The sequence below is a fragment of the Streptomyces sp. NEAU-174 genome (assembly GCF_052665095.1).
The window spans coordinates 230,254-285,851 of the sequence record NZ_JBQTCE010000010.1 but is presented as its reverse complement, the minus strand read 5'-3'; the positions used below and the strand labels follow the sequence as shown (position 1 = coordinate 285,851).

Sequence of the window (55,598 nt, the reverse complement as noted above, 5' to 3'; positions counted from 1 at the left end):
CGTCCCGGCCATGGCGCCCACGGACACCAGCAGCACGTCGTCGCCGGGGGAGCGGTGCAGCACATCGATGCCGTCGTGCTGGTCGACGGCGGGGATGTCCGGCCCCACCGGGCCCTTGGGGAACCGGATGGCGCTGGGTCCTTCGGTGATCGCCACCGCCTCGCGCAGCGCGGCGCGCAGACGGGCCCCGTCGCGGGGCGCCGCGATCCGCAGACCGGGCACGATCCCGAGCACCGACAGATCCCACATGCCGTTGTGGGAGGCGCCGTCGTCACCGGTGACCCCGGCCCGGTCCAGGACGAACACCACCGGGCAGGAGTGCATCGCCACATCCATCAGCAGCTGGTCGAAGCCGCGGTTGAGAAAGGTGGAGTACACGGCCACCACCGGCACCATCCCCGCCATGGCGAGCCCCGCGGCCGAGGTGACCGCGTGCTGCTCGGCGATGCCGACGTCGAAGACCCGGTCCGGGAACTCCTCCGCGTACGCCGCGAGCCCGGTGGGCCGGAGCATCGCCGCCGTCACCGCCACCACCTCGGGGCGCGCACGGCCGATCTCGACCAGCTCCGCGCCGAAGACCGAGGTCCAGGACGGGCCCGGGGAGCCCAGCGGTTCGCCGGTGGTCGGGTCGCTGACACCCACCGCGTGGTGGTGGTCGCGCTCGTCGGCCTCCGCGCGCCGGTAGCCGTGGCCCTTACGGGTCAGACAGTGCACCACGACCGGCCCGCCGAACCCGGCGGCCTGCCGCAGGGCGGCCTCCACCGCCGCGATGTCATGCCCGTCGACCGGCCCGAGGTACTTCAGGCCCAGGTCGGCGAAGAGCCCCTGCGGGGCCAGCATGTCCTTCAGCCCCGCCTTGACCGCGTGCAGCGCCTCGTAGAGCTTCGGGGTGTGCCGCAGCCGCTGCTTGGACCACTCCAGGAACCGCTCGTAGTCGGGGGAGGTGCGCAGGCCCGCCAGATGGGTGGCGAGGCCGCCCGTGGTCGGCGCGTAGGAACGGCCGTTGTCGTTCACCACGATGACGACGGGACGGTCGGGGGCGCCCGAGATGTTGTTCAGCGCCTCCCAGGCCATGCCGCCGGTCAGCGCCCCGTCCCCGATGACGGCCACCACCGCGCGGTCGGTCTCGCCCCGCAGCCGGAACCCCTTGGCGAGGCCGTCGGCGTAGGACAGCACGGTGGAGGCGTGGCTGTTCTCGATGGTGTCGTGCTCGGACTCCGCCCGGCTGGGGTAGCCGGACAGGCCGCCCTTCTGCCGGAGCCGGTCGAACCCCTCCCGGCGGCCGGTCAGGATCTTGTGCACATACGCCTGGTGTCCGGTGTCCCACAGGATGCGGTCCCGGGGGGAGTCGAAGACGCGGTGCAGGGCGATGGTGAGTTCGACGGTGCCCAGGTTGGGGCCCAGGTGCCCGCCGGTGCGCAGCACCTTGTCGATGAGGAAGTGCCTGATTTCCGCTGCGAGTTCGGTGAGTTGGCCCGCGTCCAGGTGCTTGATGTCGGCGGGACCGTGGATGGTCTCCAGCAGTGTCATCCGGGTGTGCTCCCTGAAGCGTCGGTGGCGCCGGGTGCGGTCGCTGTCGGTGCCCATCGGTGGCCTCAGGCGCTCCGGTAGGCGACCTCGTGGGCCATGGCGGCCAGTTCCTCCCGCCACTCGGGCTCCAGCGGGGCCTCGGCGATGGCGCGGCAGGCCCGCTCGACGAGCCCGTCGATGTGCTTCTCGACGTCGTCGCGCACACCCGTCTCGATCAGCAGCCGCCGCAGGTCGTCGGCGTCCCGCAGCTGGGCGGGCACCAGCTCCCGGATGTGCGCGTTGCGCTGGATGGCCAGGGCCATCAGCAGCGTCATCTTGTGCTGCTCGAAGTCCAGACCGCTCGGCTTGCCGGTCACCTCGGAGTCCCCGAAGGCGTCCAGCAGGTCGTCCCGCAGCTGGAACGCCTCGCCGAGCGCGGCCCCGTACTCCTCGAAGGCCGGCGCCGCGTCCGCGCGGCCGGCCACGGCGGCGCCCAGGACCAGCGGGCGGTGGATGGTGTAGCGGCCGGACTTGGCGATGGCGATCCACCGCGAGGTCTCCGGGTCCGGCTCGAACTCCACGGACGCCGCCACGTCCATGTACTGGCCGATGATCAGCTCCGAGCGCAGCAGATGCCACTCGGCGGCCACCGCGGGCTCCACCTCGGCCATGATCTCGTCGGAGTAGACCAGGGCCAGATCGCCCGCGAGGATCGCCACGTTCTCCCCGAACCGCTCCGCCGCGCCCTGCCAGCCGCGCTCGCGGTGCAGCGCGGCCTGGCTGGTGTGCACGGTCGGCGAGCCGCGGCGCACCGCGGACTCGTCCATCACATCGTCGTGGATCAGCGCACAGGCGTGCAGCAGCTCCAGCGCGGCGGCGACGGGTATGACCCGGCCGTCCTCCGGATCGCCGCCGGCGGCCAGATAGCCGCTCAGGCAGAACGCCGGGCGCATCCGCTTGCCGCCCGCGCCGACCAGGTGCGCGATCGCGTCGACGGGGACGCTGGAGCGTGGGTCGAGACCGTGCCAGCGCTCGTACTCCCCGGACAGGAAGGTGTGCAGCCGCTCCTCGACCCGGGGCAGCAGGCTCATCAGCGTCCGGCGGGCGGTGGTCGCCGGGGCCGGGGCGGGGCGGGGGGTCGCCATCGTATGGACCGTCACTTCGTCCTCCTGGAGGTTCCGGCCGGTGCGTCCGATGGGACCTTCGACCAGGCGTCGTCGAGCCGTTCCCGGTCGTCGGACCGGATGCCGTCGGTGAGTGAGAGGGGCATGGAGAAGACCACGTCCTCGACGGCCGTGGACTCGATGTCGACCTGGTCATGGCCGAGCTCGGCCAGCCGGTCGAGGAGTTGGTGGACGAGGGCGTCCGGGACGCTGGCGCCGGAGCTGACGCCGACGGTGGTCACGCCCTCCAGCCAGCGGCCGTCCAGCCGGGAGACGTCCGGGACCAGCCGGGCCGGGGTTCCGGCGTCGCGGGCGACATCGACCATCCGCTGGGAGTTGCTGGAGTTCTCCGAGCCGACCACCAGCACCAGATCGGCCTGCTGGGCGAGGGACTTGATGCCGTTCTGCCGGTTCTGGCTGGCGTAGCAGATGGTGTCGGTCCCGGGGCCGACGATGTCGTCGAACCGCTCGGTGAGGGCGCGGACGATGCCGGCGGTCTCGTCCACCGACAGGGTGGTCTGGGTCAGATAGGCCACCGGAGTGTCCCGGGGCAGGTCCAGCCGTTCGACGTCCTCGACGGTCTCCACGACCAGGGTCTCCCGCGGGGCCTCCCCGCGAGTCCCTTCCGTTTCCTCGTGTTCCGCATGCCCCACGAGCAGCAGGACCCGGCCGTCCCCGACCACCCGGCGCGCCTGCTGGTGCACCTTGGCCACCAGAGGGCAGGTGGCGTCGATGACCTGGAGATCTCGGGTGGACGCCGCGGCGCGGACGGCGGGCGCGACACCGTGTGCGGAAAAGAGGCACACGGCCCCTTCGGGAACGTCGTATTCCGATTCCACAAAGCGTGCGCCCTTGCGCTCCAGGAGGCCGACGACGTAGTGGTTGTGGACGATCTGTTTTCGAACATAAATAGGCGGGCCGTATACCTCAAGCGCCCGCTCGACCATCGCGATGGCGCGGCGGACGCCCGCGCAGAAACCGCGGGGTTCGGCGAGGATGACGCGTTTGCGGGGCGCTCTCGTATCGGGCTGGGAGGTCTTCGTGCTTAAGCGCATGACGTATTGCTCCAACGCCGGCTTGCGGCTCGGATGAGAATGGGCGCGTCGCTGTGCGGCCATGCCGCCGTAAGGCGGGCATGGCTTTGTCCTGGCGTTTGCGGATGGCTGTCGAAGGGGCGAACGGCCCAGCGGTCAGCAATTGCTCACATCGCCTTGAAGGCGTGTCTGACCTGGGTAAACGCCAAGAGAGCCACTACCAGGAGGCAGGGCGTTAAGGACGGTCTCCGGAAGCCGGCGCTCGGAGACGATGCGATGGAAGAGACATTCACTTACCCCCGTAAGTCTCATGTGAGTTCTGCGCCATCCGTTGCCGTGCCCCCATCGGATAAGCGCAGGTCGAAAACACTATAGAAGGCGAGTCTGAGTGCAAGCCTTACGCATGTGACCTTCGTCACATTCCGAAATACCGGCGGAACTGTCGCTTACGGTTACACCCTATTGCTAAGCTCCCTGCCGCGTTGAATCGACCGTGTCGTCGGCTGCGCAACGGGGGCTCTGAGCGGAAATTCCGGTAGTAACCGCTGGTAATCCCTTCCGAGTGATGGAGAAATTCACTCGAAGGAGTGACGGACGTATATCCATTATTTCTATATCCGCTGGTCGCGGTTTTGCGGCCGGGAGCGGATGCGTCCGTTTCCTCGGTTCCGGTCCCCCCGCGGCCGGCCCCCGGCTGAACCCCGAGCAGGCCGCCGAAACGGTCCACGCGTTCGCCTCACCGCTCCGCGCGGGGTGAACCGTGCCGGTCATCCTTAAGTTCCGATAGGTTCGAGGTTTCGATGCGCACGCTGCTGGTAGACAACTACGACTCGTTCACCTACAACCTGTTCCACTACCTGGCCGAGGTGGGCGGCCGGGAGCCCGAGGTGATCCGGCACGACGACCCCGGCTGGAAGCCCGAGATGCTGCGGGACTTCGACAATGTCGTCATCTCCCCCGGACCCGGCAGCCCCGAGCGCGCGGCCGACTTCGGCGTCTGCCGCGACATCGTGCTCGAAGGCGCCCTGCCGCTGCTCGGCGTCTGCCTGGGCCACCAGGGGGTGGGCCTGCTGAGCGGCGCCCGGGTGGTGCGGGCCGCCGAGCCCCGGCACGGCCGGCTGTCCCGGGTGACCCACGACGGCAGCGGCCTCTTCGCCGGACTGCCCAGCCCGTTCGACGTCGTCCGCTACCACTCGCTCACCGTCACCGACCTGCCCGAGGAGCTGCGGGCCACCGCCTGGACCGAGGACGGTGTGCTGATGGGGATCGCCCACCGCGAACGGCCCCTGTGGGGCGTCCAGTTCCACCCCGAGTCCATCTGCACCGAGCACGGCCGGCTGCTGCTGGGCAACTTCGCCGATCTCACCCGCTCCTGGCAGACCCGCCGGGGAGTGGCACCGGCGGCGCGGCGGCGCGGCACACGCTCCTCCCTCCACGGCGGCGCGGAGCCCACCGCCGCGCCGCGCACCACCCCGCGGTCGCTGCGGGTGCTGGTGGAGACCCTGCCCACCCGCTGGTCCGACGAGGTGGTCTTCGACCGGCTCTTCCGCGCCGACGGACACGCCTTCTGGCTGGACAGCAGCGCCACCGGGGGCGAGCGCGGACGGTTCTCGATGATGGGGGACGCCTCCGGGCCGCTGGCCCGGGTGGCCACGGCCGACACCTGGGCGGGCACCGTCACCGTCACCGCGGGCGGCTCCCGCGAGGTGCTGCACGAGGAGTTCCTGCCCTGGATCGAGCGCGACCTTCGCGCCACCCGGGTCCAACTGCCCGCGCTGCCGTTCGACTTCGCCCTCGGCTGGACCGGATACCTCGGCTATGAGCTCAAGGCCGAATGCGGCGGTGAGCGCACCCACCGCTCCTCGGAGCCCGACGCCGCTATGGTCTTCGCGGACCGCGCCGTGGTGTTCGACCACGAGACCTCGACCACCTATCTCCTCGCCCTGGCGGAGGAGGGCGAGGAGCGGGGCGGCGAGGAGCGGGGTGGCGAGCAGCAGGCCCGGGCCTGGCTGCGCGGGACCGCCGGCCGGCTGGCGGAGCTGGCCGGGCGGGAGCCCCGCCCCACGCCGCTCACCACCGGCCCGGACGAGATACGGCTGCGCCACGACCGCGCGCGCTACCTGGAGATGATCGCCACCTGCCAGGAGCTGATCACCGCGGGGGAGACCTATGAGGTGTGCCTGACCAACATGGCCGAGGCGGAAGGACCGGTGGACCCGTGGGCCGCGTACCAGTATCTGCGCCGGGTCAGCCCCGCGCCGTTCGCCGCCCTGCTCCGCTTCGGCCCGCTGTCGGTGCTGAGCACCTCGCCCGAGCGCTTTCTGCGGGTCTTCCGGGACGGCACCGTGGAGTCCCAGCCGATCAAGGGCACCCGGCCGCGCGGCGGCTCCCCGGCCGAGGACGAGCTGCTGCGGGTCGACCTCGCCACCAGCGAGAAGGACCGCTCCGAGAACCTGATGATCGTCGATCTGGTGCGCAACGACCTCGGCCGCACGGCGGAGATCGGCTCGGTGCGGGTGCCCAAGATCTTCGACGTGGAGACCTATGCGTCGGTCCATCAGCTGGTCAGCACCGTACGCGCCACCTTGCGGCCGTCGAGCTCCGCGGTCGAGAGCGTGCGCGCCGCCTTCCCCGGCGGATCGATGACCGGCGCGCCCAAGATCCGCACCATGCAGATCATCGACGATCTGGAGGCGGGGCCGCGCGGGGTCTACTCGGGCGCCATCGGCTACTTCTCACTGTCCGGGGCGTGCGATCTGAGCATCGTGATCCGCACCCTGGTGGTGACCCCGGACCGGGTCAGGTACGGGGTGGGCGGGGCGATCGTGGCGCTGTCCGACCCGGCGGAGGAGTTCGAGGAGACGGCCGTGAAGGCGACCCCGCTGCTGCGGCTGCTGGGCGCGGAGTTCCCCGGCCGGGTGGGCACCGAGACGGCGGCGGCCCGCTGAGCGCCCCCGCGGCCCCGGCCACCGCCGCGGTCCCGGACACCCCTAAGCGCTTGCTCACTCTCCGTGTAGGGTGTGCGCCATGGACGCGGAGCCGAAGAACACCGGTGGCAAGGCCGAGCCCTGGGGCGACATCACCCCCGACGCCGCCCGGCGGCTGGTGAGCGCCGCCGTGCACGCCTTCGCGGAGCGTGGCTACCACGCCACCACCACCCGGGACATCGCCAGCCGCGCCGGAATGAGCCCGGCCGCGCTCTACATCCACTACAAAACCAAGGAAGAGCTGCTCTACCAGATCAGCAAGGTCGGCCATGAGCGGGCCCTGACGATCCTGGAGCGGGCGCGGGACAGCGAAGGCACCCCCGCCGAGCGGCTGGCCGACGCCGTCCGCTCGTTCGTCCGCTGGCACGCCGAGCACCACACCACCGCGCGCGTGGTGCAGTACGAGCTCGGCGCGCTGGCGGAGGAGCACCACGCCGAGGTCATCGCGGTCCGCAAGGCCACGGACGGGGCGGTGCGCTCGATCATCGAGGACGGGGTGAAGGCGGGCGTCTTCGACGTCCCGGACGTCCGCGGCACCTCGGTCGCGGTGCTGTCCCTGTGCATCGACGTCGCCCGCTGGTTCAACGCCCGCGGGCGCAGCACCCCTGACGAGGTCGGCGACCTCTACGCGGGTCTGGTGCTGCGCATGGTGGGGGCCCGCGTCGGTCAGCCGTAGTCGTCGTCAGCCGTAGAAGCGGACGACGGACTCCGCCACGCACGCCGGCTTGTCGGCGCCCTCCCGCTCCAGGGTCACCGTCAGCGTCATCTGGAGCCCGTCCTTGACCTCGGCCGCCTCCACGATCCGGCCGGTGGCGCGCAGCCGGGAGCCGACCGGGACGGGGGAGGGGAAGCGGACCTTGTTGACCCCGTAGTTGATGCCCATGCGCACGCCCTCGACCCGCAGCAGCTGCGGGGTGAACAACGGCAGCAGGGACAGCGTCAGATAGCCGTGCGCGATCGTGGTGCCGAACGGACCGGCGGCCGCCTTCTCCGGGTCCACATGGATCCACTGGTGGTCGCCGGTCGCGTCGGCGAACAGGTCGATGCGCTTCTGGTCGATCTCCAGCCAGTCGCTGGGGCCGAGTTCCTCGCCGACCGCGGACCGCAGTTCATCGGGCGAGGTGAAGATCCTGGGCTCTGCCATGCGTGCCTCCCGGGCAACCACTCACTAAGCGACTGCTCAGCATGGTGGGCTGACCAGGGCCCTGTCAACGCGGCCCGCGCCGAGGCGGCCATCGGCGTGCGTCAGCGGTCGACGGCGAGTGTCGGCGGTCGACGGCGGGTGTCGGCGGCCATCGGTGATCGACGGCTGTCTTCAAGGGATTCCGGCGCGCTCGCCGGTCGTCCGGTGCTCAAAGGTTCCGACGAGCGCGCTCCCGGCCGGGGCGGCCGGGTGTCATACGGCGGCGTACCGGCTCATCCGGACCACCCGCCGGGCCGCCGCCAGGGCCTCGGTGGTCAGCAGCGGCAGCGGCACCACGATGCCGCAGTCCGCGCAGACCGGTCCGGCCGAGGGGTAGCGGTCCAGGTCCTCGCGCCAGACCAGGCCCGGTCGGGTGCATACCGGGCAGGCCGCCCCCGGTCCCGATTCCATCGCCGCGATCAGCCGTCGCAGCACATCCGCGAGGCGGCCGTCGGGATGGGTCGAGGGGCTCTCGCAGGGAATGATGTCGCATCCGCCCCAGGTGCGCAGATGCCAGTCGTCGACAGCGCTCGGCTGCCGGATGCCGAGAAGTTTCTCCTGCCTGCGCCGGGCGGCGAAGTCCGCCTCGTACGCGAGCCACAGTGTGCGGGCCTCCTCGAGCTCCTCAAGGGCGGTGAGCAGTCGTAGGGGGTCCGGCCTGCGATCCTCCGGGGTCATCCCGGAGCGGGTGCACAGATGGTGCCAGGTCGCCCGGTGCCCGTACGGCGCGAACCGTTCCAGGCATTTGCGCAGCGATGTGCGCCGAGCGGTGATGTGTCTGCGTGGATTGCGAACCTCTCGTGCGAGTGCTCTGAAACCGGCCACTTCCTACCACCTCCGCGTGTTGCGGACCCGACTCGTTGTCGAATGGACGTAACGCAGCGCGATCCGGATCCATCGAATTCCCTGGATCTTCGCGGGCAGTCCTCATCCGCCCACAAGCGGAAAGAAGTTGACGCCCGCTCATCTTCCGGGTCGCTAATACCGCCGGTAACCTCCGTCCGACGGCAATCGGGAGGAGCGCACATGCGACGACGAACCCCCAGGCCCACCAGAACCCGCAAGCTCACCAGTACCGTGCTCGCCGCGGCCGCCGCGCTCGGCCTCGGCATCGCCCTCGCGGCCCCGGTGCCCACGCCCGCCCGGGCGGAGCCCGCCGCCGCGGCCGCCACCGACTACTGCCGGGGCCAGTGCTCCGACATCCTCCCGCCGGGCGCCACCGGCAACGCCACGCTCGCCGACATCCTCGCCAACCGGGTGCTGGGCACCCATCCCGAGCACAGCGCCGACCAGCTCGGCCCGTACGGCAATCTGGCGAGCGGCTACCCCACGCTCACCGACGACAAGCTGAACAGCTTCTTCAACGACTCCTCCTTCGGAGTCCCCGCCGACCAGGTCGCCTCGGTGACCAAGCCGCGCGACGACGTCACGATCACCCGCGACAAGAAGACCGGCGTCCCGCACATCCAGGGCACCACCCGTGAGGGCACCGAGTACGGCGCCGGATACGCCGCCGCCCAGGACCGGCTGTGGCTGATGGACCTCTTCCGCCACGTGGGCCGCGGCGAGCTGACCCCCTTCGCCGGCGGCGCCCCCGCCAACCAGGGCCTGGAGCAGGACTTCTTCCGCCAGGCGCCGTACACCGAAGCGGACTACCAGGCGCAGATCGACTACATCCTCAGCCACGGCGGGGAGCGCGGCCGCCAGGCGCTGGCCGACGCCCAGGCGTATGTCGACGGCATCAACGCCTACGCCAAGAAGTCCAAGGACGGCCGGTACTTCCCCGGTGAGTACGTGCTCACCGGCCATATCGACGCGATCACCAACGCCGGTGAGATCCAGCCGTTCAAGCTCACCGACCTGATCGCCCTCGCCTCCGTCGTCGGCGCGCTCTTCGGCAACGGCGGGGGCGGCGAGGTGGAGGGCGCGCTCTCGCTGCTCGCCGCCCAGCAGAAGTACGGCCTCGCCGAGGGCACCGAGGTGTGGGAGTCCTTCCGGGAGCGCAACGACCCGGAGGCGGTGCTGACCGTGCGCGACGGCAGCTTCCCGTACGCCGGCAAGCCCGCTACGCCTAAGGGCACCGCCCTGCCCGACACCGGCTCGGTAACCCCCGAACAGCTCGTCTACGACCGCGAGGGCGGCGCCGCCACCAAGGCCCGCACCCGGGTCAAGGCCCCCAAGTCGTCCCTGGAGCCGCTGCGCGGCATCTACGACGACGGGGTGCTGCCCCGCGATCTGTTCAGCCGCAAGAAGGGCATGTCCAACGCGCTCGTGGTCTCCGGCAAGTACACCTCGAGCGGCCACCCGGTGGCCGTCTTCGGCCCCCAGACCGGCTACTTCGCCCCACAGCTGCTGATGCTCCAGGAGATCCAGGGCCCGGGGATCAGCGCCCGCGGCGCCTCCTTCGCGGGGGTCGGGATGTACGTCCAGCTCGGCCGGGGCCAGGACTACGCCTGGAGCGCCACCACCTCGGCCCAGGACATCACCGACACCTACGCGGTCGAGCTGTGCTCCCCGGACGGCTCCGCGCCGCCCCTGGACTCCACGTACTACCGCTATCGCGGCGCCTGTGTGCCGATGGACAAGCTGGAGCGGCGCAACGCCTGGAAGCCCACCCTCGCCGACTCCACCGCCGCCGGCTCGTACCGGATGCAGGTCTACCGCACCAAGTACGGGCTGGTCACCCACCGGGCGACGGTCGGCGGCAAACCGGTGGCCTACACCCTGCTGCGCGCCACCTACCGCCACGAGGCCGACTCCATCATCGGCTTCCAGATGCTCAACGACCCCGGCTATGTGACCGACGCCAAGTCCTTCCAGAGCGCGGCGCAGCACATCAACTACACCTTCAACTGGTTCTACGCCGACTCCCGGCAGACCGGGTACTACAACAGCGGGCTCAACCCGGTGCGCGCCGCGGACGTCGACTCCTCGCTGCCGGTGAAGGCCGAACCCGCCTATGAGTGGCGGGACTTCGACCCGAAGGACAACACCGCGGCGGCCACCCCGCCCGCCGAACACCCCCAGTCCGTCGACCAGGACTACTACATCAGCTGGAACAACAAACTGGCCAAGGACTACAGCGCGGCCGGCTTCGGCAACGGCTCGGTGCACCGCGGCAACCTCCTCGACGACCGGGTGCGCGCCCTGGTCCGCAAGGGCGGTGTCACCCGCTCCGCGCTCACCCGGGCCATGGCCGAGGCCGCCGTCACCGATCTGCGCGGCGAGGACGTGCTGCCGGAGCTGCTGAAGGTGGTGCGCTCCAAGCCCATCGACGACCCCCAGCTGGCCACGGCCGTCCAGCAGCTGGACTCCTGGCAGTCGGCGGGCTCACAGCGCCATGAGACCAGCGCCGGCTCGCACACCTACGGGCACGCCGACGCGGTACGGATCATGGACGCCTGGTGGCCGCTGCTGGTCGAGGCCGAGTTCAAGTCCGGCCTGGGCGACGGGCTCTACGACGCACTGCGCACCAATCTGTCCGTCGACGAAGCGCCCTCGGCCGGGCACGGCCCCACCGGTTCGCACGCCGGGTCGTCGTTCCAGCACGGCTGGTGGTCCTATGTCGACAAGGATCTGCGCACGCTACTCGGCGAGGACGTCAAGGGCCCGCTGGCCCGCCCGTACTGCGGCGGCGGGCAGCTCGGCGCCTGCCGTGACGCCCTGCTGACCAGCCTGAAGACGGCCGTGGGCAAGACCGCCGCGCAGGTCTACCCGGGGGACGACAACTGCTCCGCGGGCGACCAGTGGTGTGCCGACACCATCATCCAGCGGCCCGTCGGCGGGCTCACCCACGACAAGATCAGCTGGCAGAACCGGCCCACCTTCCAGCAGGTCGTGGAGTTCCCGGCGCACCGCTGAGGCCATGAGGGGCGGGGCCTCGCATCCGGCGGGGCCCCGCCCCAGGTCCGTTACCCCTCTCCGATCCGGCCCGCGCGCAGCACCACCCGGGCCAGCTCCTCATGGCAGATGTCGCTGTGCGCCCCGGCCGGCGGCACACCGTGCCGTACCACCTCGGAGACATCGACGCTCACACAGCCCCCGGCCGGGAATGGGCCGTCCAGCGCCTCGGCCAGCTCCAGCCGCGGGCAGCCGTCCACCGCCTGGACGCCGTCGTACCCGATCGCCCCCCAGCGGAGGTCGCCCGGCAGCAGCGAGGCATCGTCCCAGGACACCCGCGACGCCACCGGATACAGCAGCCCCAGCGCGGTGTCATGGCGCGAATGGCAGGACACCAGCGGCCCGCTGACCCGGCGCGGGGCGTGGTGCAGCACCCCGCCGCGGTCGGCCGCGTGCGGCAGCCGCCCGGCGAAGGCGTAGTGCGAGAACGCCCCCTGGAGCAGGGTCACCGACGCCACCGTGGCGCCCTCCTCCAGCCCGGTCAGCGCGAACGACACCAGCCGGGCGCCGAAGCTGTGGCCGACCAGATGGATCCGCGGCGCGGTCCGCAGGGCCGCGAGGGCGCCGAGCACCGGGCCGAGGCCCTCGCGCCCGACCGTGCCGGCCCGCCGCTTCATCACGTAGTACGTCCCCTGGCGCAGCAGCTCGTGCGCCCCGTCCCAGAGGCCGCCGAGCCCGCCGAGCCCGCTGTCGAAGACGGCGCGGTCCTCCGCGTCGGTCTTCCCGCGCGCCTCGGTGAGCGCGGCGGCGAACCGCTCACAGACCTCCGTCACGTCCTGCCCGAACATCGCCGGTACGCCGTCCTCGTCCGGCTCCGCGCCGGTGTCCGCCGCGTCCCCCGCGCCGCCGGACATCCCGCGCACCCGCACCAGGCCGCGCACCAGCACCGCGAACTCGTCCAGCGCCGCCAGCCGTTCCGGCCGCTCGGCCAGCAGCTCCGCGAGGCGCGCCACGATCTGCTGCCGCCCCGGGAAGACCGCGTCCAGCGCCCGGTGGGTCTCCGCGTCGAGCCCGGGTGGCTCGCCGGGCGCCTGGTCCCGGGGTAACCCCCCGAGCGACTCGTCGGCGAACCGCATCGACGGCCACACCACTCCCACATAGCCCGGCCGCGCCGGGCCCGCCTCGCCGAGCAGCCCCGGGAAGGGCGCGAAGAAGCGGTCGTACAGCCGTGTGGCCATGGTCCGGGTGTTGTTCCAGCCGTGCGAGAACACCACCAGATCGGTGAGCTCCTGCTGCGCGGCCTGTTCCAGCAGCCGGTCCCGCTGCCGGGTGTCGACGTCCCCGTCCGCGTCGAATCTCAGCTCCCAGTACGGCCTTACGCTCATCCCCGTCATCGTTCTTTCCCCTCGGATGGTCCGATGTGCGTGCATCGTCCCAACTGCCCCGACCGCTGGCCATACGACACGCGTACGGTCGCCGTCGGACAATCGGCCAGCCGTTCGACTTACCCGGAATGGGACGGGCGGAACCTGGAATGCCGGGCTCCGTCACCATCCCGCGATAGCGAATTCCCGAATATCCATCGGAAGAATATCGCAGCTGTTCTCCGGATCAGTTCATGACAAGACGCTGCACTATGCTGCGAACGGAAACGTCATTGGGGTGCCGAATACTCTTCGAGCGGAAGGCCGGAATGCCCTTAAAGGATCGATGGCAGTACCCGACGGCGCTGCTGGACACCACGATGGACCAGCTCAGGACGTTGCTCGCGGTCCATGAGGCGGGCACCGCGCTGGGCGCCGCCCGGCTGCTGGGGCGGGAGCAGTCCAGTGTGCAGAAACAACTGGACACCCTGAACCGGAACTTCGGCGCACTGTGCGGTGAGCCGTTGGTGGTCAAACGGGGACGCAGTCAGAATGTGCTCTTCACCGCGACCGGGGAGTCCCTCGCCGGACTCGCGCGCGGCACCCTGGAGGGCTGGCGGGAGGGGCTGCACGACTGCCGCCGCCGGCTCGGCAGCCGGCTCGTGGTCGGCTCCACCCGTTACACCCTCGGCTTTCTGCTGAATGCCGTGGAGCTGGTCACCGAGGAATTCGACGGCCGGGGTGTCGAGCTCAAGGTCGAGCATGTGCGCACCCGGGATCTGCTCCAGCGGCTCGACGCCAAGGAGCTCGACCTGGTCTGCGGCAGCGTCCTCACCACGGCGGGCCACGACGACCGGCTCGACGGCTTCGAGGTGATGGAGTGGCGGCGCAGCGGGCTGTCCCTGGTCACCAGCCTCGACGCCGAGGAGCTGCCCGGGCCCTCGGTCCCGGTGAGCGAGCTGCCCCGGCTGCCGCTGGCGGTCTCGGCCGACGGCCTCATACCCGGCTTCCTGCGCGGCTGGTTCGGCGCCCGCTACCGCCAGGAGCTGCATATCGCGGCCGAGATCGACACCGTGCAGTACGGCCTTGAGCTGCTCTCCTCGGGGGTGCTGCGCGGCTGTGTGCTGGTCACCGAGGGCATCGGCGACGCGGTGGCCGACGGACGGATCCGGGCCGGGGCCGGGCTGCGCACCCTGGAGCTGACCGACGGCATGGGGCCGGAGCTGGAAGTGCTGGTCGGGGTGTTCGTACGGGCCGGGGAGCGCACCGCGCAGGACGCCGGCCATCCGCTCAACGTGCTGTGGAGCGCGCTCGCCGGGGAGAACGCGCGGTGGCGCAGCGTCATGCGCAAGGAGCGCCCCGGCCGGTAACCCGCCCGCCGCCGACGGGTAACCCCCCGGCCGTCCACTGGGTGGCGGATATGCCTCTTCCGTTTATACATACCGACTGGTTAGTCTGCTGGGCGGAAGCCGGGCCGGGCAGGAGCCGGGCCGGGCGGAAGCCGATCCGAGCCGAGCCGAGGAGCTGCGAATCGTGGGTACCGTGCGTGGGGCGCGTGTAGTGGTCACCGGAGCGGGCGGCGGCATCGGCGCCGCCCTCGCCCGGCGCTTCGCCGCCGAGGGCGCCCGGGTCGTGGTCAACGACCTCGACGCCGCCAAGGCCGCCTCCGTCGCCGGGGAGATCGGCGGGATCCCCGTCCCCGGTGACGCCTCAGGTGTCGTACCCGCGGCGCGCGAGGCGCTGGGCGGCTCCATCGACATCTTCTGCGCCAACGCGGGCGTCGGCCAAGACGGCGGACCCGAGGCCGACGACGCGCTGTGGCAGCACTCCTGGGACGTCAATGTGATGGCCCATGTGCGGGCCGCCCGGGAGCTGCTGCCCGAGTGGCTGGAGCGCGGCAGCGGCCGCTTCGTGGCCACCGTCTCCGCCGCCGGGCTCCTCACCATGATCGGCTCGGCGCCGTACGCCGTCTCCAAGCACGCCGCGCTCGCCTTCGCCGAATACCTCTCGGCCACCTACCGCCACCGCGGCATCGGCGTCCACGCCGTCTGCCCGCAGGGGGTGCGCACCGACATGCTCACCGCCTCCGGGACCGCCGGGGAGCTGGTGCTGGCGCCCACCGCGATCGAGCCCGAGCAGGTGGCCGACGCCGTCCTCGCGGGCATCGACGAGGAGCGCTTCCTGATCCTTCCGCACCCCGAGGTGGCCCGCCACTACGCCGCCCGCGCGGGCGACACCGACCGCTGGCTGGGCGGTATCAACAAGCTTCAGCGCAAGCTCGAAGAGCTCGAGGCGGCGTCCGGGACCTGAGGCGTCATCCGGGACATCGGGCTGACCCTGCGGCCCGGCGCTCCCGTATCTTTCCTGCCTCCCGCCTCTTTCGCACCTCCCCGCGCCACCACCTTTCGTACCTCCCCGCCCCACCACCCTCACCCCCGTCGAGACAGGGCCGCACCCATGACCACGTACCAGGACCAGCCATGGCTCGCTCAGCTCAATGAGAAGCAGCGCCGGCCGATCGTCCCGCGGCCGAGTCCGCTGCACGCGTTCCGGGACGCCGTGCGCACCGCCCCCGACCATCCGGCGCTCGCGTACTTCGACGGACGGCTGACCTACCGGGAGGCCGACGAGCTCTCCGACGGCATAGCGGGCCACCTCGCCGAGCGCGGCTTCCGGCCCGGCGACCGGCTCGCGATCATGCTCCAGAACACCCCGCACTTCGTGCTCGCGCTGCTGGGCGCGTGGAAGGCGGGCGGCACGGTCGTTCCGGTCAACCCCATGTACAAGGGCGCCGAGCTCGCGCACATCCTCGGCGACGCCGAGGTGAGCGCCCTGGTCTGTTCCCGCCACGGCTGGGAGGACTACATACGCGACACGGCCGCCGCGTCCCCGGTGCGCATCGCGCTCACCGCCGACGCCCGCGACTTCCAGACCCGCGACGACGAGCGGGTGCTGCGCGACCAGCCCATCCCGGTCCCCGAGGACACCGAGGACCTCCTCGCCGCCGCCCGCGCCGGGGCCCGCCCGCCGTCCGTCCCGGCTCCCGGCTCCGACGACATCGCGCTGATCAGCTACACCTCCGGGACCAGCGGCACCCCCAAGGGCGCCACCAACACCCACGGCAACATCTCGTACAACGCCGACCGGCAGCACCTCCTCCATGAGCTGCCCACCGGTTCGACGATCTTCGCGCTGGCCCCGCTGTTCCACATCACCGGCATGGTCTGCGAGCTGTGCGCGTGCGTGTCCGGAGCCGGCACCCTGGCCCTGGCCTACCGCTTCGAGACCGGCGTCGTCCTCGACGCCTTCGCCGAGCACCGCCCCGTCTACACCGTGGGCCCCTCCACCGCCTTCATGGCGCTGATGGCCCACCCCCGGGCCACCCGCGACCACTTCTCGTCCTTCCGGATCATCTCCTCCGGCGGCGCCCCGCTGCCGCCCGCGCTGGTCGAGCGGTTCCAGAGCGGCTTCGGCCCGTATCTGCACAACGGCTACGGGCTCACCGAGTGCACCGCGCCCTGCGCCAGCGTCCCGCCCGGGGTCCGCGCCCCCGTCGACCCCGTCTCCGGCACCCTCGCCGTCGGCGTCCCCGGCGCCGACACCGTCGTGCGCATCGCGGACGAGGAGGGGCGGGACGTGCCGTTCGGCGAGCAGGGCGAGATCGTCGTCCGCGGCCCGATGGTGGTGCCCGGCTACTGGCGGCGCCCGGAGGCGACCGCGGCCGCCCTCCCCGACGGGGAACTGCGCACCGGCGACATCGGTTTCATGGACGAGGGCGGCTGGCTGTACGTGGTCGACCGCAAGAAGGACATGATCAACGCCTCGGGGTTCAAGGTCTGGCCGCGTGAGGTCGAGGACGTGCTCTACACTCACCCCGCCGTGCGGGAGGCGGCGGTCGTCGGCAAACCCGACACGTACCGCGGCGAGACGGTCAAGGCGTATGTGAGCCTCCGGTCAGGGGCCGAGGTCACACCGGACGAGCTGTCCGCGTACTGTGCGGAGCGGCTTGCCGCGTACAAGTACCCCCGCGAGGTGGAGATCCTGCCGGAGCTTCCGAAGACGACCAGTGGCAAGATCCTCCGGCGGGAACTGCGAGGATGAGAGAGAAGAGGAAGAGAACGGGTGGCGACCATGGCCAGAGCGACGGACGGTGACGGGCAGCCGGTGCCACAGCGGCTGCTGGCCGCTGCCACCCGCCTCTTCGCGGAGCGCGGCTACGACCGGACGTCCGTACAGGAGATCGTCGAGGCGGCGGGCGTCACGAAGGGCGCGCTCTACCACTACTTCGGCTCCAAGGACGATCTGCTCCACGAGATCTACGGCCGGGTGCTCCGGCTCCAGCAGGAGCGGCTGGACGCCTTCGCGGACGCGGACGCGCCGGTGGAGACGCGGCTGCGGGAGGCGGCGGCCGATGTCGTGGTCACCACCATCGAGAACCTCGACGACGCGACCATCTTCTTCCGGTCGATGCACCAACTCAGCCCGGAGAAGCACAAGCAGGTGCGCGCCGAGCGGCGCCGCTACCACGAGCGGTTCCGCGCGCTGATCGAGGAGGGGCAGCGGACCGGGGTGTTCAGCACCCGGACCCCGGCGGACCTGGTGGTGGACTACCACTTCGGCTCCGTCCACCACCTGGGCACGTGGTACCGCCCCGGCGGCCGCTGGGCCCCCCAGGAGGTCGCCGACCACTTGGCCGATTTGCTGATGCGCGCGCTGCGGCCGTAAATGTCCTCAAACGCCGGACGGGCTGGATTTCCAGCCCGTCCGGCGATTGAGGACCGGGGTCCGGGGCGGAGCCCCGGTTACGGGAAGGGGCGGGGCTGGGGAAAGAAGCCCCGCGCCCGCACCCCTACTGGTACCGCTTCAACTCCCGCCGCGCCAACGACCGCTGATGCACCTCATCCGGCCCATCCGCCAGCCGCAACGTCCGCGCCGCAGCCCACAACTCGGCCAGCGGAAAGTCCTGGCTCACCCCACCCGCCCCATGCAACTGCACCGCCCGGTCCAGGATCTCCACCACCGTCCGGGGCGTCGCGATCTTGATGGCCTGGATCTCGGTATGCGCCTCGCGGTTGCCCGCCGTGTCCATCAGCCAGGCCGTCTTCAGCACCAGCAGCCGCAGCTGCTCGACCGCCACCCGCGCGTCCGCGATCCACTCGTGCACCTGCCCCTGCTGGGCGAGCGCCTTGCCGAACGCCTGCCGGGCCACCGCCCGACGGCACATTAGCTCGATCCCGCGCTCGGCCATGCCGATCAGCCGCATGCAGTGGTGGATCCGGCCGGGCCCGAGGCGGGCCTGGGCGATGGCGAAACCGCCGCCCTCCTCGCCGATGAGGTTGCTCACCGGCACCCGCGCCCGGTCGAAGACCACCTCGGCGTGGCCGCCGTGGTAGTGGTCCTCGTAGCCGTACACCCGCATCGCCCGCCGCACCTCGACGCCCGGCGTGTCGCGCGGCACCAGCACCATCGACTGCTGACGGCGCACATCGGCGCCCTCCGGGTCGGTCTTGCCCATCACGATGAAGATCTTGCAGTCGGGGTTCATCGCCCCGGAGATGTACCACTTGCGCCCGGTGATGACGTACTCGTCGCCGTCGCGCTCGATCCGGGTCTCGATATTGGTCGCGTCGGACGAGGCGACCTCGGGCTCGGTCATCGCGAAGGCCGACCGGATCTCGCCCGCGAGCAGCGGCTCCAGCCACTGCTTGCGCTGCCGCTCGTCGCCGAACTGGGCGAGCACCTCCATGTTGCCGGTGTCGGGGGCGGCGCAGTTCAGGGCGGTGGGGGCCAGCTGGGGGCTGCGGCCGGTGATCTCGGCGAGCGGCGCGTACTGGAGGTTGGTCAGCCCCGCGCCGTACTCGGCGTCGGGCAGGAAGAGGTTCCACAGCCCCTGGCGGCGCGCCTCGGCCTTGAGCTCCTCGACGATCGGCGGGGTCAGCCAGGGCGAGTCGAGGGCGGCCCGCTGCCGCTCGGCGACCGCCTCCGCGGGATGGACGTGCTCGTCCATGAAGGCGAGCAGCTTGGCGCGGAGCTCTTCGGTCCGGGCGTCGAATGCGAAGTCCATGACGGGATCAGCTCTCCTGGAGGGTGGTGAGGCCGTGGTCGATGAAGGCGGGGACGATGTCGCCGATGCGGTCGAAGCCCGTGCCGAGGGTCTGGCCGAGGGTGTAGCGGTAGTGAATGCCCTCGAGGATCACCGCCAGCTTGAAGTAGGCGAAGGCGGTGTACCAGGAGACGCCGCTGACATCGCGCCCGGAACCCTCGGCGTAGCGCTGGATCAGCTCGTCCGTGGAGGGGTGGCCGGGGGCGCCCTGGGTGGAGGAGATGGGGGAGTCGGCGAGATTCGGATGACCGCTGTACATCACGATCAGTCCGAGATCGGTCAGCGGATCGCCGAGCGTGGACATCTCCCAGTCGAGGATCGCGGTGATCCGGTCGTCGGCGTTCACCAGGACGTTGTCGAGACGGTAGTCGCCGTGCACGACCGTGGGCGCGGGGGAGGCCGGGAGCGCCTTGGCGAGCCGGGTGTGCAGCTCGTCGATCCCGGCCAGCTCACGGCTGCGCGAGGCGGTCAGCTGCTTGCCCCAGCGGCGCAGCTGCCGCTCCAGGAACCCCTCCGGGCGCCCGAAGTCACCGAGCCCGACCTCGGCCGGGTCGACGGCGTGCAGCGTCACGAGCGTGTCGACGAGGGAGAGCACGACCTCCCGGGTGCGCTCCGGGCCGATGGCCGCGAGCTGCTCGGCGGTGCGGTACGGGGTGCCCTCGACGAACTCCATGACGTAGAAGGGCGATCCGATGACCGAGTCGTCCTCGCACAGCAGCACCGGCTCCGGCACCGGCACGGCCGTCGGGTGCAGGGCGCTGATCACGCGGTGCTCCCGCGCCATGTCATGGGCGGTGGCGAGCACATGGCCCAGTGGCGGACGGCGGACCACCCAGCGGGACGTGCCGTCGGTGACCGTGTAGGTGAGATTCGAGCGGCCGCCTTCGATCAGCTCGGCCCGCAGCGGCCCGCGTACCAGCCCCGCGCGTTCGCGGTCGAGATGGGCGCGGAGCCGTTCGAGGTCGAGCCCTGGGGGATTGCCTGCGTTCATCGAACCTCTCTCGTACTCGTATACGGGAACGGGCGGACCGTTCGTCCCGCCTCATGATGCCGACCAGTCGGTATGTAGTCCAGTGGGTCTCGGGTGCGGGTGGGGATGACGGGGGGCGTGGCGTGGGGTGTGACGTGGTGTGCGGCGTGTGGCGTGGCATGTGACGTGGTGGTTCGAGGGCTACCGCCCCCGCTCCCGTCGCCGCTCGGCCCGCTCCTGGGCCTCGACCACCGCGTCCCCGTACTCCACCGACCAGGCGCCGAGCGCCTCGACCGGCCCCAGCAGGGTCTCCCCGAGCGGGGTCAGCCCGTACTCGACCCGGGGCGGCGCCTCCGCGTACCGGTGTCGCTCCACCAGCCCGTCGTCCTCCAGGCGGCGCAGGGTGTCGTTGAGCACCTTCGCGCTGATGCCGCCGATGGCCGCACGCAGCTCGCCGGGGCGGCGCGGCCCCTCCCGCAGCCCGAAGATCACGACGGCGGTCCAGGTGCGGGCCAGCAGATCGAAGCCCAGCCGCGCCCGGCAGTCGGCGATAAATCCGTCCGGGGCGGTGGGCCGTGCCGTCGTCGCCGGTTCGCTCACTGATGACCTCCTGGCCGCCGTCCTAGCGCATCCGTCGCACACCGCGCGGTGTGCGACGGACTTCCTAGTGTCGCTGCCCTACGACGGGCGATGACGAGGAGACCGCGATGCGGATCGGAGTGCTGGGCACGGGCAATATGGCCGACGCGCTGGGGACCCAGTGGGCGCGGGCGGGCCATGAGCTGCTGATCGGCGGCCGCTCGCGGCCGAAGGCGGCGGCGCTGGCCGCGCGGATCGGCCACGGCGCGCGGGCGGGGACGCTGCGCGAGGCCGCGGGATTCGGTGAGGTGACGCTGCTGGCGGTGGCGTACGAGGGCGTCGAGGCGGCCCTGGAGGCGGCCGGTGCGGCCGAGGGGACGCTGGGCGGCCGGGCGCTGATCGACTGCACCAACGCGATCGTCCCCGGCCGCTTCACCCTCGCCACGGACGGCGGACCGGGCATGGCCGAACGGATCGCGGCGCGGGCCGTCGGGGCGCGGGTCGTGAAGGGGTTCTGCCACTGCGCGGACGCGGTGTGGCGGATGACCCCGCCGGTCTTCGCCGACGGCCCGCTGGGGGTTCCGCTGTGCGGGGACGACGAGGGCGCCCTGGAGGCGGTACGGACCCTGGTCCGCGACATGGGCTGCGTACCGCTCGACGGCGGCGGTCTGGAGCGGGCCCGACTGCTGGAGTCCACGGTGGCGTTTCTGCTGGGCTTCTGGTTCGGCGGGGTGGAGCCGCGCGCCGCGCTGCCGCCGCTGGCGGTGCAGGGCCCGGCGTAGCGGGTGCGGATTTGCGGTGGCGGTGGGCGAGCAGGAGCGTCGAAGGGGAGGGGCGGGCGAGAACAGGCCGGGACGGGGAACCCGCGAACGAACCCACGAACCCGCGAACGAACCCACGAACCCGCAAACGAACCCGCGAACCCGCCACGAACCGCGAAGACCGCGAGGAGCGCCACCATGAAGGCCATCAGCTACCGCCGCTACGGCGGCCCCGAGATCCTGGAGTACGGGGAGCGGCCGGAGCCCAAGGTCGGCCCCGACTCCGTGCTGATCAGGGTCAAGGCCGCCGCCGTGAACCCCGTCGACTGGAAGGCCCAGGCCGGATACCTCGAACCGGTCCTGGACGCGGTCTTCCCGGTCATCCCCGGCTGGGACGTCGCGGGGGTGGTGGAGCAGCCGGGCCCGGCGGTGACGGAGTTCCGGCCCGGTGACGAGGTGATCGGGTACGTACGGGAGGACTTCCTCTCCCGGGGCACCTGCGCCGAGTATGTGGCCGCGCCCGTTCGCACCCTCGCCCGCAAACCGCGGAACCTCTCCTTCACCCAGGCCGCGGGCATCCCGCTGGCGGGCCTGACGGCGTACCAGTGCCTGGTGCGGGCGCTGAGGGTCGGCGAGGGCGACACGGTGCTGGTGCACGCGGGGGCGGGCGGGGTCGGCTCGATGGCGGTGCAGCTGGCGCGGCACATGGGGGCGCGGGTGATCGGCACGGCGGGGGAGCGCAACCACGAGTATCTGCGGGCGCTGGGCGCCGAGCCGACGGTGTACGGGGACGGGCTCGCCGACCGGGTCCGCGGCCTCGCCCCGGACGGGGTGGACGCCGTGCTCGACCTCGTCGGCGGCGACGCGCTCGCCGTCTCCTCCGAACTCCTCGCCCCCGAAGGCCGCCTGGCCTCCATCGCCGACCCCGCCGTCCTCGGCCTGGGCGGCCACTACGTCTTCGTCCGCCCCGACCCCGACGACCTTCAGGACCTCACCGACCTCGCCGAACGCGGCGCCCTGGGTGTCGAGGTCTCCGCGGTCTTTCCCCTCCAGAAGACGGCGGACGCGCAGCGGCTGAGCATGGAGGGCCACGTCAGGGGCAAGATCGCCATCACGGTGGACTGAGCGCACCCCGCCTGCGGCGGGCTGTTCCCCTCCCCGCCCCTTCCCGAAACAAGGGGCTCCGCCCCTTGAACCCCGCCAGGGCTCCGCCGCTTGGACCCCGCCAGGGCTCCGCCGCTTGGACCCCGCCAGGGCTCCGCCGCTTGGACCCCGCCAGGGCTCCGCCGCTTGGACCCCGCCAGCTTTGCCCCGGGCCCCGTCAGGGTTCCGCCCCGGGCCCCGTCAGCTCTGCCGCGGGCCCCGCCAGGGCTCTGCCCCGGGCCCCGTCAGCTCTGCCGCGGGCCCCGCCAGGGTTCCGCCCCGGGCCCCGTCAGCTCTGCCCCTTGGCCCCCGTCGGGGTTCCGCCCTGGGCACCCCGTCTGGGGCTTAGGCGCGGGCCGGGGGTGCCTGCGGCGGGCTGAGTCCCGGCCCCGTCCCCCGGGCCCCGTCAGGGCTTTGCCCCGGACCTCGCCAGGGCTCCGCCCGGGTCCCCGGTTGGGGGCTGCTCGGACGCTGACGGGTGTACGGGCTCGCTTCCTTGGGGCTCTGCCCCCGGTTCTGCGCGAGGCGGCGCACGGCTGGGGTCCGGGGCGGAGCCCCGGTGGGGTCAAGGGGCGGAGCCCCTTGTATCGGGAAGGGGCGGGGTGGGGAATCGCCCGCCGCAGGCGCCCCCGAGCCGCACTCGCGCCCCCGGCGATACCCGTGCCCCGGGGCCGCACTCGCGCCCCCGGCCCCAGCCAGCAGGGCCCCGCTCACCCCTATCGCAGTGTCGCCGCCCCCAGCGCCGCCAGCACGACCGTGCACGTGACCGCGGCCGCGGCCGCCCGCGGGGACAGGGCGGGCGGCCGAGGCGCGTGCATGGCCCGGATGCGGTGGTGGGCCAGGGCCAGGAAGGCCAGCCAGGCCAGCACCACCAGGGCCAGGACCACGAGCGAGACCGGGTCGATCCCGCTGTGCAGCGTCTGCCGACCCGCGAGCGAGGCGGCCACCGCGCACGCCAGCGTCGTACGGCGCCACGCCAGCCGCGTCCGCTCCGGCTGGAGGCCGGGGTCCCGGTCCCGCGTGCGGGATCCGTGGGTCCCATTCCCTTCCGGCATCGCCTCACACCTCCCGGCTCACCCGCCCCACCCGAAGGCGGCCACGATCACCATCAGCAGGGCGACCACCCCGACCGCGAGCCCCAGCGCGATCGGGAAGCGGGACGCCGGCAGGTCCTCGCCGCGCCGCATGGCCCGCTCGCAGCGGACCCAGTGGCTGATGGCCCGCAGGGCGCACAGCGCGCCGGCCGCCAGCAGTATGAGCGCCAGCGCGAGCCGCAGCGGGCGGCCGGTCTCCGGGAGGAACTGGTCGACCGCGAACCCGCCGCCCACCAGCGCCATCGCGGTGCGCAGCCACGCCAGGAAGGTCCGTTCGTTGGCGAGCGAGAAGCGGTAGTCGGGGGTGTCGCCCTCCTCCCGCAGCCGCTCCGGCGCGAACCACAGCCGGATGTCCGAGACCGCCGAGGCGCGGCCACCGTCACGCGGCCCGGTGTGGCGGGAAGGCCCCGAGGGCCCGGGCCCGGGCCCGGAAGAATCCGTCACCTTTCGACCTTCTCACGCCGCCACTCCACCAGCCGCCGGTACGCCTCCCACCCGTCCGGCACCCACTCCCACTCCGGCAGCCGCCGGGTCAGCTCCTCCTCGGTGAGAAAGGCGTGCCAGGCGACCTCCTCGGTCTGCGGATCGACCGGCAGCTCGCAGCGCACCTCGTAGACCCGGCTCCACCAGGTGTGCTCGGGCGTCTCGTAGAGGAACGAGAACAGCGGTACGGGCGCGGGCAGCCCGCGCACCCCCAGCTCCTCCTCCGCCTCGCGCAGCGCCGCCTCGTCGTAGCCCTCGCCCGCGCCGACGACCCCGCCGACGAACATGTCGTACAGCGAGGGGAAGACCAGCTTCTCGGCGGTGCGGCGGTGGACGAAGATCCGGCCCTGGGCGTCCCGCGCCTGGATGAAGACGCAGCGGTGGCGGAGCCGGTGGGCCATGGCGTCACCGCGTCGGGCCTGGCCCACCACGCGATCCCGCTCGTCCACGATGTCCAGCAGTTCGTCGGCGGAAAGCGGTTCCTGATCAGGCATACCGCCATACAAGCAGATCGGGGGCGCGGTCAGCGCCAGTGGCCACCGCCGTAGCCGCCCCCGTACCCGCCGCCATAGCCCCCGCCATGGCCGTTCCCGCCGCCATAGCCGCCGCCGTAGCCGTCTCCGCCGCCGTTCCCGTACCCGCCGCCGTAACCGCCGCTCTGGCCCTGCCCCTGACCTGGCCCGTACGGCCCGGAGCCGCCGTCCTGGCCGCGCTGCCTGGCCTGCTGCTCCGCCCAGCTGTCGAACGCCTCCACCGCGTCCTGCCAGTCGTCGTACTGCCCCGGCCCCCGGGACGACCACCCCGGCCAGGACGGGGTGGAGCGGCCCTTGCCGGGCGACGACGCCGCGGGCTTGTCCGGCGCGGAGTCGCCCGCCGGGGCCTGAGCGGTCGGCTGGGCGGCGGCCGGAGGCTGCGGCTCGGGCTTCTCGGCGCGGGCGCCACGCAGCGGGGTCTCGCCCTTCGCCGCCTCGGCGTACGGGACGGCATGGCTCTCGGGCTCGTCGGGCGCGGCCGACGAGCTGTCGTGGCCGGAGGCGGCCGTCGCCTGACGGGCGTCCTTGCCCATGAACATGAAGAGCGCGGTGGCCGCGCCGGTGGCCGACAGGAGAATCGCCCCGGCGGCCGCCTTGCGCCGGTTGTCCACCGGGCGGCGGCGGGCGTGCCGGGGTCCGATCACCTCACCGCGGAGCACCTGTGCCTCGTCCGCGGGCGGTCCGGCTTCGAGGGGCTGTGGGCCGGGCGTGATGAGCGTCGGGTTCACCACACGACGTTCGAGATCGGGCCTCGGCCCTGAGTGCTCAACGGAGCGGTCAGCCATGGTCGATGATGATGCCCGTTTGGCCGAACCGTGTCCAATGTCAGTGAACGAATGTGACCTTTTGTTCCACGCCCAGGTTGCGCGGAGGGAGTTGGCCGTCCGGCACCGGGACGGCACCGGGCCGTCGGCGGCCGGAAACCGCTCCCACGCCCGGGTTGACGCCGTACTAGCCGGTAGGCAGGATCGGCGGTCATGACTCCGGCGGTACACCGACTCCGGAACACCGTCACTCCGGCGGTACACCGTCGGCACACCGCCGGTGGCCGCCGGCGGGCTCACGAGAACGGGACACCACACCATGGCGTACGACGCGGATGTGATCGTGGTCGGCGCGGGGCTCGCGGGCCTCGCGGCCACCGCCGAACTGGCCGACGCCGGCCGTAAGGTGATCCTGCTCGACCAGGAGCCCGAGCAGTCGCTCGGCGGCCAGGCCCACTGGTCCTTCGGCGGCCTCTTCCTCGTCGACTCACCCGAGCAGCGCCGGCTGCGCATCCGCGACAGCCATGAACTCGCCTGGCAGGACTGGCTGGGCACGGCCGGGTTCGACCGCGAGGAGGACCACTGGCCGCGCCGCTGGGCCGAGGCGTACGTGGACTTCGCGGCGGGCGAGAAGCGGTCCTGGCTGCACGCCCAGGGGCTCCGGCTGTTCCCGCTCGTCGGCTGGGCCGAGCGCGGCGGCTACGACGCGACCGGGCACGGCAACTCCGTGCCCCGCTTCCACATCACCTGGGGCACGGGACCCGGCATCGTCGCCCCCTTCGAGCGGCGGGTGCGGGCGGCCGTCGCCCGCGGCCTGGTCGAGCTGCGCTTCCGGCACCGGGTGACGGGGCTGGCCCGCAGCGCGGGCACGGTCGACACCGTCACCGGCGACATCCTGGAGCCCAGTCAGGCCGAGCGCGGCAGCCCCAGCGGCCGCGAGGTCACCGGCGCCTTCGAACTGCGCGCCCAGGCCGTGATCATCACCTCCGGCGGCATCGGCGGCAACCACGACCTCGTCCGCGCCAACTGGCCCGAGCGGCTCGGCTCCCCGCCCGAGCGGATGATCTCCGGGGTCCCGGCCCATGTGGACGGCCGGATGCTCGGCATCGCCGAGGAGGCCGGCGGACGGATCATCAACCGCGACCGGATGTGGCACTACACCGAGGGCATCCAGAACTGGAACCCCATCTGGCCCCGGCACGGCATCCGCATCCTGCCCGGCCCGTCCTCGCTGTGGTTCGACGCACGCGGCAAGCGGTTGCCGGTGCCGCTGTTCCCCGGCTTCGACACCCTCGGCACGCTCGAGCACATCATGCGGACCGGCCACGACCACACCTGGTTCGTGCTCACCCGGAAGATCATCGAGAAGGAGTTCGCGCTCTCCGGCTCCGAGCAGAACCCGGACCTCACCGGCAAGAGGGTCCGCGATGTGATCGGCCGCGGGCGGGCCGGGGCGCCGGGCCCGGTCCAGGCGTTCATGGACCACGGCGCGGACTTCATCGTCGAGCGGTCGCTGCCGGCGCTGGTCCGGCGGATGAACGAGCTCACCAAGGAGCCGCTCATCGACGAGGCGGAACTGCGCCGGGAGATCGTCGCCCGGGACCGCGAGATCGCCAACCCCTACACCAAGGACCTCCAGGTCACCGCCCTGCGCGGGACCCGCAAGTACATCGCCGACCGGCTCATCCGCACCGCCGCCCCGCACCGCATCCTCGACCCCAAGGCGGGCCCGCTGATCGCCGTGCGGCTGCACATCCTGACCCGTAAGACGCTCGGCGGCCTCGAGACCGACCTCTCCTCCCGCGTGCTGACCGAGGGCGGCGAACCGCTGCCCGGCGTCTACGCGGCCGGGGAGGCGGCGGGCTTCGGCGGCGGGGGAGTGCACGGCTACCGCTCCCTGGAGGGCACGTTCCTGGGCGGCTGCCTCTTCTCGGGCCGTACGGCGGGCCGGGCGGCGGCCGAGGCGGTGGGGTAGACCGCGGTCGGGTGGACCGTAGTGGCGTGACCCCCTGGTACGCCGCCGGCTCCCGGAGTCTTACCGAAGTCTGACGAATCCCGGCAGGAGATGGCGCACCACCCCCGCCCGGTGCTCTCATCAATCCATGGACCCCAACACCGGTGCCGGACCGGACGGCGACGGCACGCCCGTCGGCCGGCGCCTCGTCCTCGGCATGCTGGGCCTCGGCGCGGGCGCGATGGCCGCGGCCCCCTGGCTCCAGGGCAGACTGGAGACCGCCCTGGGTGCGGTGGCCGACAAGGACCCGACGGGGGTGACCGGGCTCCTCCCCAACGGCGGGGGGTTCCGCTACTACTCCGTCACCTCCTCCGTGCCCCACAAGGACGCCGACAGCTACCGCCTGACCGTCGACGGACTCGTCGACAAGCCCGGCGCGTACCGCCTCGCCGATCTGCGCGCGCTGCCGCAGACCCGCCTGGTGCGCGACGTCCAGTGCGTCACCGGCTGGCGGGTGCCCGAGACCCCGTTCGAGGGGGTGCGGCTGTCGGCGCTGCTCGACGCGGCCGGGGTGCGCCGCGGGGCCAAAGCCGTCCGCTTCACCTGCTTCGACGGCGCGTACAGCGAGAGCCTGACCCTGGATCAGGCGCGGCGGCCCGACGTGCTGGTCACGCTGAAGCTGCGGGACAAGCCGCTCGGCCACTCCCACGGCGGGCCGGTGCGGCTGTACGTGGCGCCGATGTACTTCTACAAGTCGGCGAAATGGCTCTCCGGTATCACCGTCACCGATGAGGTGCGGCCCGGCTATTGGGAGGAGCGGGGCTATGACGTCGACGCCTGGGTCGGCAGGTCGAACGGACGCGACGATGACCCCACCGCCTGAGCGGACGACGGCCGCTCCGCCCCGGGCCGGGGAGCGGGACGGCGGGTCCCGGGTGCTCCGGTTCAGCCCCGCCGAGCGCTGGATCCACCGCACCACGGCCCTCCTGCTGGGCGCGTGCGTGGTCAGCGCGGCCTGCCTCTATCTGCCCGCGCTCGCCGAACTCGTCGGCCGCCGCGCGCTCGTCGTCACCGTCCATGAGTGGACCGGCATCCTGACGCCCCTCCCGGTCCTGCTCGGCCTGGTCTCCCGCGCCTTCCGCGCCGATCTCACCCGCCTCAACCGCTTCGGCCCGCACGACCGCCGCTGGCTGCGCGCGGCGCTGCGGCGCGACCACCGGCCCCAGGAGCGCCCGGCGGGGAAGTTCAACGCCGGGCAGAAGCTGTACGCGGGGTACATCGCGGGCGCGGTGCTGGTGATGGCGGGCACCGGGCTGCTGATGTGGTTCACCGGTCTGGCCCCGCTGGTGTGGCGCACCAGCGCCACCTTCGTCCACGACTGGCTGGCGCTGGCCATCGGCATCGTCCTGCTCGGCCATATCGGCAAGGCGCTCGCCGATCCGGAGGCCCGGCGCGGGATGCGCACGGGCCGGGTCGAGCGGGCGTGGGCGGCCCGGGAGCACCCCCTGTGGCGTACGGACGAGGACGCGCGGGAGCGCCGAGAGCACTGAACCCGCGACACGCGGTGCCATGATTCGTCGCATGCGAGAGAAAGGTGCAAGAACAGCCGTTATGCGGCGTTGGCTGCATGCCGCCGTGTGCCTCGCGGTGATGCTCCCGCTGAGCGGATGCCGCATGTTCGAGTCCCCGATGCGGCGCGGCGGGCTCTGGGTGAACCCGGACAGCCCCGCCGCCCGGCAGGCTCATGAACGAGAACACGAGGGGAAGAACGGCGACGCCGCGCTCATCCGGCGGATCGCCCAGCAGCCGGTCGCGGAATGGTTCGGTCCCGCGCCGCCCCGGGAACGGGCCCGCTCCATCACCGAATCGGCGGCGCGGACCGGGTCCACCCCGGTTCTGGTGGCCTATCACATCCCGTACCGCGACTGCGGGCGCTACTCGGCGGGCGGCGCGCGGAACCGCGCGGCCTACCGGTGGTGGATCGAGCAGTTCACGCTCGGCATCGGCGACCGCCGGGCGATCGTCGTCCTGGAGCCCGACGCGGTGGCCCAGCTGGTCGACGGCTGTGTGCCGCGCAGACTGCGCAAGGCCCGGCTGGAGATGCTCCGTGACGCGGTCGCCCTGTTCGCCGCGCTGCCCCACGTCAAGGTGTACCTGGACGCAGGGAACCCGAGCTGGATCAAGAATCCCGCCCGGCTGGTGCGGCCGCTGCGCGAGGCCGGTATCGAGCAGGCGGACGGCTTCGCGCTGAACGTCTCCAACTTCCAGCCGACCCGCCGCACCAAGGCGTACGGCCATCGGCTCTCCACCGCCCTCGACAAGGCCCACTTCATCATCGACACCAGCCGCAACGGCAACGGCCCGCTGCGGGCCCGCGGCGCGGCCCGGCACGGCATCCGGGCGCGGGACCGCTGGTGCAACCCGCCGGGGCGGGCGCTGGGCGAGCCGCCCAGCACCCACACCGGGGACCCCCTCGTGGACGCCTATCTGTGGATCAAACGGCCCGGGGAGTCCGACGGCACCTGCAACGGCGGGCCCCCGGCGGGCCACTGGTGGACCAAGTACGCGCTCGACCTGGCCCGTAACGCCCCCCACCGCTAAACGCTCCGCTGGAAGTGCCCTGATCTGCCGTCAATCGGCCGCGGCGCCGTGGTGGCCGGTGGCGCCCACGCGGCGGAGCCGCATATCGACGCGGCCCCGCGCCCCTTCGGGGCTCGCCGCGTCGCGCGCCGTCGGCACCGTGCCGCGCGCCGGACGCCTCCGGCCGCGGCGCAGCAGCCCCACCGACCAGATCGCCACCGGAGCCAGACACAGGGCCAGGGCGAGCACCGCCCAGATCCGCATCACCGCATGGGTGTGCCCCAGGAAGAACGAGCCGACCAGCGAGGAGCCGAACACCCCCGCCCACAGCAGGTGGATACGGAAGGTGGAGAGCCGGTCGGGGCTGGACGAGTCGCCCTTGGGCGTGACCACGAACCGGCTGGTGCGCCGCAGCACCGCGTCGCACAGCGACTTGGCGTAGATCGGGGCGGACAGCGCCGAGAGCAGCATCCCGGCCAGCCCGCCGGAGCCCTCCGGCTCGTGCGGGGAGACGTTGTGCCGCCGGTTCCAGATGTACAGCCCGAGCTGGAGCATCGCCGCGTCGCTGTAGAGCATCATCCACATCTCGGCCGGGAGGTGGATCCCGGCGGCGCCCAGCATCAGGAACAGCGCGCACGACAGCGCGGAGAGGAGCCAGTTGACCGCGGTCATCGGGTAGTACGCGATCATCAGCGAGTAGTTCAGCAGCTTGCCCGGCGACAGGGTGAACGGGCCCTTCCAGAACTGCTTGAGCACGGTCTCGTAGGTGCCGCGGCTCCACCGCATCTGCTGGGTGAAGAAGTCCGTCCAGGTGCTCGGCCCCTCGCCGACCGCGAGCACATCGGGCGTGTAGACCGAGCGCCACTTCTTCCGGGTCGCCGGGTTGCGGTGGCGGTGCAGCTCGAAGCCGGTGGCCATGTCCTCGGTGATCGAGTCGTACAGCCCGCCGATCGAGCGCAGCGCGCTGATCCGCACCGCGTTGTTGGTGCCCACGAACATCGGGCCGCCATAGGCGTTTCCGGCCCGCTGGATCAGCGCATGGAAAAGGAACTGCTGGCTTTCGGCGGCCTTGGTGACCGGTGTGTCGTAATTCCCGTATACCTGCGGGCCGACCACGAAGGCGATATCCGGATCCCGGAAGTAACCCAGCATGCGTTCCAGGAAGTTGGGCAGCGGCACATGGTCGGTGTCCACACACGCCATGAATTCATAACCGTCGCCGTGTGCGTCCAGCCAGGCGTTGTAATTCCCGTGCTTGGTGCGCGCCCGGAAAGCGCCCTTCGGCTGGTTCCACTTCTCGATGCCCTTGCGCGAGAAGTGCCGTACGCCCAGCCGCTTGCACAGCGCCTTGACCTCGTCGTCGTCCCCCTCGTCGAGCAGCCAGACGTCCAGCGGCCCGGTGTGCCGGATCCGCACCGCCCCCTCCAGCGTGGCCCGCACCATCGCGATCGGCTCCTTGCCGGGCACGAAGCTGGTCAGGAACGCCACCCGGGTCCCAGGCTCGGCCACCACCGGCACCGGATCCCGCGCCACCAGCGTGGCATGGGCGTTGGAGACGACCGTGAACAGGCGGAACCCCTCGATCAGCGCGATCGAGACCAGCATCGCCAGATCCGCCGCCCGCTGCCACCCCGGCGCGTAGCCGCGCTCCACCCAGTGGTCGGGGTGGAGCAGCCACAGCAGCAGCACCGCCGAGCACACCGGCGCCGCGCACAGCAGCAGCGCGGCGCGGATCCGGTGCGGCTCCTGCGCCAGCAGGCTCCGGCAGCGCACCCGGTAGGGGCGGTCCGCGGGGGCCTTGGTCAGCGGGCCCGCCAGTTCGCTGTACCGCTTGTACTCGTATACCGGGGCGGGGCGGTGGTGCGGGACGCGGGAATCCGACGCGGTACGCGCGGGCGGCGGCCCGGCTACGGCGCGTGCGGTGGTTTTCCGGGGGGAATCTCTGACGGGGGTCGGTGCAGACATCTGGGCACTCCCGCGGGGCTGGCTCGAACCGAATGTCGCGCCACGATGACCCATACGGGCCATATTCTTCAGGTCATCGCGCGAGATGAGAAGGTAACAATCCCATGGGGCATGAGCGTGCACATCGGATATTCGGCGCGCCTTTGCTGACGGTCCGTAAGGCATCCACTCCGACGGCCCAGCGGCGCGCGTCTTACGTGATTTACATCCCGCCGTCTGGCAGGGTCGGCACCGATCAAGCCCATCGGAATACGGAGGATGGGGCGCAGTCGCCCGATGAGAGTCCTGCACATCATCTCCCGCCTCGGGGCCGGAGGAGCCGAACAGCAACTGCGGCTGCTGCTGCGCCATATGCCGGTCCGCTGTGACGTCATCGCCCTCTCGGGCCCCGGCGCCACCGCGCACGGCATCCGCGCGGACGGCATCCCGGTCACCCATCTGCCCCTGGGCGGCGGGCGCGAGCGGCAGCTCACCACCGTGCCCAGGCTGGTGCGGATCATCCGGTCCGGCGGCTACGACCTGGTGCACACCCATCTGTACCGGGCCTGTGTGCTCGGCCGGATCGCCGCCCGGCTGGCCGGGGTACGGGCGGTGATCGCCACCGAACACAGCCTGGGCGAGCGGCGGATCGACGGCCGTCCGCTCAACGCCGCCCTCCGCGCCCGCTATCTCGCCGCCGAGCGGCTGGGCTCGGCGACCGTCGCCGTCTCGGCCGCCGTGGCCGACCGGCTGCGCGACTGGGGCGTGCCCAACCGCCGGATCCATCTGGTGCCCAACGGGATCGACGCCCGCCACTTCCGCTTCGAGCCGACCGCCCGGGCGGCCGCCCGCGCCCGGCTCGGCATCCCCGAGCGGGCCTTCGTGGTCGGCGGGGTGGGGCGCCTGGTGGCGGACAAGCGGTTCGACACGGCCGTGCGGGCCGTCGCCGAGGTGCCGGACGCCCGGCTGCTGCTGGTCGGCGAGGGCCCCGAGCGCCCCGCCCTGGAGGACCTGGCCGCCCGGCTCGGCGTGGCCGACCGGGTCCGGCCGCTGGGGGAGCGCGACGGCGCGGTGGCCCCGGCCGACGACCGCCCGGCGGGGCTGCCCGCGCTGCTGGCCGCCATGGACGTCCTGGTCTCGCCGTCCGCCGAGGAGGCGTTCGGCCTCGCGGCACTGGAGGGGCTGGCGGCCGGGCTGCCGGTGCTGCACACCGTCTGCCCCGCCCTCGACGAGCTGCCCGACGGCGCCGCGCCCGGCGCCCGCCGCATCGCCTCCGGCCCGGCCGCCCTCGCCGCCGCCCTGCGCGCACAGGCCGCCCAGGGCCCGCTGCGCTTCCCGGTCCCGGACGCCGTCGACCGCTACGACATCGCGCGCGGCGCCCGCCGTCTGATGGACCTCTACGACCGCACCACCACCTGCGGCCCGGACGGCTGTCTGCGGGTGCCGCCCGTCAGCCGCATGCCGCGGCGCGGCGCGCCCGCGGGCTGAGACGGCCCATGCGACGGGGCATCAGCCGCGTGGCGTGGCATTGCCGTCGTCGGTGCCGTCGGGGACCGGGACCAGGTCGCGCAGCAGCTCCAGCACATGCCGCAGATCGGGGCGGTCGCCGGTGCCCGCACGGCTGACGGTGAAGAGCGTCCGGGAGACCGGCCGTACCAGCGGGTGGAGGCTGAGCGGCGCGGTGGTCTCCGGCAGCGCCATACGGGGCACCAGCGCTGCACCGGCCCCCGCCGCGACCAGGGCCGTCAGCACGGCGAAGTCGCTGCTGCGGGCCCGGATGTCGGGGACGAAACCGGCGGCGCCGCAGGCGCGCTGGATCATCTCGTAGCAGGAGGTCTCCGGGCCCGGTGTCAGCCACGGCAGCCGCGACAGCCGCGACAGGTCCGCGGGCTGCCCGGCCGTGAGGTTCAGCGCCTCGGCCCGGCCGGGCGCCAGCGCGAGCAGCACCGGCTCCTCCATGAGGACCGCCTGCTCGCAGGCGGCCGGGAAGCTGCGCGGCAGCACGGTGTAGCTGTGCACCACCGCCAGGTCCGTCGAGCGCTTGCGCAGTTCGTCGAGGGCCTCGTCGGGCTCCTGGACCGAGAGCCGCAGCGACAGGTCGGAGGCGGCGTCGCCGTCGGCGAGGCGCTGCCACAGGGGCGCGACGAGGGCGCGGGCGGCGGAGGCGAAGGCGGTGATCCGTACGATGCCGTGCCGCCCGCTCCGCAGCGCGGCCAGACCGGACTCGGCCGCCGCGAGCTCGGCCAGGATGATCTCGGCGTGGGCCACCAGCAACTCCCCGGCGGCGGTCAGCCGCAGCGTGCGCCCCCGCTTCTCCACCACCGGGGTGCCCGCCTCCTTCCGCAGGGCGGCGAGGTGCTGGGAGACGGCCGGTGGGGTCAGGTGCAGGGCCTCCGCGGTGGCCGCGATGGTTCCGTAGGCGGCGAGGTGCTGGAGGATCCGCAGACGGCGCACATCAAGCACGGACGGCTCCTTGCTGGGATCGGTCACCCTGATCATCGGCGGTGGCCCCGGACGTGTCCAAGGCCGCCGTGCCGGGGGAGCGCAGGGTGCCGGGGGAGCGCCGGGCCGCTGTGCGCCGGTTGATCAGGACCACCCCCGCGACGCTGACCGCCCCGCCGGCCACCTCGATGGCGTGCGGCACCTCGCCCAGCCAGACGAAGGAGACGGCCAGCGCCACCGGCGGCACCAGATACAGGGCCGCCGTGGCGGCCGCGAGCGGCAGCCGCGCGACGGCGTAGGCCCAGATCACGAAGCCCAACGCGGAGGGCAGCAGGCCCAGATAGAGCGCCGAGACCAGCGCGTCGGCCGGTGCGTGCGCGGCCGCGTGCCAGGCGGCGGGGGCCAGCGGCAGCGCGAAGACGGTGCCCGCGACCATCGCGTAGGTGGCCACCTCCAGGCCGGTGTAGTGGCGCAGCAGCGGCTTGGAGGAGAAGTGGTACATCCCCTGGACCACGGCGGCCGCCAGGACGACGAGGGAGGAGACGGTGAACCCGCTGGTGCCCTCGGCCAGACTTACGATGGCCGCGCCGCCCAGCGCGATGACGCTGCCCACGACGATGCGGCCGGTCAGCCGCTCACCGAGGAACGCGGTGCCCAGCAGCACACTGAAGACCGGGGCGACCGAGATCAGCAGGCTCGCGGTCCCGGCCGCCACATGCACCTCGCCCCAGTTGAGCAGGACCTGATAGGCGGTCATGCCCGTGGCCCCGGACAGGGCGACCATCGGCAGATCGCGGCGGCGCGGCAGCCGAACCCCGGTGAACGGCGCCACCAGCGTCAGCGCGAGGGCCGCGACCACGAGCCGCAGGAACGACAGCCCGGCCACCCCCAGACCGTCGATACCGACCCGGATGGCGGGGAAGGCCGAGGCCCACAGCACGACGGTGCCGGCCAGGGCGAGGAAGCGGGGAGAGGCGACGCGGGGGAACATGCCTCCAGCGTCTCCGCCCCGAAAGCAAAAATCGAGTTAGCTTTTGTTGCCCGAAGCGTCAGTCACGCTTAATGCCGATGCGCGCTTGATGCCGATGCGCGGTGCGCCTGGGGGCTCAGGCCGCGCTCGCGCTTGAAGGCGGCGCTGAGGGCGAACGCGCTGCCGTAGCCGACCCGCCGGGCCACCGCCGCCAGGGTGTGCTCCGGATCCCGGAGCAGATCCGCCGCGAGCGCCAGCCGCCAGCCGGTCAGATACGCCATGGGCGGCTCGCCCACCAGCGCGGTGAAGCGGCGGGCCAGCGCCGCCCGCGAGACACCCGTTTCGGCGGCGAGCCCGGCCACCGTCCACGGATGGGCCGGGTTGTTCTGGAGCAGCCGCAGGGCGCGGCCCACCACCGGGTCGCCCAGCGCCCGGTACCAGCCAGGTGCCCGGGCCTCCGGCCGGGAGAACCAGGCCCGCAGCACCGAGATCAGCAGCAGATCCAGCAGCCGGTCCAGGACCGCCTCCTGCCCGGGCTCGTCCTTGACGATCTCCTCGCCGAGCCAGGGCATCAGCGGGCAGTCCCACACCCCGCCGTCCAGCGCCAGCAGCGGAGGCAGCGCGTCCAGCAGCCGCCCGCTGATCTCGCCGTCCAGCAGATAGCTGCCGATGAGCATCGTGGCCGGGCCGTCCGGGCTGTTGCCCCAGGTGCGCACCCCCAGCGCCATCGCCTCGGCCAGGTCGTGGCCGTCCGCCGTGCGGCACACCTCACCGGGGAGGATCCACGCCTGGGGCGCGGTCGCGGGGGCGTCGGCGACCGTGTACGGATCCGGGCCGCGCGCGATCGCCACGTCCCCCGGGCGCAGCCGTACCGCCTCGCCCGTGTCCGGCACCACCCACGCCTCGCCGCGCGCCATGGTCATCACACACAGCGGGGCCCGGTCCTCGATCCGCACCGCCCAGGGCGGCTCCATCACGACCCGCAGCAGAAAGGCCCCCCGGGCCCGCGGGCCGTCCAGCAGACTCGCCAGCGCGTCCATGGCGCACAGCGTAGACGCTCGCGCATGTGGCGAAGCCTCTCGGCCATGGTCCGTCTCACTGCCCGCGAGTTGACTGGCCGTATGACGACACAGAACACGGAACACCCGACCGTCCTGGTGCTCGGTGGCACCGGCAAGACCGGTCGCCGGGTCGCGGACCGGCTGAGGCGGGCCGGACACCCGGTGCGGATCGGCTCCCGGTCCGGTGAGACGCCGTTCGACTGGGCGGACCCGCGCACCTGGGAGCCCGCGCTGGACGGGGCCGCCGCCGCGTACCTCGCGTACTACCCCGACGTCTGCGATCCGGGCGCCGCCGCCACCCTCCGCGCCTTCGCCGAACGGGCGGCCGAGCGCGGCACCCGGCGGCTGGTGCTGCTCTCCGCCCGGGGCGTGGCGGCGGCGCTGCCCGCCGAGGAGGCGGTGCGGGTGCCCGGCGTGACGGCGACCGTGCTGCGGGCGAGCTGGTTCTTCCAGAACTTCGACGAGGGCGTTCTGCGCGACGGGGTGCTCGATGGCGAGATCGTCTTCCCGGCCGGGGACGTCAAGGAGCCCTTCGTGGACGCCGACGACATCGCCGAGGTCGCGGTCGCGGCGCTGACCGGGAACGTACCCGGAGACCGGACGTACGAGATCACCGGGCCTAGGTTGCTGACGTTCGCCGAGGCGGCCGCGGAGATCGCCGGGGCGACGGGCCGCCCGGTGCGCTACGTGCCGGTCTCCGCCGAGAGTTACGGGGCCGCGCTGGTGCGCGACCACGGACTGCCGGACGAGCTGGGGGCGTTTCTGACCGAGCTCTTCGCCACCTTGCTGGACGGGCGCAACGCGCATCTGACGGACGACGTCCGGCGCGTCCTGGGGCGCGAGCCCGGGGACTTCGCCGACTACGCGCGGCGGGCCGCGCGGGGTGGGGCCTGGGTGGACGGCTGAAGCGCGACGGGCACGGGTGCCTTCCGCGGGGTCTTACGCGGCGTGACTTCCGCGGGGCGTCAGGGGAGTGGCTGTTCGGTCCAGATGCACTTGCCGGTGGGGGTGTAGCGGGTGCCCCAGCGGTGGGAGAGGGCCGAGACCAGCTGGAGCCCGCGCCCGCCCTCGTCGGTCTCCGAGGCATGGCGGATCCGCGGGGTGGTCAAGGAGCCGTCGGTCACCTCGCAGATCAGCCCCTCGCCGCGCAGCAGCCGCAGCTCGACCGGGCCCCTGCCGTGCCGGATCGCGTTCGCGACCAACTCGCTGACCAGCAGCTCCGCGGTGGGGGTGAGCGGAGCCAGCCCCCAGTGGGTCAGCTGGTTCCGGACGTGATCGCGCGCCTCGCCCGCGGCGATCGGCCCCTCGGACAGCGGCCAGGCGGCGATGTGGTCCGGGGCGAGCGCATGGGTGCGGGCGATGAGCAGCGCCGCGTCATCGGCGGTGAGCTGCTTCTCCGGCAGCAGCTCGGCCAGCACCTCGTCGCACAGCCGCTCCAGCGACGCGTTCTCGCCCCGGTCCCCGTCGGGCCAGGTGTCCGCCGGGCCGGGCGCGCGGGCCGCGCTGGACAGCGCGCTCGCCAGTTGCCGCATCCCGCGGTCGATGTCCCGGGCGGCGGACTCCACCAGACCGTCGGTGTACAGCGCCAGCAGACTGCCCTCCTCCAGACTCACCTCGGTGGTCTCGAACGGCGGCTGGGCCGCGCCCAGCGGTGGATCGGGGTCGCCGCCGGCGAAGCGGACCGGGTGGCCGGGGCTTACGACGGCCGGTGGCGGATGTCCGGCGCTGGAGAAGACGCAGCTGGCGCCCACCGGGTCGTACACGGCGTACAGGCAGGTCGCGTAGAGGTTGTCCCCCAGCTCGCTCACCACGTCGTTGAGCCGGGTGAGCAATTCGGCGGGCGGGAACTCCAGTTCGGCCAGGGTGCTCACGGCGGTGCGCAGCCGGCCCATGGTGGCCGCCTCGGACAGCCCGTGACCCATCACATCCCCGATGACCAGCGCCACCCGGGCGCCGGACAGCGGGATCACGTCGTACCAGTCACCGCCCACGTCGATGCCCTCGCTGGCGGGCAGATAGCGTGCGGCGGTGGTGACCGAGGACAGCGACGGCAGAGCGCGCGGCAGCAGCCCCCGCTGGAGCTCCTTGGCCCGGGTGTGCTCCATGTCGTACAGCCGGGCGCGCTCGATGGCCTGCCCCATCAGTCCACTGAGCGCGGTGAGCAGGGCCCGCTCCTCCGCGTCGAGCCGGCGCGGCTCGGCGAAGGCGACCACCGAGCAGCCGATGCTCCGGCCGGAGACGATCAACGGCAGAAAGGCCCATGCCTGCTTCTGCGCCGCGGCGGGCCGCCCGGCCATGCCGGGATAGCGCGCGGTGTACTCCTCGGCCGACTCGACGAAGGCGGGCGCCCCGCTGTGGTACACCTCGGAGACCGGCGACACCTCATGGATCGAGGCCCCGTCGATCGCCTCCAGGAAGGGCTGCGGATAGCCGACGGCCCCGGCGATCCGGATCACGTCGCCCTCGATGAGCTGCACCACCATCCCCGAGGCGCCGAACGGCGGCAGCACCCGGTCGGCGATGGCGTTCACCACGTCGCGCATCGTCAGCGCCTGCGCGAGGGCGTTGGTCAGCTCGCCGATCCGCGCGGTGCGCTCGGCCGCCGTGTGCTCGGCCGCGGCCCGCTCCGCCTCCCGCGCCCGGCTCGCGGTGATGTCGGCGGCGTAGACCGTGAGCCCGTTCGGCACCGGGACCAGCCGCATGGAGTACCAGCGCTGATTGGTGGGCCAGCGCACCTCGAACCCGACCGGGGTGCCGCTCTCGGCGGCCCGCCGGTAGCGGCTCCGCAGGCCCGGCTCGGCCTCGTCGACGCTCAGCCGTGTGAAGGCGTCCCACAGCGTGCGGCCGAGCGTCGTCCGAGCAGTGCCGAGCAGCCGCTCGGCCTCGCCGTTGACGAAGGTGATGCGCCAGTCGCCGTCGACCGCGAAGAACGCGTCGCTCATGTGCCAGAGCGCCTGGCTCACCTGGTCGTCGGCCAGCAAGGTGCCGGTGCCGTCCGGGTTCCGGGCCTGGTCCCGGCCGGGAGGGTCCTCCCGCAGCCGCGCGGCGGCCCACGCGGCCAGCGCCTCGACGGCCGCCCACCGCCGCGGTGCGGGCCGCTCGGCCGGGGACATGAGCACCGACAGCGCGCCGGTGACCCCCTCCGGGGTGATCAGCGGAACCGCCAGCAGCCCGCTTCCGGCGGGCAGCGCCGGGCCGGTGCCGTCCCCGGTGCCGAGGGCCGGTGCCCACACCGGTGTGCCCTGGGCCATCGCGCGGGCCGGGGCGCTGGCGCCGGCCGCCTCGACCTGCGCCCAGTCCCGGGCGACCGGACGGATCAGCCCGTGTACCGCCGTGAGCTGCGGTGACCGGGCGCCGGGGCCGCGCAGATGCACCATGCCGCCGAGTCCGCCGGTCTCCGTCACGGCGTGGTCGAGCGCGAATCCGAGCAGATCGGGGCCGCTCAGCCCGTCACCCGCCTGGGTGATCATGCGTATGCGTGCGGCGATGGCCTCGTCCATGCCCATGGGGAAAATTTACTCCCTTGGGGGTGTATGCCAGGGAATGCGCCGTGGGGCGCCCGGCGGACCACGCGGCGGAGCCGCATGCCGGTGCTTTCCCCTACCCGCCCCTTCCCACAACTGGGGCTCCGCCCCAGACCCCGGGGGTCCAGGGGCGGAGCCCCCCCCCACGCGGCGGAGCCGCATATCGTCAGGTGGCGGGAAGGGGCGGGGAGGGGAAACAACCCGCCCCAGGCGTCAGGATCCGTCGGACACCTCCCGACCCGGGCGCCGGTCCGCCGGGGTCAGCGGGGACCGGACGGGCGGCGCCGTGCGGCGCGGGCCCGACCAGGGGGCCGGGACCGCGTCGATGTCCCGCGCCAGCCGATGGGCCGGCGTCTCGTCGTTCACCCGCCAGCTACGGAAGTGCGGCCACGCCTCCTCCGCGGTGCGCTCCATCGGAGAGCCGCAGGGTGATCACGATGGACACCGGCGCCACCGGGGCCGGCACCCGGTCCGGCCGGGGTCGGCCGGGGGATGACCAGGGTGCGCAGCACCGAGCAGAAGATTCCCAGCACGACGACGGCGCCGATGACGCCCAGCAGTACTCGCACCGCGCTTCCGTTCCGCCCACGTCATCACTTGAACATCTCGGGGTGCTCGCGGACGTACTCCCGCACCCCGGTCGCGGGCCTTCCCGTGATCGTCTCGATGTCGTCGGTCCAGCGGTCGTAGCGGTTCTCCGCGTGCAGCCGCGCCATCGTGGCGAGGTGGTCGAAGAGGTGGTCGGGCAGGCCAAGCGCCTTCAGGTCGTGGTTGACCCAGGCCTCGTAGGAGACGTCCACATAGGCGACCGGCCGGCCGAGCGCGTCGGCGAACTCCTCGGCCATGGTGGTCATGTCGACCGAGGCCGGGCCGGTCAGATGGTAGGTCCTGCCGATGTGCGAGGAGGGGTCCACCAGGATCGCCGCCACCACCGCGGCGACGTCCCGCGCCGCGACCGGGGAGGTGCGCCCGGCGCCGAACGGCAGCCGGATCGTGCCCTCCTCCGCGATGGAGCGGTAGGCGAAGACCGAGAACAGCGGATTCTCCAGGAAGACGGTGGGCCTCAGGTGGGTGACGGGCAGCCCGGACCAGTTGAGCGCCTGCTCGGCCAGCCAGTGCTGCCGCTGCTGCGTCGACTCCGAGGTGCTGGTGAGGTCCATCTGGGAGACCGTCATCTGCGACATGTTGACCAGCGCGTCCAGCCGCGCGTAGTCGCGGGCGACCGCCGCCGTGGTCATCGTCGCCTCCAGGTACGTCGGCGAGACGCTCATGCCGAAGTACATCCGCCCGCAGCCGTCCAGCACCCGGACCACATCCGGGGCGCGGGTCAGATCGCCCGCCACCACCTCCGCGCCCGTGGCGCGCAGGGCCTCGGCCCGCTCGTCCTCGCGGTGGACCATGGCGCGCACGGGCAGTCCGCGGCGGCGCAACTCCTCCACCACGGTGCGGCCGACGGCTCCGATGCTGCCCGCGGCGCCGGTCACCAGGATCGGTGGCTCGGGCATGGCTAGGACACCAGCTTGTCCAGGGTGATGGGCAGTTCCCGGATCCGGACGCCGGTGGCGTGGTGCACGGCGTTGGCGATGGCCGCGGCGGTGCCCGTGATGCCCACCTCACCGAGGCCCTTGGCCCCCATGGGGTTGGTGTACGGATCGGACTCGTCCACCCAGTGGGCCTCGATCGCGTGGACATCGGCGGCGGAGGCGATGTGGTACTGGGCGAAGTCCTGGTTGACCACATGGCCGAACCGCGGGTCCAGCACGCTGTGTTCGTACAGCGCCATCGAGATCCCCTGGGTCATTCCGCCGATCAGCTGGGAGCGGGCCGTCTTGGGGTTGATGACCCGGCCCACGTCGAACATCCCCAGCAGCCGCGCCACCCGCACCTCGCCGGTGTCCTCGTCCACCCATACCTCGGCGAACTGGGCGCCGAAGCTGTGCATCGCATAGCGCTCGGCCTCCGGATTGCCGCCGGACAGCTCCGCGGTGACCTCCAGCCCCTCCGCCGGCGCGACACCGCCGTGCTCGGCCTGGAGCCGGGCTCGCAGCCGGTCCGCCGCCTCCCAGATCGCGGTGCCCCAGCTGTTGATGCCCGCCGAGAACCCGGCGACCGACGCGGCCGGCAGCGCCGTGTCCCCGATCCGCATCTCCACCTGCCCCACGGGGACGCTCAGCGCGTCCGCGGCGATCTGGGTGAGCGCCGTCCAGGTGCCGGTGCCCAGGTCGGCGGCGGCGATCCGGACCGTGTAGTGGCCGTCCGGGGCGAGCCGGATCGTGGCCGCGTTGCCGGGGAAGCGCAGGGAGGGGTACGTCGAGGCGGCCACCCCGGTGCCCACCATCCAGCGCCCCTCGCGGTGGGAACGGGGGACCGGGTCGCGCCGGTCCCAGCCGGCCCGGCGGGCGCCCTCGCGCAGACAGTCCGTCAGATGGCGGCTGGAGAACGGCAGCCCGGACTCCGGATGCACCTCCGGCTCATTGCGGATCCGGAACTCCACCGGGTCGAGACCGCAGGCGATCGCCATCTCGTCCAGCGCCGACTCCAGCGCGAACATCCCCTGCGCCTCGCCCGGCGCCCGCATGATCGTGGGCACCGGGACATCCAGCGGGGCCAGCCGGTGGGTGGTGCGCCGGTGCGGCGCCGCGTACATCAACCGGGAGCAGACGGCCACCTGCTCCGCGTACCCCTTGGCCTTGGCGGTCTGCTCGATCACCTCGTGGGAGAGCGCGGTCAGCCTGCCGTCCCGGCCGGCGCCCAGCCGGATCCGCTGGATCGACGCCGGGCGGTAGCCGACCAGGGCGAACATCTGCTGCCGGGTCAGCGAGAACTTGACCGGCCGCCGGACCATCCGGGCCGCCATCGCGGCGAGCACGGCGTACGAGTGGGGGTAGACCTTCGAGCCGAACGCGCCCCCGACATGCGGGGAGATCACCCGCACCCGCCCCGGCTCGAGACCCAGCACCCCGGAGATCAGGGCCTGGCTCATGGAGGCGCCCTGGGTGGAGCAGCGCACGATCAGCTCACCGTCCAGCCAGGTGACCACGGCGGTGTGCGGCTCCATCGGGTTGTTGTGGTACATCGGCGTGGAGTACGTGGCGTCCACCATGGTCGGCGACGCCGCCAGCGCCGTGTCCACGTCCCCCAGCACACTGTCGGCGGGCGAGCCGTCCTGGAGCTCTCCGCCGCCCGAGCCGAAGATGGCGGCGTCCACCGGGGCGTAGAGGTCGCCGCGGTCGGCGCGCAGCGCCACATCGGGGGGCCGGCTCTCGTAGTCCACGCGGACGAGCCCCGCCGCGCGGCGCGCGGTCTCCAGGCTCTCGGCCACCACCGCCCCGATGAACTGGCCGCGCCAGGCGACCTCGTCGGTCTGGAGCACCGCGAGCTCCGGATCGTCCGGGCGGGTCAGCGTGGGGGCGTTGAGATGGCTGAGCACCGCCAGCACCCCCGGCTCCGCCTCCGCGAGCGCGCCGTCCACCCCGGTGACCCGCCCGGCGGCGATCGTGGACTGGAGCGGATACAGATAGACGGGCTGGTCGAGGGGCCATTCATAGGCGTAGGTGGCGGTGCCGGTGACCTTCTGCACACCGTCGATACGGTCCATCGGAATGCCGATGGCGCGGGGGCGTGCCGTGACGTCGCTCATCGCGCCTCCTCCAGCAGCTCCAGCAGGGTGGCGACCATCGTGTTGCGGGCGAGCGGGACCTTGAAGGCGTTGCCCGCCAGCGGCCGCGCCGCGGCCAGCTCGGCGGCGGCCGCGTCCACGAAGCTCTCCCGCGTGGCGGGCGCGCCGCGCAGCACCGCCTCGGCCGTGATGGCCCGCCAGGGCTTGTGCGCCACCCCGCCCAGCGCGATGCGTGCGTCCCGTACCGCCCCGTCGGTGACCTCCAGCGCGGCGGCGACCGAGACCAGCGCGAAGGCGTACGAGGCGCGGTCGCGCACCTTGCGGTAGCGGGAGCGGGTCGCGGCGTGCGGGGGCGGCAGCTCCACCCCGGTGATCAGCTCACCGCGCTCCAGCACGGTGTCGCGGTCGGGGGTGTCCTCCGGCAGCCGGTGCAGCTGGGTCAGCGGGATCCGCCGCTCGGCGGCCGGGCCGGCCACCGTCACCACCGCGTCAAGGGCGGCCAGCGCGACGGCCATGTCGGAGGGGTGGGTGGCCACACAGGCGGGGGAGGCGCCCAGGATCGCCATATCGCGCTGATAGCCCTCCACCGCCGAGCAGCCCGAGCCCGGTATGCGCTTGTTGCAGGGGGTGGTGACGTTCTGGAAGTACGGGCAGCGGGTGCGCTGGAGCAGATTGCCGCCGGTGGTGGCGAGGTTGCGCAGCTGGCCCGAGGCGCCCGAGAGCAGCGCCTGGGAGAGCACCGGATAGCGCCGCCGGACCCGTAGGTCGGCGGCCAGATCGCTGTTGGGCACCGCCGCGCCGATCCGCAGCCCCCCGTCGGGCAGGTCCTCGATCCGGTCCGAGGTCAGCCGCCGGACGTCGATCAGCACCTCCGGGGTCGTCACCTCAAGACGCATCAGATCGACCAGATTGGTGCCCCCGGCCAGATAGGCCGCCTCGGGTTCCCTCACCAGGGTGGCGACGGCCGCCGGCACCTCATCGGCGCGTTCGTAGCGAAAGGGCTTCATCGGTGCGCCACCTCCGCGATCGCCGGGACGATGTTCGCGTACGCGGCGCAGCGGCACAGATTGCCACTCATCCGCTCGGCGATCTCCTCGTCGTCGAGCACCACATCGGTGGCGCCGGGGTCCTTGCTCGCGGCGCTGGGCCAGCCCTCCCCGGCCTCCTGGAGCATCCCGGCCGCCGAGACGATCTGGCCGGGTGTGCAGTAGCCGCACTGGAAGGCGTCATGGGCGATGAACGACCGCTGGAGCGGATGCAGCTCACCGTCGGTGAGCCCGGCCGCCGTGACGATGTCCGCGCCCTGGTGGGCGACGGCCAGCGCGAGGCAGCCGAGGATCCGGCGGCCGTCGAGCAGCAGGGTGCAGGCGCCGCACTGTCCGTGGTCGCAGCCCTTCTTGGGGCTGGTGTTCCCCAGCTGCTCGCGCAGGGCGTCCAGCAGCGTCGTACGGGTGTCGACGGTGAGGCGGTGCTCGGTCCCGTCCACCCGGAGCTCGATCTCCAGGTCCATGGTCCCTACCCTTGATCGTCGTCCTTCGGAACGTCACGCGGCACCCCCATTCTGGGACATATGCGTACTGATCGCCCGTTCGGCGGTATGGTCACGCCGGAACTCCGCACCGCTACGGGCCGCGGCCCACACCCGGCCGACACCGGTGGACCAGGCCGCGGCCCGGGGCCAGGGCCGCCTTCAGGTGCGCTGGATCACGGCTTCCAGATGGGGCAGATAGTGGTCCATGCGATCCCGCTTGGTGAGCAGATACGGGAGGTTCTCCTTGTGCGGAGTCATCAGCAGCGGCACCTGCTCGCTGACCCGGACGCCGTGCCGCAGCAGCGCGTCCCGCTTCTGGGGGTTGTTGGACAGCAGCCGCACGGAGCGCACCTCGAGGTCGTGCAGGACGTCCGCCGCCACCTTGTAGTCGCGGGCGTCGGCCGGCAGGCCGAGGGCGAGGTTGGCCTCGACGGTGTCCAGCCCCTCGGACTGGAGCTTCATCGCCTGGAGCTTGGCGAGCAGCCCGATCCCGCGCCCCTCATGGCCCCTCAGGTACACCAGAACGCCCCGGCCTTCGGCCACGATCGCCTTCAGCGCGGCGGAGAGCTGGTCGCCGCACTCGCAGTGGCGGGAGCCGAACGCGTCTCCGGTGAGGCACTCGGAATGCAGTCGGGTAAGCGCTTCCTCCCCGCCGACATCGCCGTATACCAGGGCTATTTGTTCATCACCGCGCACGAGGTCCCGATAGCCGATCGCGTGAAAGTCGCCATGCTTCGTGGCCAGCCGGACATTCACCACTCGTTCGACACCCGAGGTGCCGGTGTCGACATCGAACACACCATCACTTTCTGTCATGTCCCGATCTTATCTGGAAAACCACCGCCCTTGTACAGGAGAATGAGAAAGCCGCAGCAACAAGCTGTCCGGCCGACGTATGAAAGGTCCACGAGATATGAGCGGTTCGGGAACGCGCCCGCAGGCCGGCATGGTGTTGCCGACACGGACGACGGAGGAAGTGCGGGCCGACCGGGCCGAAGTCGCCGTTCTTCCGGTAGGCAGCTTCGAACAACACGGCGCCTTTCTCCCGCTGGTGACCGACACGGTCATCGCCTGCACGGTCGCGGCGGAGATCGCGGCCGCGTATCCGGTTCTCCAGCTGCCCCCGGTGACGGTCTCCTGCTCCCATGAACACGCCGCCTGGCCAGGGACGGTGTCGATTTCCGCGGCCACCCTCTACGCCGTCGTCCGCGATATCGCGGACTCCCTCAGGCGCTCGGGTATACGCGGTCTGATTCTGGTGAACGGACACGGCGGAAATTACGTACTGCGCAACATCGTTCAGGAATCCGCGGGCACTGACTTCCGCATGGCGCTATTCCCCGGATCGGCCGACTGGGAGACCGCGAGGACGCGCGCCGGAGTACGCACCCCGGCCAACAGCGATATGCATGCGGGCGAACTGGAGACATCGATCCTCCTGCATGCCCATCCGGAACTCGTACGGCCCGGTCATGAAACCTCCGACTGGATATCCGACGATCGGAAACATCTGCTCACCCTCGGTATGTCCGCCTATACGGAAACCGGGGTCGTCGGCCGTCCGTCCAGGGCGTCCGCGGATAAGGGAAAGGAACTCCTGGCCGGGCTCGTCGACTGCTTCGCCGAGTATCTTTCCCTGGTCGGTGCCGAGAAGGAGGCGGGATGACCTTCCTGGAGACGGAAGAGGCATGGGAGCGGCTGCGCTCCGTCCGGACCGAGTCGGACGCGGGGGCGGCCGGTCTGGTCCGGGGCCCGGACGGCCGGTGGCGGTGGAGCGAGGCCGCCTCGCCGGAGGCCCGGCTCCTGGTCGACCGCTATCTCCCGCTGTGCCTGGCCGGGCCGGGGCTGACCATCGCTCAGCTCGGCCAGAGCCTGGACGGCTTCATCGCCACCCGCACCGGCGACGCCGACTACGTCACCGGCGAGGAGGACCGCCGCCATCTCCACCGGCTGCGCGCCCTCGCCGACGCGGTGGTCGTCGGGGCCGGCACCGCCGTCGCGGACGACCCCCAGCTGACCGTGCGCGCCTGCGCGGGCGCCCATCCGGTGCGGGTCGTGCTCGATCCGCGCGGACGGGTGCCGCTCGACCGACGGGTGTTCACCGATGGCTCAGCTCCGACCCTGTGGGTGGTGGGCACCACCGGTGAGCGCCGGCCGGCGCCGCCGGACGGCGTGGACGTGCTGACGCTTGACGACCCGGACGCCTTTGCCCCCCACCACCTGGTGCGGGCGCTGCGGCGGCGCGGGCTCGGCCGGATACTCGTCGAGGGCGGCGGGGTCACCGTGTCGCGCTTCCTGCACGCGGGGGCGCTGCACCGGCTCTACGTCACCGTGGCCCCGGTCCTGCTCGGCGACGGCATCCCCGGACTGCGCTTCGACGGGACGACCGTCATGCGGAACGCGCTCCGCCCGCCCGTCCGCCGCGACACCCTCGGCGAGGACACCCTCTTCGAACTCGACCTGTCGGCCCCGCAGCCGGCCGTAACCCTGGACGGCCAGCACCAGAACACCGGGGAGGCTCGCGGCGAAGGTGAGCACCCCGTAGACCACGGCCACGGTCAGCCCCTGGCTCGCACCGAGGCCCGCGGCGCCGAAGGCCCAGGCGGTCACGCCCTCGCGGGGGCCCCAGCCGCCGACGTTCAGCGGCAGGGCCATGGCGATCAGGGCGAGCACCATCAGGGGCACCAGCTCGGTCAGCGGGGCGTCTGACCCCGCCACCCGGGCGGCCAGGACGAACGTCGTCAGATGCCCGGCCAGCACCACCACCGAGGAGATCACCACCCCCGGCCAGCTGCCCCGGGCCAGCAGCCCGCGGCGCGCCTCGAGGAGCGCGCCGCGGACCGCGCCCCGCCGCCGCCCGGCCACCGGCGCCGCGCGGCGGCGGCGCCGGACGGCCACCACCGCGAGGAGCGCCAGGACGCACCCCGCGGCCAGTGCCCAGGCCGCGGCCGGCCCGCCGATCAGCCGGCCGGTGTGCTCCAGGGCCACGGAGGGGTGGGCCAGCAGGATCGCCACCCCCACCGCGATCAGCACCACCTGGCCCGCGACCCGCTCCAGCACCACCGCGCGCACGCCCCGGCCGACATCCCCCGCGTCCCGCCCGTGCCGCACCGCGCGGTGCACATCGCCCAGCACCCCGCCGGGCAGCGCGGCGTTGAGGAACAGCGCGCGGTAGTAGTCGGCGACGGCCGGGCCCAGCGGCAGCCGGATCCGCAGCCCCCGCGCCACCAGACACCAGCGCCAGGCGCTGAAGACCGTGGTGAGCAGGCCGAGGCCGACCGCCGCCAGCAGGGTGGGCCCGTCGATGGTGCGCAAGCCGTCCACGAAGGCCCCGGTGCCCAGCCGCCACAGCACCACCCCGAGGATGGCGACGCCCGCGGCCGCCCCGAGCCGGGCCCGCAGCGCGCCGGTCACGCGGCAGCCCCCAGCGTGCGGGGCGCGGGCAGCGCCAGCAGATCGTGGTGGTGCACCACCACCCGCAGCGCGCCCGCCGCGGCCATCGCCAGCCGGCGGCGCAGATACGCCTCGGCGTGCGCGCCGAGCTCCGGCCGGTGGTCCACGGCCGCGCCCACCCAGCCCCGCAGCCACTCGGCCGTCAGCGCGGAGTGCTCGGCGCCCAGCACCCAGGGGCTGGCGTGGGTCCGTACCGTCGCGCCGTGCCGGGCGAACGCCTCGGAGGCCACCGCCATCGCGTCGGGGCCCACCAGACCGCCGCGCCGCTGATGGGCGTTGAACGCCTCGGTGATCTCCGCGTCCATCGGGTCGGCCGGGGTGAGCTCGACCCGCCCCACCACGGACAGCGCCAGCAGCGCCGGGCACTCCGCCTCGGCGCAGGCCGCGGCGATCCCGTCCACCTCCTCCGGGGTGAGCACGTCCAGCAGCGCGGACGCCGTCACCAGCGAGGCGCCGTCCAGCGTGCTCGCGGTCAGCCGGGAGAGGTCGCCGCGCGCCGTCGCGACGGTGATGCGGCTGCCGTCGGTGGCCGCCCGGGGCATCCGCACCGCCGCCCGGTCCAGCAGATCGGGGTCGCGGTCGTGCAGGATCCACAGCTGCGGACCGCTCAGCCGGGGCGCCAGCCAGCGCCCCATGGAGCCGGTGCCGCAGCCCAGGTCGTGGATCACCAGCGGCGGGCCGGACAGCCGGGGGCCGAGCGCCTCGAGGAGTTCGGGGGAACGGGCCGCCGCGTCGGCGCCCTCCCGCAGCTCCAGCCAGTCGGGGGTGTAACGCGGTACGTCGGTCGTCTTCACGCGGCCCTCCGCGGTTCGTCTCGGAGCTGTTCCAGCGCACCGGCCAGATTGCGGGTGGTGTTCTCCCACCCGGCCAGCGCGGTGCGCCGCTCGTGCGCGGCGGCGGTGAGCCGGCGGCGCGCACCGGGGTCGCCCAGCCAGCGGCGCAGCGCCGCGGTGAGGGCGTCGGGGTCGTCCGGATCGACGAGGATGCCCGGCACCCTGCCGTCGGGCGCCTGCCCGACCGCCTCCGGAACCCCGCCGACGGCGGTGGCCAGCACCGGGATCCCCCGGGCGAGCGCCTCGGTCACCGCCATGCCGTAGGTCTCGGCGTACGAGGCGAGCACCACCGCGTCGGCGGAGGCGTAGCCGGCGTCCAGCTCGGCGCCGGTCCTCGGGCCGAGCAGATGCACCCGGTCGGCCACGCCCAGCTTCTCGACCAGCTCCCGGAGCCGGGCGGCGTACTCCGGGTCCTGCTCGAGCGATCCCACACAGTCGCAACTCCAGGGCAGGTCGTCGATCCGCGCGAGCGCCTCGACCAGCCGCAGCTGCCCCTTGCGCGGGGTCACCGAGGCCACGCACAGCAGCCGCGAGCCGTCGCCGCCGGAGGAGGCGAGCGGCGCGATGTCGGCGCCGGGCGCCGCCACATGGACCCGGTCCGGGACCAGCCCGTGCAGATCGACCAGCCGCCCGGCCGCCCAGGCGCTGGTGGCCACCACCGTCCGCACCGCGCGCAGCGTCCGGCCCTCCAGCGCCTTCAGATCATCGGCCCGGCCGGGGGCCAGCCCCGTCTCGTCGCTCAGCGGCAGATGCACCAGCACCGACAGCCGCAGCCGCTGGGCCTGCGGAACGACGATGTACGGCAGCGCACAGGCCACCAGCCCGTCGAGCAGGACGAGCGTGCCGTCCGCCAGCGCGGTCAGGAGCCGGGTCAGCTCGGCGCGGGCGGCCGGGCCCGGCTGGGGCCAGTCGCCCGCGATGGCGTGCTCCTCGACCCGCCAGCCGGAGCCGGGCAGATCCCGGCAGATCCGCCGGTCGTAGACGTTGCCGCCGCTCGGCGTGGCCGGGTCGGCCACACTGCCGGGCATCACGAAGTGCACCGTGCGCGGTGCGGCCGGGTTCATAGGCCACGCTCGTAACTCGCCCAGGCGACATGCGACTCATGCAGCGTGACGGAGATCCCGGACAGGCCCCGGGCGCCCTCGCCCAGCGCGCCCGAGCGCACCCGCTCGGCGAGGCGGTCGGCGATCACCTTGGCGAGGAACTCGGTGGAGGTGTTGATCCCCTTGAAATCGGGTTCGTCGTCGAGGTTGCGATAGCTGAGCGCGCCGCACACCTCCCCGAGCTCACGGGTGGCCAGGCCGATGTCGACGACGATGTTGTCGTCGTCCAACTCGGCACGGCGGAAGGTGGCGTCCACGAGGAACGTCGCCCCGTGCAACCGCTGCGCGGGTCCGAAGACCTCGCCGCGAAAACTGTGAGCGATCATGATGTGATCGCGAACGGTGATGCTGAACAACGGATGACCCTCCAGATACGGCGCGTCGGGCCCTCAGCCGGGGCACGCCCTCTAGTACGGCCGTCGCGTTCCCCGTGTTCAGCCGGGCGACACGGCAGATTCCGCGTCGTAGCGAACCCGGTGGCACAGCCCCGGAATCTCGCCCGAGGCGAGCCTGGGAAGCACCTCGGGAAGCTCCTCGAAACCGCATTCGCCGGTGACGAGGGCGTCGAAGGCGGGATCGGCGAGCAGTTCGAGCGCCAGCGCCATCCGGTCGCCGTAGGAGCGGCGGGCGCCCCGGGCCGGGGACACCGTCCCCACCTGGCTGCTGCGCACCGTCAGCCGCCGGGAGTGGAACGCCTCGCCCAGCGGCAGGCCGATCCGCCGGTCCCCGTACCAGCTCAGCTCCAGCACGGTGCCCTCGGGGGCGAGGAGCTCCAGCGAGCGCGCGAGCCCCTGCTCGGTGGCGCTGGCGTGCACCACCAGATCGAGGTCGCCCGCCGCCTCCCCGGGGAGCGCGAAGTCCACCCCGAGCGCCCGCGCGACCTCCGCGCGCGCCGGCTCGGCGTCCACCAGTTGCACCCGTACGGCCGGGAACCGGGACAGCACCGCCGCCACGGAGGCACCCACCATCCCCGCCCCCACCACCGCGATCCGGTCGCCCAGCAACGGCGCGGCGTCCCACGCGGCGTTCACCGCGGTCTCCACCGTCCCCGCCAGCACCGCGCGCGGCGCGGGCACGCCCTCGGGCACCGGGGTCACCGCGCTCGCCGGGACCACGAAGCGGGTCTGATGCGGATACAGACTGAAGACGGTGCGCCCCCGCAGGGCCGCCGGTCCCTCCTCGACCAGACCCACATTGAGATAGCCGTACTTCACCGGCCCCGGGAACTCGCCGTCCTGGAACGGCGCGCGCATCGCGCCGTACTGGCTCTCCGGTACGCCACCGCGGAAGACCAGGGTCTCCGTACCGCGGCTCACCCCGGAGCACAGCGTGCGCACCACCACGTCCTCGGGCCCGGGTTCGGCCAGGTCCACCTCCCGTATCTCGCCGTGTCCGGGGTAGTGGAGCCAGAAGGCACGGGCGGTGCGCGTCATACGACGTTCTCCTGAGGGGCTGAACAATCGGAGGGTGGCCCACGTACGGATGACCATGAAGCCGCGAACACGGTACGCGGCACCCATCCACTCCGCCACACAGCCCGGAGGGTGCACGGTGGCCCTGAACAATCCCTACAACACGACGCTGTTGCGCGATCAGCGCGCCGCGGGCGCGGCCGCGTTGCGCAACGAGACAGCCGTGGGCGCGGCCGCGCAGCTGCTGTTGCTCGTCCTGCTCGGCACGGCGATCGACCTGGGCCCCGCGGGCTGGCTGACCGGCCTGGCCTTCGCGGTCGCCACCTGGGTGGTGCTCACCCGTGCCCTCCAGCGGTCCTGGCTCGCCTCCTTCGGCGCGGCCAACCGGGTCACCCTGGCGCGGGCCACGCTCGTCGGCGGGGTGACCGCGCTGGTCGCCGACTCCTTCGAGAGCCCGACGCCGGTCACCGCCCTGGTGTCCCTCACCGCGGTCGCGCTGATCCTCGACGCGGTCGACGGACAGGTGGCGCGCCGCACCGGCACCTCGTCCTCGCTGGGCGCGCGGTTCGACATGGAGGTCGACGCCGTCCTCATCCTGGTGCTCAGCGTCTATGTGGCCACTTTCCTCGGCCCCTGGGTGCTGCTGATCGGCGCCATGCGCTACGCCTTCGTGGCCGCGGCGTGGGCGCTGCCCTGGCTGAACGGCCAGCTGCCCCCGAGCACGGCCCGCAAGACGGTGGCCGCGCTCCAGGGCGTGCTGCTGCTGGTCGTGGGCGCCGATGTGCTTCCGTACCCGGCGGCCTTCGGCGCCGCGCTGCTGGCCCTGACCCTGCTCAGCTGGTCCTTCGCCCGTGACATCAGGTGGCTGTGGCGCACCCGGGAGAGCCGGGCGCAGTGAGCGCGGCGGCGCCGGGCGAGCCCGCCGCCCGCTGCAAAGGGAGGACCCGCTACCAGGGGAGGGTGCCCTCGATGTCGAAGTAGCCTCCCGTCGGGCCGTCCGGGCCCACCGTCGCCATACGGACGATGATCTCGGCGCCCTCCTCGACGGTCTGGTGACCGGTGTGCCCGTTGAGGTCCGTGGCGGTGTAGCCGGGCTCCACGGCGTTGATCCGCATCTCCGGGAACGCCTTCGCGTACTGCACGGTGACCATGTTGACCGTGGTCTTCGACGCCGGATAGGCGACCCCCGGGTAGGCGTGCGTGGGGGTGTGGGGGGTGGAGACCCGCTCCAGCGAGGCCAGCCCGCTGCTGACATTGACCACGACCGGGGCGGCGGACCGCCGCAGCAGTGGCAGGAAGGCATGGGTCACCCGCACCACGCCGAAGACGTTCGTCTCGAACACCTCCTTCATCATGTCGGCGGTGACCTCCGCGGCGCCGATCACCCCGCCGTCCGGCATCCGCGCCTCGATACCGGCGTTGTTGATCAGTACATCCAGTCCGCCGTCGGCCTCGACGGTCTTCGCGGCGGCGGCCACGGAGGCGTCATCGGTGACATCGAGGACGACCAGCCGCGCCCCCGCCCCCAGCTGCTCGGCGGCGCGGCGTCCGCGGTCGGCGTCCCGGCTGCCCAGATAGACGGTGTGGCCCGCGGCGATCAGTCGGCGGGCGGTCTCGAAGCCGAGACCCTTGTTCGCTCCGGTGATGAGTGTTGTCGTCATGCCGTCCAGGCTGCATCGGGGCCGCGCGGGCAGCCAGGTGCTCCGTCTTCCTGGGACCGCGGGTACCAGGCTCGTCCCCGGCCCGGGGTGCAGACTGGTGGCCATGGCGACCACGGAGTTCGGGCAGGCGGTACGGCGCTGGCGGGACCGGGTCCCCCCGGAGGCCGCCGGGCTGCCGGCCGGCGGGCAGCGGCGCGCGGCCGGGCTGCGCCGCGAGGAGCTGGCCCTGCTCGCCGGGATCTCCGTCGACTACGTCACCCGCCTCGAACAGGGCCGGGCGTCCCATCCCTCGACCCAGGTCGTCGAGGCCCTGGCCAGGGCCCTGCGGCTGTCGTCGGCCGAGCGCGCCCACCTCTTCCGGCTGGCCGGGCTCGCCCCACCCGGCCCGGAGACGGTCCCGGCGTACATCACCCCGAGCGTCCAGCGGCTGCTTGACCGGCTGACGGGGACGCCCGTGGCCGTGAGCGACGCGTCCTGGACGCTGCTCATGGCCAATCCGCCGTATGTGGCCCTGAGGGGCGATCCGTCCCGGTGGCGCGGCAACGAGCGCAACGGAGTCTGGCGCCACTTCGTCGGCGAGGACACCGGGTCCCGGCAGACCCATGAAGCCCGCACCGAGTTCCAGGCCGCCCTGGTCGCCGACCTCCGCACGGCCGCCGCCCGCTACCCGGCCGACCAGCGGCTGCGGCGGCTGGTCGCGGAACTGCGCGCGAACAGCGAGCGGTTCGCCGAGCTGTGGGACTCCGGCGCCGTCGGCCACCACGAGGCGTCGCGCAAGACCATCGACCATCCACGGGTGGGTCCGCTGACGCTGGACTGCGATGTGCTCACCGTGGCGGGCAGCGATCTGCGCATCGTGGTCTACACCGCCGAGCCCGAAACCGAGGACGCGGAACGCCTCGCCCTCCTCACGGTCCTCGGCACCCAGTCGCTCACCGGCTAGCGGAGCCCGTGGGCGCCGCCTGCGGCGGGCCGTTCCCCTCCCCGCCCCTTCCCACAACTGGGGCTCCGCCCCAGCCCCCGCCCGGTGAGCCGACCACGCCAACGACCGGCTCGTCGCCCCCTGGGGCCCAGGGGAAGTAAACCCGGGGCTCCGCCCCGAACCCCGGCCGGGCGGCCCGGATGCACGCGGGCGTCCGCCCGGTCTTCCGCCGCATCGCAGGTGGCGCGGTGGGTGTCCTGAGCCGGTGAGTTGATCGCGGCGGCGTTCGGCTTGTCGTCCCCTTGGGTCGAGGGGCGGAGCGGAACCGGGGGTCCGCTCCAGGCCCCGGCTGGGCGGTCCGGGCCGGGGTCCAGGGGCGGAGCCCATGGTTGTGGGAAGGGGCGGGGTAGGGGAAAGACCCCCGGGCACCCCATAACCCGCCGCTCGCGCCCAACGGCGCCAGCGCGGCGCGGGTGGTACGGGGTCGGTCGGTCGGCCCCGCACCAACCCCTGAATCTGGCGATGAGATTTTCATATTTGCGTAATTGGATCGCTGCGTTCCGTAAGATTTTAGGCTCATCCGATGCACGAACCGGCGTCGGTGCGCGCTATCTGAACAGAGGGCGCAACACCGCGCACTCGCGGGGCGTGTGGGGGCCACCCTCGTACGACGAACAGAAGGACAGCGAAGTCCGGTGAATCTTCAAACCGTGGTGAACGTCGTCACCGCCGTACTCGTCACCCGGGTATTCGGCAGTGACGCCATCGCCCTCCTGCGCCGCGCGGCCGCGATGGGAGTCCGCGTCGGCGTATCGGAACTGCATCGCAATAACCAGGAGGGAGGGGAGCGGTGACCAACGACTTCCCGCGCTCGCGCGAGATCACCTCGATGACCGCCCGACTCCCCGCCGACTTCCGCGCCTTCCACCAACTCCACCGGAAGGCGTACATCGACCGGGCCATGGTCTACCTCGGCAACCACGCGGACGCCGAAGAGGCCGTCGACGCCGCCTTCGAACAGCTCCTGCGCTGCTGGCCCAAGGTGCTGACCATGGAGAACCCGGCCGCCTACGCCTGGA

General features: G+C 72.7%; 49 protein-coding genes and 2 pseudogenes (2 of these 51 only partly in view). 21 read left to right on the top strand and 30 right to left on the bottom strand.

Annotated features, from left to right (window positions below; genetic code table 11):
* The 3 genes from dxs to ispH form a co-directional block, all read right to left on the bottom strand.
* Nucleotides 1-1,530, bottom strand: the 5' portion of a protein-coding gene (gene dxs, locus ACT2CW_RS28355) for a 1-deoxy-D-xylulose-5-phosphate synthase (RefSeq protein ID WP_445518745.1). 369 nt of this gene lie to the left of the window's left edge; 1,530 of the gene's 1,899 nt are visible here — the first part of the coding sequence; its start codon is at nucleotides 1,528-1,530; its stop codon lies off the left edge, out of view.
* 65 nt (nucleotides 1,531-1,595) lie between these two features.
* Entirely contained in the window at nucleotides 1,596-2,654 is a 1,059-nt protein-coding gene (locus ACT2CW_RS28350; protein WP_445518658.1) for a polyprenyl synthetase family protein, read from the bottom strand.
* Between the two features lie 11 nt (nucleotides 2,655-2,665).
* On the bottom strand, nucleotides 2,666-3,727 hold the full coding sequence (ispH, locus tag ACT2CW_RS28345; RefSeq protein ID WP_445518657.1) for a 4-hydroxy-3-methylbut-2-enyl diphosphate reductase: 1,062 nt from the start codon (nucleotides 3,725-3,727) through the stop codon (nucleotides 2,666-2,668).
* 779 nt (nucleotides 3,728-4,506) lie between these two features.
* Between ispH and pabB the strand changes: the two genes are divergently transcribed.
* Together pabB and ACT2CW_RS28335 are read left to right on the top strand one after the other, a co-directional pair.
* Complete coding sequence (gene pabB, locus ACT2CW_RS28340; protein WP_445518656.1) at nucleotides 4,507-6,654, top strand: aminodeoxychorismate synthase component I; 2,148 nt, start codon at nucleotides 4,507-4,509, stop codon at nucleotides 6,652-6,654.
* 79 nt (nucleotides 6,655-6,733) lie between these two features.
* Nucleotides 6,734-7,369, top strand: coding sequence for a TetR/AcrR family transcriptional regulator (locus ACT2CW_RS28335; protein ID WP_086881544.1), 636 nt, complete (start codon nucleotides 6,734-6,736; stop codon nucleotides 7,367-7,369).
* Nucleotides 7,370-7,375: 6 nt separating this feature from the next.
* On the opposite strand, the gene ACT2CW_RS28330 is transcribed toward ACT2CW_RS28335, so the two are convergent.
* Complete coding sequence (locus ACT2CW_RS28330) at nucleotides 7,376-7,837, bottom strand: MaoC family dehydratase (RefSeq protein ID WP_164434112.1); 462 nt, start codon at nucleotides 7,835-7,837, stop codon at nucleotides 7,376-7,378.
* Between the two features lie 252 nt (nucleotides 7,838-8,089).
* Entirely contained in the window at nucleotides 8,090-8,701 is a 612-nt protein-coding gene (locus tag ACT2CW_RS28325; protein WP_164434114.1) for a hypothetical protein, read from the bottom strand.
* Nucleotides 8,702-8,902: 201 nt separating this feature from the next.
* Here ACT2CW_RS28325 and ACT2CW_RS28320 point away from each other — a divergent pair, with 201 nt between their 5' ends.
* Nucleotides 8,903-11,737, top strand: a complete 2,835-nt coding sequence (locus ACT2CW_RS28320; protein WP_445518655.1) for a penicillin acylase family protein — start codon at nucleotides 8,903-8,905, stop codon at nucleotides 11,735-11,737.
* Nucleotides 11,738-11,787: 50 nt separating this feature from the next.
* Here ACT2CW_RS28320 and ACT2CW_RS28315 read toward each other — a convergent pair whose 3' ends face one another.
* On the bottom strand, nucleotides 11,788-13,110 hold the full coding sequence (locus ACT2CW_RS28315) for a serine-threonine protein kinase (RefSeq protein ID WP_445518654.1): 1,323 nt from the start codon (nucleotides 13,108-13,110) through the stop codon (nucleotides 11,788-11,790).
* A gap of 299 nt (nucleotides 13,111-13,409) precedes the next feature.
* On the opposite strand from ACT2CW_RS28315, the gene ACT2CW_RS28310 reads away from it, so the two are divergent.
* The 4 genes from ACT2CW_RS28310 to ACT2CW_RS28295 all read left to right on the top strand — a co-directional run bounded on the left by ACT2CW_RS28310 (nucleotide 13,410) and on the right by ACT2CW_RS28295 (nucleotide 17,805).
* Nucleotides 13,410-14,450, top strand: a complete 1,041-nt coding sequence (locus ACT2CW_RS28310; RefSeq protein ID WP_445518653.1) for a LysR family transcriptional regulator — start codon at nucleotides 13,410-13,412, stop codon at nucleotides 14,448-14,450.
* 163 nt (nucleotides 14,451-14,613) lie between these two features.
* The gene (locus ACT2CW_RS28305; protein WP_445518652.1) at nucleotides 14,614-15,390 is read left to right on the top strand and encodes an SDR family oxidoreductase; all 777 of its coding nucleotides are present in this window, start codon (nucleotides 14,614-14,616) and stop codon (nucleotides 15,388-15,390) included.
* A 147-nt stretch (nucleotides 15,391-15,537) separates the two neighbouring features.
* Entirely contained in the window at nucleotides 15,538-17,181 is a 1,644-nt protein-coding gene (locus ACT2CW_RS28300; protein ID WP_445518651.1) for a class I adenylate-forming enzyme family protein, read from the top strand.
* A gap of 30 nt (nucleotides 17,182-17,211) precedes the next feature.
* The gene (locus ACT2CW_RS28295; protein ID WP_445518650.1) at nucleotides 17,212-17,805 is read left to right on the top strand and encodes a TetR/AcrR family transcriptional regulator; all 594 of its coding nucleotides are present in this window, start codon (nucleotides 17,212-17,214) and stop codon (nucleotides 17,803-17,805) included.
* 124 nt (nucleotides 17,806-17,929) lie between these two features.
* On the opposite strand, the gene ACT2CW_RS28290 is transcribed toward ACT2CW_RS28295, so the two are convergent.
* The 3 genes from ACT2CW_RS28290 to ACT2CW_RS28280 all read right to left on the bottom strand — a co-directional run bounded on the left by ACT2CW_RS28290 (nucleotide 17,930) and on the right by ACT2CW_RS28280 (nucleotide 20,753).
* On the bottom strand, nucleotides 17,930-19,144 hold the full coding sequence (locus tag ACT2CW_RS28290) for an acyl-CoA dehydrogenase family protein (RefSeq protein WP_445518649.1): 1,215 nt from the start codon (nucleotides 19,142-19,144) through the stop codon (nucleotides 17,930-17,932).
* 7 nt (nucleotides 19,145-19,151) lie between these two features.
* Nucleotides 19,152-20,174, bottom strand: a complete 1,023-nt coding sequence (locus ACT2CW_RS28285; RefSeq protein ID WP_037950059.1) for a phosphotransferase family protein — start codon at nucleotides 20,172-20,174, stop codon at nucleotides 19,152-19,154.
* A 180-nt stretch (nucleotides 20,175-20,354) separates the two neighbouring features.
* On the bottom strand, nucleotides 20,355-20,753 hold the full coding sequence (locus ACT2CW_RS28280) for a winged helix-turn-helix transcriptional regulator (protein WP_414084316.1): 399 nt from the start codon (nucleotides 20,751-20,753) through the stop codon (nucleotides 20,355-20,357).
* A gap of 107 nt (nucleotides 20,754-20,860) precedes the next feature.
* On the opposite strand from ACT2CW_RS28280, the gene ACT2CW_RS28275 reads away from it, so the two are divergent.
* The gene (locus tag ACT2CW_RS28275) at nucleotides 20,861-21,514 is read left to right on the top strand and encodes an NADPH-dependent F420 reductase (RefSeq protein ID WP_138911400.1); all 654 of its coding nucleotides are present in this window, start codon (nucleotides 20,861-20,863) and stop codon (nucleotides 21,512-21,514) included.
* Nucleotides 21,515-21,691: 177 nt separating this feature from the next.
* On the top strand, nucleotides 21,692-22,618 hold the full coding sequence (locus ACT2CW_RS28270) for an NADP-dependent oxidoreductase (RefSeq protein WP_445518648.1): 927 nt from the start codon (nucleotides 21,692-21,694) through the stop codon (nucleotides 22,616-22,618).
* A 734-nt stretch (nucleotides 22,619-23,352) separates the two neighbouring features.
* On the opposite strand, the gene ACT2CW_RS28265 is transcribed toward ACT2CW_RS28270, so the two are convergent.
* The 4 genes from ACT2CW_RS28265 to ACT2CW_RS28250 form a co-directional block, all read right to left on the bottom strand.
* Entirely contained in the window at nucleotides 23,353-23,691 is a 339-nt protein-coding gene (locus tag ACT2CW_RS28265; RefSeq protein WP_445518647.1) for a DUF202 domain-containing protein, read from the bottom strand.
* Between the two features lie 18 nt (nucleotides 23,692-23,709).
* Nucleotides 23,710-24,081: a YidH family protein gene (locus ACT2CW_RS28260; protein WP_240812848.1), complete on the bottom strand. Its 372-nt coding sequence runs from the start codon at nucleotides 24,079-24,081 to the stop codon at nucleotides 23,710-23,712.
* An 89-nt stretch (nucleotides 24,082-24,170) separates the two neighbouring features.
* Nucleotides 24,171-24,707 (bottom strand): NUDIX domain-containing protein, encoded by a 537-nt coding sequence (locus ACT2CW_RS28255; protein WP_445518646.1) that lies wholly within the window; start codon nucleotides 24,705-24,707, stop codon nucleotides 24,171-24,173.
* 29 nt (nucleotides 24,708-24,736) lie between these two features.
* Nucleotides 24,737-25,474, bottom strand: a complete 738-nt coding sequence (locus ACT2CW_RS28250) for a hypothetical protein (protein ID WP_445518645.1) — start codon at nucleotides 25,472-25,474, stop codon at nucleotides 24,737-24,739.
* 355 nt (nucleotides 25,475-25,829) lie between these two features.
* Between ACT2CW_RS28250 and ACT2CW_RS28245 the strand changes: the two genes are divergently transcribed.
* From ACT2CW_RS28245 to ACT2CW_RS28230, 4 genes are all read left to right on the top strand, one after another.
* Nucleotides 25,830-27,485, top strand: coding sequence for an FAD-binding dehydrogenase (locus ACT2CW_RS28245; RefSeq protein ID WP_445518644.1), 1,656 nt, complete (start codon nucleotides 25,830-25,832; stop codon nucleotides 27,483-27,485).
* Between the two features lie 127 nt (nucleotides 27,486-27,612).
* Complete coding sequence (locus ACT2CW_RS28240; protein ID WP_138911406.1) at nucleotides 27,613-28,347, top strand: molybdopterin-dependent oxidoreductase; 735 nt, start codon at nucleotides 27,613-27,615, stop codon at nucleotides 28,345-28,347.
* On the top strand, nucleotides 28,289-29,014 hold the full coding sequence (locus ACT2CW_RS28235) for a cytochrome b/b6 domain-containing protein (RefSeq protein ID WP_445518643.1): 726 nt from the start codon (nucleotides 28,289-28,291) through the stop codon (nucleotides 29,012-29,014). Before ACT2CW_RS28240 ends, ACT2CW_RS28235 begins: the two co-directional genes overlap by 59 nt.
* 31 nt (nucleotides 29,015-29,045) lie before the next feature.
* Nucleotides 29,046-30,065, top strand: coding sequence for a glycoside hydrolase family 6 protein (locus ACT2CW_RS28230; RefSeq protein ID WP_445518642.1), 1,020 nt, complete (start codon nucleotides 29,046-29,048; stop codon nucleotides 30,063-30,065).
* A gap of 30 nt (nucleotides 30,066-30,095) precedes the next feature.
* Here the strand turns inward: ACT2CW_RS28230 and ACT2CW_RS28225 are convergent, their stop codons facing one another.
* On the bottom strand, nucleotides 30,096-32,009 hold the full coding sequence (locus ACT2CW_RS28225) for a glycosyltransferase family 2 protein (protein WP_445518641.1): 1,914 nt from the start codon (nucleotides 32,007-32,009) through the stop codon (nucleotides 30,096-30,098).
* Between the two features lie 276 nt (nucleotides 32,010-32,285).
* Here ACT2CW_RS28225 and ACT2CW_RS28220 point away from each other — a divergent pair, with 276 nt between their 5' ends.
* Nucleotides 32,286-33,476, top strand: coding sequence for a glycosyltransferase (locus tag ACT2CW_RS28220; protein WP_445518640.1), 1,191 nt, complete (start codon nucleotides 32,286-32,288; stop codon nucleotides 33,474-33,476).
* A 21-nt stretch (nucleotides 33,477-33,497) separates the two neighbouring features.
* Here ACT2CW_RS28220 and ACT2CW_RS28215 read toward each other — a convergent pair whose 3' ends face one another.
* The 3 genes from ACT2CW_RS28215 to ACT2CW_RS28205 form a co-directional block, all read right to left on the bottom strand.
* Complete coding sequence (locus tag ACT2CW_RS28215) at nucleotides 33,498-34,451, bottom strand: LysR family transcriptional regulator (RefSeq protein ID WP_445518639.1); 954 nt, start codon at nucleotides 34,449-34,451, stop codon at nucleotides 33,498-33,500.
* Nucleotides 34,444-35,421, bottom strand: coding sequence for a DMT family transporter (locus tag ACT2CW_RS28210; protein ID WP_445518638.1), 978 nt, complete (start codon nucleotides 35,419-35,421; stop codon nucleotides 34,444-34,446). The genes ACT2CW_RS28215 and ACT2CW_RS28210 overlap by 8 nt, the downstream gene beginning before the upstream one ends.
* Before the next feature lie 68 nt (nucleotides 35,422-35,489).
* A complete protein-coding gene (locus tag ACT2CW_RS28205; protein ID WP_445518637.1) occupies nucleotides 35,490-36,440 on the bottom strand; it encodes an AraC family transcriptional regulator in 951 nt (316 codons plus the stop codon).
* A gap of 81 nt (nucleotides 36,441-36,521) precedes the next feature.
* Here ACT2CW_RS28205 and ACT2CW_RS28200 point away from each other — a divergent pair, with 81 nt between their 5' ends.
* Nucleotides 36,522-37,367, top strand: coding sequence for an NmrA family transcriptional regulator (locus ACT2CW_RS28200; protein ID WP_445518636.1), 846 nt, complete (start codon nucleotides 36,522-36,524; stop codon nucleotides 37,365-37,367).
* Nucleotides 37,368-37,426: 59 nt separating this feature from the next.
* On the opposite strand, the gene ACT2CW_RS28195 is transcribed toward ACT2CW_RS28200, so the two are convergent.
* The 7 genes from ACT2CW_RS28195 to ribA form a co-directional block, all read right to left on the bottom strand.
* Nucleotides 37,427-39,967, bottom strand: a complete 2,541-nt coding sequence (locus ACT2CW_RS28195) for a SpoIIE family protein phosphatase (protein ID WP_445518635.1) — start codon at nucleotides 39,965-39,967, stop codon at nucleotides 37,427-37,429.
* A gap of 231 nt (nucleotides 39,968-40,198) precedes the next feature.
* Nucleotides 40,199-40,399, bottom strand: a complete 201-nt coding sequence (locus ACT2CW_RS28190; protein ID WP_445518634.1) for a hypothetical protein — start codon at nucleotides 40,397-40,399, stop codon at nucleotides 40,199-40,201.
* Between the two features lie 179 nt (nucleotides 40,400-40,578).
* The gene (locus ACT2CW_RS28185) at nucleotides 40,579-41,490 is read right to left on the bottom strand and encodes an NAD(P)H-binding protein (protein WP_445518633.1); all 912 of its coding nucleotides are present in this window, start codon (nucleotides 41,488-41,490) and stop codon (nucleotides 40,579-40,581) included.
* Nucleotides 41,491-41,492: 2 nt separating this feature from the next.
* Nucleotides 41,493-43,625, bottom strand: coding sequence for a xanthine dehydrogenase family protein molybdopterin-binding subunit (locus ACT2CW_RS28180; protein WP_445518632.1), 2,133 nt, complete (start codon nucleotides 43,623-43,625; stop codon nucleotides 41,493-41,495).
* On the bottom strand, nucleotides 43,622-44,611 hold the full coding sequence (locus ACT2CW_RS28175; RefSeq protein ID WP_445518631.1) for an FAD binding domain-containing protein: 990 nt from the start codon (nucleotides 44,609-44,611) through the stop codon (nucleotides 43,622-43,624). Before ACT2CW_RS28175 ends, ACT2CW_RS28180 begins: the two co-directional genes overlap by 4 nt.
* Nucleotides 44,608-45,114, bottom strand: coding sequence for a (2Fe-2S)-binding protein (locus ACT2CW_RS28170; RefSeq protein WP_138911416.1), 507 nt, complete (start codon nucleotides 45,112-45,114; stop codon nucleotides 44,608-44,610). The genes ACT2CW_RS28175 and ACT2CW_RS28170 overlap by 4 nt, the downstream gene beginning before the upstream one ends.
* Before the next feature lie 180 nt (nucleotides 45,115-45,294).
* A complete protein-coding gene (ribA, locus tag ACT2CW_RS28165; RefSeq protein WP_164434161.1) occupies nucleotides 45,295-45,951 on the bottom strand; it encodes a GTP cyclohydrolase II in 657 nt (218 codons plus the stop codon).
* Nucleotides 45,952-46,048: 97 nt separating this feature from the next.
* Here ribA and ACT2CW_RS28160 point away from each other — a divergent pair, with 97 nt between their 5' ends.
* A complete protein-coding gene (locus ACT2CW_RS28160) occupies nucleotides 46,049-46,801 on the top strand; it encodes a creatininase family protein (RefSeq protein WP_445518630.1) in 753 nt (250 codons plus the stop codon).
* A pseudogene (locus ACT2CW_RS28155) lies at nucleotides 46,798-47,433 on the top strand (RibD family protein); the annotation flags it as partial. The gene ACT2CW_RS28160 and the pseudogene ACT2CW_RS28155, both read left to right, overlap by 4 nt.
* Before the next feature lie 276 nt (nucleotides 47,434-47,709).
* Here the strand turns inward: ACT2CW_RS28155 and ACT2CW_RS28150 are convergent.
* The 5 genes and pseudogenes from ACT2CW_RS28150 to ACT2CW_RS28130 all read right to left on the bottom strand — a co-directional run.
* Nucleotides 47,710-48,459: pseudogene (locus tag ACT2CW_RS28150) on the bottom strand (lysylphosphatidylglycerol synthase transmembrane domain-containing protein); the annotation flags it as partial.
* A gap of 86 nt (nucleotides 48,460-48,545) precedes the next feature.
* Entirely contained in the window at nucleotides 48,546-49,451 is a 906-nt protein-coding gene (locus tag ACT2CW_RS28145; RefSeq protein WP_445518629.1) for an SAM-dependent methyltransferase, read from the bottom strand.
* A complete protein-coding gene (locus ACT2CW_RS28140; RefSeq protein WP_445518628.1) occupies nucleotides 49,379-50,485 on the bottom strand; it encodes a glycosyltransferase family 4 protein in 1,107 nt (368 codons plus the stop codon). The genes ACT2CW_RS28145 and ACT2CW_RS28140 overlap by 73 nt, the downstream gene beginning before the upstream one ends.
* Complete coding sequence (locus ACT2CW_RS28135) at nucleotides 50,482-50,880, bottom strand: 6-pyruvoyl trahydropterin synthase family protein (RefSeq protein WP_164436378.1); 399 nt, start codon at nucleotides 50,878-50,880, stop codon at nucleotides 50,482-50,484. Before ACT2CW_RS28135 ends, ACT2CW_RS28140 begins: the two co-directional genes overlap by 4 nt.
* A 78-nt stretch (nucleotides 50,881-50,958) precedes the next feature.
* Nucleotides 50,959-51,957, bottom strand: a complete 999-nt coding sequence (locus ACT2CW_RS28130; protein ID WP_445518627.1) for a zinc-dependent alcohol dehydrogenase — start codon at nucleotides 51,955-51,957, stop codon at nucleotides 50,959-50,961.
* A gap of 118 nt (nucleotides 51,958-52,075) precedes the next feature.
* Between ACT2CW_RS28130 and ACT2CW_RS28125 the strand changes: the two genes are divergently transcribed.
* Nucleotides 52,076-52,834 (top strand): CDP-alcohol phosphatidyltransferase family protein, encoded by a 759-nt coding sequence (locus ACT2CW_RS28125; RefSeq protein WP_445518626.1) that lies wholly within the window; start codon nucleotides 52,076-52,078, stop codon nucleotides 52,832-52,834.
* A 49-nt stretch (nucleotides 52,835-52,883) separates the two neighbouring features.
* On the opposite strand, the gene ACT2CW_RS28120 is transcribed toward ACT2CW_RS28125, so the two are convergent.
* Nucleotides 52,884-53,597 (bottom strand): SDR family oxidoreductase, encoded by a 714-nt coding sequence (locus ACT2CW_RS28120; RefSeq protein ID WP_445518625.1) that lies wholly within the window; start codon nucleotides 53,595-53,597, stop codon nucleotides 52,884-52,886.
* A 103-nt stretch (nucleotides 53,598-53,700) separates the two neighbouring features.
* On the opposite strand from ACT2CW_RS28120, the gene ACT2CW_RS28115 reads away from it, so the two are divergent.
* The 3 genes from ACT2CW_RS28115 to ACT2CW_RS28105 form a co-directional block, all read left to right on the top strand.
* On the top strand, nucleotides 53,701-54,540 hold the full coding sequence (locus ACT2CW_RS28115; protein WP_164436372.1) for a helix-turn-helix transcriptional regulator: 840 nt from the start codon (nucleotides 53,701-53,703) through the stop codon (nucleotides 54,538-54,540).
* A 674-nt stretch (nucleotides 54,541-55,214) separates the two neighbouring features.
* Entirely contained in the window at nucleotides 55,215-55,373 is a 159-nt protein-coding gene (locus ACT2CW_RS28110) for a hypothetical protein (RefSeq protein ID WP_167396636.1), read from the top strand.
* On the top strand, nucleotides 55,370-55,598 hold the start of the coding sequence (locus ACT2CW_RS28105; protein WP_164436369.1) for a sigma-70 family RNA polymerase sigma factor. Its footprint extends 320 nt past the window's final position; 229 of the gene's 549 nt are visible here — the first part of the coding sequence; it begins with the start codon at nucleotides 55,370-55,372; its stop codon lies beyond the right edge, outside the window. Before ACT2CW_RS28110 ends, ACT2CW_RS28105 begins: the two co-directional genes overlap by 4 nt.

What these genes read in the sequence shown, in the direction of transcription:
- ACT2CW_RS28270 (WP_445518648.1), top strand. Translation starts at nt 21,692, where the DNA reads ATGAAGGCCATCAGCTACCGCCGCTACGGCGGCCCCGAGATCCTGGAG.
- ACT2CW_RS28170 (WP_138911416.1), bottom strand. Translation starts at nt 45,114, where the DNA reads ATGGACCTGGAGATCGAGCTCCGGGTGGACGGGACCGAGCACCGCCTC.
- ribA (WP_164434161.1), bottom strand. Translation starts at nt 45,951, where the DNA reads ATGACAGAAAGTGATGGTGTGTTCGATGTCGACACCGGCACCTCGGGT.
- pabB (WP_445518656.1), top strand. Translation starts at nt 4,507, where the DNA reads ATGCGCACGCTGCTGGTAGACAACTACGACTCGTTCACCTACAACCTG.
- ACT2CW_RS28180 (WP_445518632.1), bottom strand. Translation starts at nt 43,625, where the DNA reads ATGAGCGACGTCACGGCACGCCCCCGCGCCATCGGCATTCCGATGGAC.
- ACT2CW_RS28255 (WP_445518646.1), bottom strand. Translation starts at nt 24,707, where the DNA reads ATGCCTGATCAGGAACCGCTTTCCGCCGACGAACTGCTGGACATCGTG.
- ACT2CW_RS28240 (WP_138911406.1), top strand. Translation starts at nt 27,613, where the DNA reads ATGGACCCCAACACCGGTGCCGGACCGGACGGCGACGGCACGCCCGTC.
- ACT2CW_RS28320 (WP_445518655.1), top strand. Translation starts at nt 8,903, where the DNA reads ATGCGACGACGAACCCCCAGGCCCACCAGAACCCGCAAGCTCACCAGT.
- ACT2CW_RS28130 (WP_445518627.1), bottom strand. Translation starts at nt 51,957, where the DNA reads ATGACGCGCACCGCCCGTGCCTTCTGGCTCCACTACCCCGGACACGGC.
- ispH (WP_445518657.1), bottom strand. Translation starts at nt 3,727, where the DNA reads ATGCGCTTAAGCACGAAGACCTCCCAGCCCGATACGAGAGCGCCCCGC.
- ACT2CW_RS28115 (WP_164436372.1), top strand. Translation starts at nt 53,701, where the DNA reads ATGGCGACCACGGAGTTCGGGCAGGCGGTACGGCGCTGGCGGGACCGG.
- ACT2CW_RS28315 (WP_445518654.1), bottom strand. Translation starts at nt 13,110, where the DNA reads ATGACGGGGATGAGCGTAAGGCCGTACTGGGAGCTGAGATTCGACGCG.
- ACT2CW_RS28245 (WP_445518644.1), top strand. Translation starts at nt 25,830, where the DNA reads ATGGCGTACGACGCGGATGTGATCGTGGTCGGCGCGGGGCTCGCGGGC.
- ACT2CW_RS28350 (WP_445518658.1), bottom strand. Translation starts at nt 2,654, where the DNA reads ATGGCGACCCCCCGCCCCGCCCCGGCCCCGGCGACCACCGCCCGCCGG.
- ACT2CW_RS28235 (WP_445518643.1), top strand. Translation starts at nt 28,289, where the DNA reads ATGACGTCGACGCCTGGGTCGGCAGGTCGAACGGACGCGACGATGACC.
- ACT2CW_RS28200 (WP_445518636.1), top strand. Translation starts at nt 36,522, where the DNA reads ATGACGACACAGAACACGGAACACCCGACCGTCCTGGTGCTCGGTGGC.
- ACT2CW_RS28195 (WP_445518635.1), bottom strand. Translation starts at nt 39,967, where the DNA reads ATGGGCATGGACGAGGCCATCGCCGCACGCATACGCATGATCACCCAG.
- ACT2CW_RS28220 (WP_445518640.1), top strand. Translation starts at nt 32,286, where the DNA reads ATGAGAGTCCTGCACATCATCTCCCGCCTCGGGGCCGGAGGAGCCGAA.
- ACT2CW_RS28330 (WP_164434112.1), bottom strand. Translation starts at nt 7,837, where the DNA reads ATGGCAGAGCCCAGGATCTTCACCTCGCCCGATGAACTGCGGTCCGCG.
- ACT2CW_RS28120 (WP_445518625.1), bottom strand. Translation starts at nt 53,597, where the DNA reads ATGACGACAACACTCATCACCGGAGCGAACAAGGGTCTCGGCTTCGAG.
- ACT2CW_RS28140 (WP_445518628.1), bottom strand. Translation starts at nt 50,485, where the DNA reads ATGAACCCGGCCGCACCGCGCACGGTGCACTTCGTGATGCCCGGCAGT.
- ACT2CW_RS28185 (WP_445518633.1), bottom strand. Translation starts at nt 41,490, where the DNA reads ATGCCCGAGCCACCGATCCTGGTGACCGGCGCCGCGGGCAGCATCGGA.
- ACT2CW_RS28310 (WP_445518653.1), top strand. Translation starts at nt 13,410, where the DNA reads ATGCCCTTAAAGGATCGATGGCAGTACCCGACGGCGCTGCTGGACACC.
- ACT2CW_RS28285 (WP_037950059.1), bottom strand. Translation starts at nt 20,174, where the DNA reads ATGAACGCAGGCAATCCCCCAGGGCTCGACCTCGAACGGCTCCGCGCC.
- ACT2CW_RS28290 (WP_445518649.1), bottom strand. Translation starts at nt 19,144, where the DNA reads ATGGACTTCGCATTCGACGCCCGGACCGAAGAGCTCCGCGCCAAGCTG.
- ACT2CW_RS28295 (WP_445518650.1), top strand. Translation starts at nt 17,212, where the DNA reads ATGGCCAGAGCGACGGACGGTGACGGGCAGCCGGTGCCACAGCGGCTG.
- ACT2CW_RS28230 (WP_445518642.1), top strand. Translation starts at nt 29,046, where the DNA reads ATGCGAGAGAAAGGTGCAAGAACAGCCGTTATGCGGCGTTGGCTGCAT.
- ACT2CW_RS28160 (WP_445518630.1), top strand. Translation starts at nt 46,049, where the DNA reads ATGAGCGGTTCGGGAACGCGCCCGCAGGCCGGCATGGTGTTGCCGACA.
- ACT2CW_RS28205 (WP_445518637.1), bottom strand. Translation starts at nt 36,440, where the DNA reads ATGGACGCGCTGGCGAGTCTGCTGGACGGCCCGCGGGCCCGGGGGGCC.
- ACT2CW_RS28210 (WP_445518638.1), bottom strand. Translation starts at nt 35,421, where the DNA reads ATGTTCCCCCGCGTCGCCTCTCCCCGCTTCCTCGCCCTGGCCGGCACC.
- ACT2CW_RS28275 (WP_138911400.1), top strand. Translation starts at nt 20,861, where the DNA reads ATGCGGATCGGAGTGCTGGGCACGGGCAATATGGCCGACGCGCTGGGG.
- ACT2CW_RS28265 (WP_445518647.1), bottom strand. Translation starts at nt 23,691, where the DNA reads ATGCCGGAAGGGAATGGGACCCACGGATCCCGCACGCGGGACCGGGAC.
- ACT2CW_RS28190 (WP_445518634.1), bottom strand. Translation starts at nt 40,399, where the DNA reads ATGGAGCGCACCGCGGAGGAGGCGTGGCCGCACTTCCGTAGCTGGCGG.
- ACT2CW_RS28175 (WP_445518631.1), bottom strand. Translation starts at nt 44,611, where the DNA reads ATGAAGCCCTTTCGCTACGAACGCGCCGATGAGGTGCCGGCGGCCGTC.
- ACT2CW_RS28225 (WP_445518641.1), bottom strand. Translation starts at nt 32,009, where the DNA reads ATGTCTGCACCGACCCCCGTCAGAGATTCCCCCCGGAAAACCACCGCA.
- ACT2CW_RS28335 (WP_086881544.1), top strand. Translation starts at nt 6,734, where the DNA reads ATGGACGCGGAGCCGAAGAACACCGGTGGCAAGGCCGAGCCCTGGGGC.
- ACT2CW_RS28300 (WP_445518651.1), top strand. Translation starts at nt 15,538, where the DNA reads ATGACCACGTACCAGGACCAGCCATGGCTCGCTCAGCTCAATGAGAAG.